Here is a 47,882-nt window from a genome sequence, read left to right on the forward strand (position 1 = left end):
GCTCCCCGGGAGTCGGAACTGAATTTCTCAGTCCAACTTCCGGGGAGCAGTTCAGAAGCGGCCGGGGCCTTTTGCTTGGAACGTTATCGCTTGGCGCCTAGACGCTCGGAGCGATTTCCGGGATGCGCGGCTTGGCGTTGCCGGCGAAGGTGAACTTCGCGTCGTCGCCTTCGCCTTCCACGTCCACCACCACGATGTCGCCGGCGTGCAGTTCGCCGAAGAGGATCTTCTCGGAGAGCTGGTCCTCGATCTCGCGCTGGATGGTGCGGCGCAGCGGCCGGGCACCCATCGCCGGGTCGTAACCACGGGTGGCCAGCAGCACCTTGGCCGCGGGCGTGAGCTCGATGCCCATGTCCTTGTCCTTGAGGCGCTTCTCCAGGCGGGTGACGAACAGGTCCACGATCTCGATGATCTCGTCCTGGGTCAGCTGCGGGAACACCACCACGTCGTCGACACGGTTCAGGAACTCGGGGCGGAAGTGCTGCTTGAGCTCCTCCGTGACCCGGGCGCGCATCCGGTTGTAGCCGGTCTGCGTGTCCGTCCCGGACTGGAAGCCGGTGGCGACGCTCTTGGAGATGTCCCGGGTGCCGAGGTTCGTGGTCATGATGATCACGGTGTTCTTGAAGTCCACCACGCGGCCCTGCGAGTCGGTCAGGCGGCCGTCTTCCAGGATCTGCAGCAGCGAGTTGAAGAGGTCGGCGTGTGCCTTCTCCACTTCGTCGAACAGCACCACCGAGAACGGCCGGCGCCGGACCTTCTCGGTCAGCTGGCCGCCTTCCTCGTAGCCCACGTAGCCCGGAGGGGCACCGAAGAGCCGGGAGACGGTGTGCTTTTCCGAGTACTCGGACATGTCCAGCGTGATCAGCGCGTCTTCCTCGCCGAACAGGAACTCCGCGAGTGCCTTGGCCAGCTCGGTCTTGCCGACGCCGGTGGGGCCGGCGAAGATGAACGAGCCGCCCGGACGCTTCGGATCCTTCAGGCCTGCACGGGTACGGCGGATTGCCTGGGACAGGGCCTTGATGGCCTCGTTCTGGCCGACCACGCGCTTGTGCAGTTCGTCTTCCATCTTCAGCAGGCGCGAGGATTCTTCCTCGGTCAGCTTGAAGACCGGGATGCCGGTGGAGTTCGCCAGCACCTCGGCGATGAGATCCTCATCCACCTCGGAGATGTCGTCCATGCCGCCGGTCTTCCACTGGCGTTCCTTCTCGGCGCGCTCGGCAATGAGCTTCTGCTCCTTGTCGCGCAGCGAGGCGGCGCCTTCGAAGTCCTGCGCGTCGATCGCGGATTCCTTCTCGAGCTTCATGGCCGCGATCTTCTCGTCCATGACCTTGAGCTCCGGCGGGGCGGTCATGCGGCGGATGCGCAGCCGGGCGCCGGCTTCATCGATCAGGTCGATCGCCTTGTCCGGCAGGAAGCGGTCCGAGATGTAGCGCTCGGAGAGGCTGGCCGCCGAGGCGAGGGCGCCGTCGGTGATCGTGACGCGGTGGTGCGCCTCGTAGCGGTCACGCAGGCCCTTGAGGATCTCGATCGCGTCGGCGACGGAGGGCTCCTTGACCTGGATCGGCTGGAAGCGGCGCTCCAGGGCGGCATCCTTCTCGATGTGCTTGCGGTACTCATCCAGCGTGGTCGCACCGATGGTCTGGAGCTCGCCGCGGGCCAGCATGGGCTTCAGGATCGAGGCCGCATCGATGGCGCCTTCGGCGGCACCGGCACCCACCAGGGTGTGGATCTCGTCGATGAACAGGATGATGTCGCCGCGGGTGCGGATCTCCTTAAGCACCTTCTTCAGGCGCTCTTCGAAGTCACCGCGGTAGCGGGAGCCGGCCACCAGGGACCCGAGGTCCAGGGTGTACAGCTGCTTGTCCTTGATGGTCTCCGGCACGTCGCCGCGGACGATCGCCTGGGCCAGGCCCTCGACGACGGCGGTCTTGCCGACGCCGGGCTCGCCGATCAGCACCGGGTTGTTCTTGGTGCGGCGGGAAAGGACCTGCATGACGCGTTCCATTTCCTGCTCGCGGCCGATCACCGGGTCCAGCTTGTTCTCGCGTGCGGCCTGGGTCAGGTTGCGCCCGAACTGGTCGAGGACGACCGACCCTGCGGGGGTGCCTTCGGCCGGGCCCGAGCCAACGCCAGCACCGGTGGATTCTTTGCCCTGGTAGCCGGAGAGCAGCTGGATGACCTGCTGGCGGACGCGGTTCAGGTCCGCTCCGAGCTTGACCAGCACCTGGGCTGCCACACCTTCACCCTCGCGGATGAGGCCGAGCAGGATGTGCTCGGTGCCGATGTAGTTGTGGCCCAGCTGCAGGGCTTCGCGCAGCGAGAGCTCCAGCACCTTCTTGGCGCGCGGGGTGAAGGGGATGTGGCCGGACGGGGCCTGCTGGCCCTGGCCGATGATCTCCTGCACCTGCTCGCGGACGCCGTCGAGCGAGATGCTCAGGGACTCGAGGGCTTTGGCGGCAACACCTTCACCCTCATGGATCAGACCCAAGAGGATGTGTTCGGTGCCGATGTAATTGTGGTTCAGCATGCGTGCCTCTTCTTGGGCAAGCACAACTACGCGACGGGCACGGTCCGTAAATCGCTCAAACATTTCGCCACACTCCTAGCTACGACGTACTTTGATGCTACGTGGCGGAGTTCGAGATTTGTGGCTTGTTCGCCACGGGGGAAACCCGGACGGGTCCGGGGCGCCACCGCGGTGCCCGGATACCGGCCGGGCGGGGCCCTGACACGGCCCCCGGTCACGGCTGCGCTCCCGCCCGGTTACTTCTTCCGAAACCCTGCAGACACGGCGCGTCCTCGGCTTATGCAGGCATTTTCAGGAAGCAACCGGGCGGGAACGCACCGGCGCCGCCAGCACCAGCCGTCCGGACATGACAATGCCCCCGCCGCGGGGGCAGGGGCATGGTCGAAGGAAAGGGGCGAGCCGGCTCGCCCTTCCGGGAAGCAGGTACTAGGAATTTGCCTTTTGGTAGGCTTCCTGAATTTCGGCCTGGATACGGCCGCGGCTGTTTACCGCATAGCCGTTGTCCCGGGCCCACTGTCGAATCTGCGCCGAGTCCTGATTGCGGCCGCTCGAAACTTTAGTCCGGGTTGCCCGGCCGGTCGACGTCTTGCGCGCGTGGGCCACATACCGCTCGACGGCCGAGCGGAGTTCTGATGCATTGCCCGATGACAGGTCAATTTCATAACTGACGCCATCAAGGCCAAACCGGACAGTTTCGTCCGCGGATCCCCCATCCAGATCATCAACAAGGATGATTTTAACTTTCTGTGCCATAAAAACTCTCTTTTCAAAAGGTCGAGTATTTAGAAAAGCAGGATGTATCTGAAAAAAGTATCCATCCTTTTATGGCCGGGAGTCAAAGCGGAAAAGCCCTTCCAAAGAAAATCCACAGGAAGGAATAGCCCCCGCTTTTAGCGTTGTTCGGGGGAATGCCCGGTCCCGGGAGCGGGATCTCGCTCCGGACCGCGGGCTGCCGCCTCCGCCTGCGCGCGGGCTTCGGCCTGGCGCTCGGATTTGTCGGCATTGAAGATTGCCTTCATCGCGAACCAGAAGATGAGCCCGACCACCACGGACGGGAGCAGGACGGCAATGTATTCCATGATCAGTGGCCTTCGGGCTTCAGCAGCGGGAAGAGGATGGTCTCGCGGATGCCGGCGCCGGTGAAGAGCATGACCAGCCGGTCGATGCCCAGTCCGATGCCGCCCATCGGCGGGGCGCCGTACTCGAGGGCGCGGAGGAAGTCCTCGTCCAGCTGCATGGCTTCGACGTCGCCGGCGGCGGAACGGCGCGACTGCTCGGTGAGGCGTTCGCGCTGGATGACCGGGTCGATCAGTTCGGAGAAGGCGGTGCCGCGCTCCATCCCGCCGATGATCAGGTCCCACGCTTCGATCAGCCGGTTGTCTTCGCGGTGGTGGCGGGCCAGCGGCTGCGCGGAGGGCGGGTAGTCATAGACGAAAGTCGGGTTGAGCAGGGTCGGTTCGACCAGCTCGCCGAAGAGCTCGACCACGAGCTTCTCGGCGTCCCAGGCCGCGTCGACCTTGACCTCGTGCTTGGCGGCGATGGCCAGCAGTTCCTCGACGGGGGTTTCCGGGGTGATGTCCTGGCCCACGAAGTCGGAGAGGCCCGGGTACACGGCCATCCAGGCCCAGTCGCCGTCGAGGTTGATCTCGCCGGCCTCGGTCTGCAGCACGCGGCCCACCCCGGCGGCGTCGGCGGCGTCCAGGATGATCTCCTTGATGCGGTCCGCCATGACGAACTGGTCGGCCCAGGCCTCGTAGCTCTCCAGCGTGGTGAATTCGGGGCTGTGGGTCGAGTCCACGCCCTCGTTGCGGAAGACCCGGCCCATGTCATAGACCCGGTCGATGCCGCCGACCACCGTGCGCTTGAGGTACAGCTCGGTGGCGATCCGCAGCGTCATCTTCTGGTCGAAGGCGTTCATGTGGGTCTCGAAGGGACGGGCCGTGGCGCCGCCGTGCACCAGCTGCAGCATCGGCGTCTCCACCTCGACGTAGCCCTGGCGGTGCAGGGTTTCGCGGATGGAACGCGTGATCGCGGCCCGGGTGTAGACCATTTCGCGGGCCTCGTCGCGGACGATCAGGTCCACGTAGCGCTGGCGGACGCGGGTTTCCTCGTTGAGCTCCGCGTGCAGCACGGGCAGCGGCCGCAGCGCCTTGGACGCCATGGACCAGGATTCGGCCATCACGGAGAGCTCCCCGCGGCGCGAGGAGATGACCTCGCCCTTGATGAAGACGTGGTCGCCCAGGTCCACGAGGGACTTCCAGTCCGCGAGCGCTTCCTCGCCGATGTTGGCCAGGCTGAGCATGACCTGCAGCCGGACGGCTTTGCCGTCGAGGCCGCCCTCCTGGAGGGTGGCGAAGCAGAGCTTGCCGGTGTTGCGGATGAAGACAATGCGGCCGGTCACGCCGACGACGTCGCCGGTCGTCTCGTCGGCCACGAGGTGCGCGTACTTTTCGCGGATCTCCGTCAGTGAGTGCGTGCGCTCGACTCCCACCGGGTACGCCTCGATGCCACGTTCGATCAGCTTGGCGCGCTTTTCCATGCGGACCAGCGTCTGTTCGCTGGCGTCGGAGTGCTCGGCGGTGTTCGGGGCGGGGGTGTTTTGGGAAGTCACAATCCCCAAGTTTACCGGGCATCCGGCCCCCTCCGGTGCGGGCGGCCCGGGAGTGGACCGGGAATACACTCACAGCTATGGAGACGTGGACGATTCGGACCGACGACGGCGAGGGGCACCTCGAGCTGCACACCTTCCGGCCCAGCGCGGAAGCGGCCCCGGAGGGCGCCCCGGCGGCAGCGCCGGAAGCCGCCCCGGGGGCAGCGCCGGAGCCAGCAGACGGGGCGCCCGGGGACACGCCTGCGGCGGCGGGCGGCGTCGTTCTGGTGCATGGGACCTTGGTCACGGACGCCCTGTACCGCTCGTTCGCCCGGAGCCTGGGCCGGCTGTTGGGCCGCCCGGTGCACTGTTACAACCGCCGCGGCCGGGCCGGGTCCTCACCGCAGCCCGCGGACTACTCGGCGGCCACGGAGGTGGCCGACCTCGCCGCCGTGCTGCGGCAGACCGGCTCAACGGACGTGTTCGCGCACAGCTACGGCGGCTTCGTGGCGCTGCAGGCCGCACGCAGCGTGCCGATCCGCCGCCTGGTGACCTACGACGCGGCCGTGTCCCTCGCCGGGAACCTGACCGGCCGCTGGCGCCCGGAACTGGAGCGATCGGTGGCGGCCGGTGAACTGGACCACGCGTGGGCCCACCTGGTCCAGGGGCTGGAAACTGCCGGTCCCGTGTCGAAACTGCCGCTCGGCGCCCTGCGCATGCTCAGCATCCTCTCGGCCCGGACCAGCCTGGGCGCGGAGATGCGGGAACTGCTGCCCACGGCCGTGAAGGAGATGCGCGCCGTGCTGGCCGCGGACGCCGAGCTCGACGACTTCGCCGGCATCACCATGCCCACGCTGATGCTCACCGGCGGCTGGAGCCCGGACTACTTCGCCGAAACCGGGCGGCAGCTCGCGGCGGCGGTGCCGGCAATCGAGTTCGCCGTGGTGCCGGGCCAGCTGCACGAGGGACCGATCCGTCCCGGTAACCGCCGGCTGGCGCTGATTGCTGCCAGGTTCCTGCTCGGCGGCGACGCGGTTCCGGCGCGGCTCCGGGTCCGGCGGCGGCTGCGGCCGGCCCGCTGACTTCTGGCACTAGAATCGGGGGCGACCTAAGTCGAAAGGACCCCCTTGGCCAAGCTCTACTTCCGTTACGGCGCGATGAACTCCGGCAAGTCGACGGGCCTGCTGCAGGCCGCGTTCAACTACGAGGAGCGAGGCCAGCGGGTGGTGCTCGCCAAGCCGGACATCGACACCAAGGGCGATGCCGACGTCGTGTCCCGGCTGGGGATGACCCGCTCGGTGGACTTCCTGATCCCTGCCGGGGCGTCCGCCCGGAAGCTGTTCGCGGCGCACGCCCACGGGGATGACCCCGACGCGCTGCTGCAGCACGTGGACACGCCCCCCGTGGCCTGCCTGCTGGTGGACGAGGCCCAGTTCCTCGAGCCGGAGCAGGTAGATGACCTTTTCCGCATCGCCGTGCTGGACAACGTTCCCGTGCTCGCCTACGGCATCCGCACCGACTTCCGGACCCGCGCCTTCCCCGGCTCGCTCCGGCTCCTGGAAATCGCGCACACCCTGGAGGAGCTCAAGACCATCTGCCGGTGCGGCCGCAAGGCCATCTTCAACACCCGGCGGATCGGCGATCAGGTGGTGTTCGACGGCGACCAGGTGGCCATCGACGGGCAGGACGCCTGGTACGAGTCGCTCTGCGGCTCCTGCTACCTCGAGATCTCCGGCGGCCGCCTGGGCAGCTGACGGCACCCCTGCTGTGCGGTTCCGGGCGCCTCGGCTAGGCTCGGAGCATGACCCGCGAGAACATCAGAACCCCCGACGGCGGAACCCTTGAGCTTTTCAGCACGGGCGCGGAGCTTGCCGCGGCGGGTTCCGGCGTCGTCGTCGTGCCGGCTTCGATGGTGACGGCGGCGGACTACACCCGCTTCGCGCAGAAGCTCAGCGCCGCCCTGGGCCGGCCGGTGCACACCTTCAACCGCCGCGGCCGCGGCTCGTCCTCCCCGCAGCCGGAGGACTACACGCTGGACGTGGACATCCGCGACCTGGACGCCGTGATGAAGCACACCGCCAGTACCGACGTCTTCGGGCACAGCTTCGGCGGCGCGGTGGCGCTGCATGCCGCACGCACCCTGCCGGTGGAGCGCCTTGCCGTGTACGACCCGGCCGTTTCGGTGAACCACAGCGTCACGGCGGACTGGACCGCCGAGTACGAGCGCCTGACGGCCGCGGGCGACGACGACCGCGCCCTGGCCGTGCTGGTCCGCGGCCTGGAGACCGGAAGCGCGCTGTCCCGGATGCCGCTGTCCATGCTGACGCTGGCGAACAAGCTCACCGCCGGCACGCCCGTCGGCAAGCAGTTGCGCGAGCTGATGAAGACCGGCGTCCGCGAGATCAAGGCGATCATCGCCGCCGACATGCCGGCCGAACCGTTCCTGGAGCTGCCGCTGGAGACGCTGATCATCGTGGGCGAGAAGAGCCCGGCGTACTTCGGCGTGGCCTGCGGGCAGATCCACGACGTGCTCTCGGGCTCCAGCTACACCATCCTGCCGGGCATGGGCCACGACGGCGTCAACAAGGCGCCGGACAAGCTCATCGCCGAACTCAGCGAGTTCTTCGCCGGCTAGAACCTGCCGGGTCAGTGGGCCGCCGGGCCGGCCGCGCCTTCAGTCTTGCGCATCAGCACGGACAGCACGACGGCGGCGAGGGCGATGGCGGCCGCGGTCAGGAACGCCGCGTGCATTCCGGCGACCATGCCGGACCCCGCCGAGACGACCGCGTAGATCGAGACCAGCAGCGCCGTGCCGGCCGCGCCCGCGACCTGCTGCAGGGTGCTCATGATGGCCGAGCCGTGGGAGTACAGGTGCGGCGGCAACGGGTTCAGCCCCGTGGTGAACGCGGGCGTGAACAGCAGCGCCAGGCCCAGGCTCAGAGCCACATGCAGCGCGATGATCCAGCCGACCGGCGTCTGGGCGTCCAGCCGGGAGAACTGCCAGAGCGAAAGCACCATCAGGACCGATCCCGTCACGGTCAGCGGCAACGGGCCGAACTTGTCGAAAAGCCGGCCGATGACCGGGCCCAGCAGGCCCATCGCGAGGCCGCCCGGCAGCAGGGCGAGGCCGGTTTCCAGCGACTTCAGGCCGCGGACTTCCTGCAGGTACAGGGGCAGCAGGATCACGGCGCCGAACAGGGCAATCATCGCGACCACGAGCAGCAGCACGGACACGGTGAACATCCGGAAATTGAAGGCGCGCAGATCCAGCAGCGGCGCGTCGGACTTCTGCAGCCTGAGCTGGCGCAGGACGAAAGCGAGCAGGGCCACGACGCCGACGGCGAGCGCCGCCACGGCCGGGGTGGCGGGGCCTCCCGCACCGCCGCCGATCTGGCTCAGTCCGTACACGACGCCGCCGAAGGCCGGGACGGTCAGGACGACGGACAGCGCATCGAGCCGGGTCTTCTCGTTTTCGCCGATGTTCCTCAGGAACCTGGCGCCGATGCCGAACGCGAGCAGGGCGATCGGGAGGACGAACACGAACATGAACCGCCAGGAGAAGTGCTGCAGGATCAGCCCGGAAACCGTCGGTCCCATGGCCGGCGCCACCGAGATCGCGATGCTCACGTTGCCCATCACGGCGCCGCGGCGTGAGACCGGGACCAGGGTCAGGATGGTGGTCATCAGCAGTGGAAGCATGATGGCGGTGCCGCCGGCCTGGATGATTCTGGCCAGGAGCAGGATTTCGAAACCGGGCGCGAGGGCTGCCAGCAGGGTGCCCGCGGAAAACAGCCCCATCGCCAGCATGAAGACCGCCCGGGTGGAGAGTCGCTGCAGGATGAAGCCCGTGGTGGGAATGACCACCGCCATGGTCAGCATGAAGCCGGTGGACAGCCACTGCACGGTGGGTGCATCGACCCGCAGGTCCACCATCAGCCGCTGCAGGGCCACGTTCATGATGGTCTCGTTAAGGATCACCACGAAGGTGGCTACCAGCAGGGTGGCGATGATGGTGACGGACTCCCGGGACAGCTTCTCCGGACCGGCCGCCGGGGCCTGCGCGCGCTGCGACGGTGCCTCCGCGCGCTGGTCGGGCGACGGGGGCACGACGGCGGTCCGGGGCGGCGGCGCCAGGCCCTCGTGGACGTTGGAAGGGGCATCTGCTGGCATGGGGATTCCCTCAGGGAGTTGAAGTGGGTTTCGGCGCACGTGGTCGCCACTACGAATACCAACCCGACGCCCGCAGCGGTAATTCCCGCAGGCGGGAAGAAGTTGCTCCGGATTCGCAGCGGGTCGGGGCGGCCGGGACGGGAGCGCCACTGCCCGCGGCGGAAACCCTCCCCGGGGCCTTTGGCCCCTACCCGCTTTCCGGCGGCGGGCGTTGGCTGGTACACGGGCCGCGGCTCCCCTCCGGGACGCCCGTTCCCTCCGATTCATGCCACGAGAGGATCTTCCATGGGCCACATCAAGCTCGACACGCAGATCGACGCGCCGGTCGGGCGCGTCACCGAAATCGCCGTCGACCCGTATCACTGGGCTTCCTGGTGGGTTAATCTCAGCGAGCCGAAGAAAGTCGAAGGCGACGGCCGGGCCGGGACCGTCGTCGAGCACAGCTACCTGATGGCCGGGGTTCCGTTCCCGGTCACCACGCGCGTGCTGGAAAACGAGCCGACCGCCAGCGGCGGCCAGCACGTCCGGCTCGAATTCGACGGCCCGCTCAAGGGATGGCAGACCTGGGACTACGAGCCCTCCGGAACCGGCACCAGGGTCACCGCGGAAATCGAGTACAACGTCCCGGGCGCGGCGATCGGGAAGTTCGCCGACCGGGTGCTGGTGGAACGGCTGCAGGAGCGGGCCAGGGAACAGACCCTGGCGAACCTCAAACTGATGGCCGAAACCGGGAAGGGCTAGGAGTCCAGCGGCACGTTGTCGATCAGCCGGACCGGACCGACCTTGGCCGCGATGAGAACCAGTCCTTCGCCGCGGAACGGGGTCTCGCGGCAGTTCTCCGCGAGCGGCTCCAGGGTGCGCGGGTCCACCACGTCGAAGTAGTCCAGCTCCACGAGGGGCTGGGATTCCACGAGCGCCCGGGCGGAGTCCAGGTCCAGGGGTTCGTGGGCGTTGGCGCGCTCCTCGACCAGCCGCAGCGCCCGGGAGAGCACCAGGGCGGCCTCGCGTTCCTCGGCCGAGAGGAAGCGGTTCCGGCTGGAGAGCGCCAGCCCGTCCGGGGACCGCACGATCGGCACCGGGACGATCTCCACCGGGAAGTTCAGGTCCGCCACCATCCGCTGGACCAGGGTCAGCTGCTGGGCGTCCTTTTGGCCGAAATAAGCGCGGTAGGTGCCCTGGCCCAAGCCGGGCAGGCCGTAGTGCAGCAGCTTCGCCACCACCGTCAGGGCGCCGTCGAAGTGCCCGGGCCGGGAGGCTCCTTCCCACTTGTCGGCCAGCACGCCGGCGGTGATCCGCACCAGGGGTTCGCCGCCGGGATACACCTCCTCGACCGCCGGCGCGAAGGCGAGGTCGACGCCTTCGGCCTCGAGCAGGGCCAAATCCGCCTCCAGCGTCCGCGGGTAGCGGTCAAGGTCCACCGCCTCGCCGAACTGCAGCGGATTGACGAAGATACTGGCGACCACGACGTCGTTTTCGGCGACGGCGGTGCGCGCCAGCTGGGCGTGCCCTTCGTGCAGGGCGCCCATCGTGGGCACGAGCCCCTGCGAGGTGCCGCGCTTTTCGGTGAGCAGTCGCGCGCTTTCGGTGCGCAGCTGCGCAGCCGTGGTCACCAACTGGATTGGCATCTCAGGGTCCTTCCTCAGGAATCGGGCCGCCGGCGTCGGGGGTCTCGAGCGCCTGCCTGATGCCGTCGATTTGCTCCGGCTTCAACAGCCCGCGGCTACCCGCACGGCGGGCCGTTGCCCGGGCCATGGCCAGGTACGCCTCCAGAATATCGCCGCCGGAGCCGCCGTCGAGTTCGCGCAGGGCCTCCGAGTGCGCGGCGACAGTTCCCACGTCCCCGCGCGCCACCGGACCAGTCAGCGCCGACTCTCCCGAGGCGAGGGCGTTTTCCAGGCTGGCGCGCAGCAGGGGGCCGAGCATGCGTTCCGGCGCCTCGACGCCCACTTCGCGCAGCAGTTCGGAGGCCTGCGCCACGAGGGTGACCAGGTGGTTCGAGCCGTGCGCCAGGGCCGCGTGGTACAGCGTGCGGTCAGCCTCGGCGATCGCGACCGGCTCGGCGCCCATCTCCACCACGAGGGCCTGCGCGATCGGCAGCATGGCCGGGTCGGCCGTCACGCCGAAGCTGCAGTCCAGCAGCCGGGTCAGGTCCAGGCTCATGCCGGTGAAGGTCATGGCGGGGTGCAGCGCCAGCGGGATGGCGCCCGCGGCGCGGACCGGGCGCAGGATGCCGACGCCGAAACGACCGGAGGTGTGGGCAACAAGCTGCCCGGGCTGCCAGGCGCCAAGCTTCGCGAGGCCCTCCACTAGCGGGCCGAGGGCGTCATCCGGGACGGCCAGCAGCACCAGTTCGGCGCGTTCCACGATGTCCTGCACCTCGAGGATGGGGACGCCGGGCAGCAGGGTTTCCGCGCGTTCCCGGCTCGCGTCCGAGACGGCGGAGATCCCGACGACGGCGTGCTCGGCGGCGCGCAACGCCGCCCCCAGGACGGCCCCCACCTTGCCGGCTCCGATGATTCCGACGCCGAGGCGTCCTGGCTTAGCCATGCTGTGGCCCTTCCTTTGGTGCGTGTACGAGGTGGTCGGCCGGGTCGAGCCAGTGTTCGCTGGTCTGCCGTTTCCGCGCGGTCCGGGCGCGGGCCGCCTGCGCGTCCAGCAAGGCCCTTCCTTCGTCGAGGCCGGCCTGGATCAGCCGCGGCGCGATGGGCCCGGCGGTGGTGTGCAGGACCAGGTCCGCCACCCGGAAGCGCCGGGCAAGCGGGCCCTGCTGCAGCGCGATCGACTGGGTGCGCTGGTGCGGGACCAGTACCAGGTGGCGCCACCAGCGGCCGGAGCGGATCAGCAGTGCGGTGTCCGTGGCGGTGAAGCCGTTGCGCCGCCAGCCCAGCGGGGCGAGCAGGCGGGCACGCCGCGGCGTGGTGACGAAGCCGCCGTCGTCCGGGGCGGCGGGGGCGGCGGAACGGCCGGGCCCGCCGGCGGGTGCCAGCCCGTTCAGCCCCGCGATGAAGACGCGTGCAGGGTCCGGGGTGCCGGGGTCGGGCAGGACCAGCGAAAGCATGGCGAACACCTCTGCCAGCGTTCCTACGGGCAGCAGGGTGGTCCGGGCCGAGCCCTCGCCGTTGCTGCCAGCCGTACCGTAGCCGGCCATGTTGACCTGCATCCGGTACCAGCCGAAGACCCGCCAGAGCGGCGGCTGGCTGACGCGCACGGCCTGGATCCGCCCCGGCGGCAGGGTCTGGGCCTGGGTGTCCAGCAGGCCGTAGCGGAGCCGGATACCGTCCGGGGAGATGGCGGCGGTGAAGTTGTAGCCCTTGTTGAAGGAGTTCCAGTACGCCGCCGCCAGGCCCAGGCCGGCCGGGATCAGGTAGAAATAGAAGCTGCGGTTCTCGGTGACGGCGGAGAGCAGCACCGAGGCCACGGCGCCGAGGACGATGACGACGCTTTGCTCGCTCAGCACCAGCGACCCCGCCAGGCGCGACGGCGGCACGGTGAGCACGGCGTGCTCCGGCGCCTCCTCCGCGACGGCCGCCTGCTGCGCCGGCGCCAGCCCCGGTGCCGTCGCCGGCGTCCCGCTTACGGCGCCGGAGGCGCGGGCAAGGATGGTCGCGCGGAGCTGGCGGGCCTCGTCCACGCGCAGGTAGGCCAGGTGCACCGCGGACTGGCCGGCGTCGGCGACCTCGAACCTGAGCTCTGCGAGCCCGAAAATCCGTGCCAGCAGGGGCTGCACGACGTCGATTGCCTGGACCCGGTCCAGCCTGGCCTGGCGCTGCTGCTTGAACAGGAACCCGGTGTTGACCCGCACGTACCCGTCAGCCACCTGGTACCGGGTGAAGTACCAGCTCAGCACGAAGCCGAGCACGGTCAGCAGCAGCACCGTGCCGCCGCCAAGCAGCAGCCACGGTGCCCGGCCGGCGAGCCGTTCGTCAATCACGGGTCCGCCCTGGAGCAGGCGTTCAAAGGCATCGCGTCCAAAGAAGAAGAACATCGCGGCCAGCGCCACCCAGCCCCGAACGAACGGCGATGCCGGGTGCACGCGCCGCCAGCTGTCACCGGCGGCCGTCACAGCCCGGCCAGGCGGGCCTCGCCGCGGGCGGACAGCTGTTCGCGGAGCCTCGCCCCCTCCCCCGCGGGCAGGCCGGGGATCTCCGCGCTGGTGCCGGCCGAGGCGGTGTGAAGCTTCAGGGTGCACAGGCCAAGGCTGCGCTCCACCGGGCCGGCCCCGATGTCGACATACTGCATCCGGCCATACGGCACCACCAGGACGCGCTGGAAGAAGATGCCCCGGCGGATCAGCAGGTCGTCCTCGCGTTCGGCGTAACCGATGGACCGCACCTGGCGCGGAATGAGCACGAGCCGCCAAAGGGCCAGCACGAACGCCGCAGCGGGCACGGCGGCGGCGAGCCAGAGCGGAGGCCACTCCCAGGCGCCGTTCAGGACCAGCACGAGGGGCAGGGACAGGACTACGACGGCGGCCAGGTTGGCCAGCGCCCAGCCCACCAGCCGGACCGTCACGTACCGGGGAGACACCCGCCGCCAGGCCAGCCCCGGCGGGTCAATCGCCTCGGTATGCATACTCGCCTTCAGCCTTGGGTTTGCCGCGCTTGCCCTGCAGTCCGGGGGTCCCCTCGGCGTCGCCGTCCTCGGGCGGGATGCGGCAGAAGCGTTCCACCACCAGGCCCACCACCACCATCACGAGGCCCCCGCCGGCCATGGACAGCGTCTCCCAGGTGATGGACTGACCGCTGCGCACGGACCAAAGCCTCAGCTGGTCCAGGAAGATTCCGGCGTGCCAGCCCAGCAGCACGGTCCCGGTGTAGGCGCAGGCCTGGGCGAGGACCAGGGTCCACGCGGCCAGGATCGGGTTGAGCATTTTCTTCTTCTTGCCGTTGCGCCAGCGCAGCACACGGATGCCAAGGATCAGGGTGAGGGCCACGATCACGCCCATGGTGAGCAGGCCGGTCAGCGGCAGCACCGGGGTCTGGAGGCTGTACCGTCCGGAAATCAGGGCGGCAAGCCAGCCCAGGACGGCGAGCGCGACAGCAATGACGAGGAGAAGGAGCGGACTGATCGGCTTCATGGGGTCTCCACCGGTGCGGCTCCGGCCGCGCCCTTGAGGTCTTCGAAGCCGTCGAACGGCGCGAGGTCAGGGAAGTCGGCGGCCTTGGCGGCCAGCTCGCCCACCCGTTCGCCGTTGAGCTCGGCCGCGGGGTCGATCAGGGACCAGGGGTAGAGCACGAAGGCGCGCTCCGCGGCGCGCGGATGCGGCAGCGTCAGGTCAGGGTCGGAGCTCACCAGGTCGCCGTAGGTGATGATGTCCACGTCGAGGGTGCGCGGACCCCAGCGGACTTCACGGACCCGCAGGTGCTTCTGTTCCACCGCGTGGCAGTGCCGCAGCAGTTCCTCCGGGGACAGCGAGGTTTCCACGGCGATGACCATGTTCAGGAAGTCCGGCTGGTCCGGCGGTCCGCCTACGGCCTTGGTCTGCACGATCGGCGAGATGGCCAGCAGCCGTACCTCCGGCGGGTCAACGAGGTCGGCGACGGCGGCGGAGAGCGTGTCGTTGCGCTCTCCCAGGTTGCTGCCGAGAGCGATTACGGCGCGGGTGTAGGGCGCTGTGTGGGGGCTCATTGCCGGTCCCGGTGGACGCTGACGGACACATCGCCGAAGTCGACCTCGATCGGGGCCTTGGGCTTGTGCACGGTGATGTCGACGGCGGCTACCGGGAAGCGCAGCAGCAGGTCGTCGGCGATCCGCACGGCGAGGGCTTCGATCAGGTTCAGCGGCGTGCCGGTGATCCAGCCGCGGATGCACTCGGCCACTTCGCCGTAATGCGCGGTGTCCCGCACGTCGTCACTGGCGGCGGCCTGGCTGAAGTCGAGGTGCAGCACGGCGTCGACGACAAACGGCTGGCCGTCCCGGCGTTCGAAATCGAACACTCCGTGATGCCCGACGGCGGTGACGCCGCTCAGCGTGATCCGGTCCATGGGGCGGCCGTCTCAGCCGTTGCCGGGCACGGCCGGCGCCGATTCGGTGCGCGGACCCGGGGCGATGCGGGCGGCGACCTTGACGGCGTCGAGGCTGGGGCCGACGTCGTGCACGCGGACCGCCCAGGCGCCGCGGAAGGCGCTGATGGCGGTGACGGCGGCGGTGGCGGCGTCCCGCTCCTGGGGCGCCGCGGCCTTGCCGGCGACAGTCAGGAGGCTGCCCAGGAACCGTTTCCGGGACGCGGCGACCAGGACTTTGTGGCCCATGGCCTGCAGCACGTCGAGGTTTTGCAGGAGCTCCCAGTTCTGCGATTCATTCTTGGCGAAGCCCAGGCCCGGGTCCAGGATGATCTGCTCCGGCGAGGCCCCGGCGGCGTACAGCTTGTCCCGCACGCCGGCGAGCTCGGCGGCGACGTCCCGGGCCACGTTGACGTAGTCGGTCAGCGAGTCCATGGTGCTCGCGTCGCCGCGGCGGTGGGTGAGGACGTAGGGGGCCTTGCTCCGGGCCACCAGCTCAACCATCTCCGGCTCGATCGTGAGGCCGGAGACGTCGTTGATGATCGTGGCGCCGGCGGCCAGCGCGGCCTCGGCGGTGGCGGCGTGCGTGGTGTCGATGCTGACCAGGGCGCCGGCCTTGACCAGCGCCTCGATCACGGGCAGTACCCGCCGCTTTTCCTCCTCGACGCTGACTTCCGCGGCGCCGGGTCGGGTGGATTCCCCGCCGACGTCGATGACGTCTGCGCCGGCGTAATACATCCGCAGGCCGGCGGCGACCGCGGTGTCCGCCGTCGCGTGCCGGCCGCCGTCGCTGAACGAATCCGGGGTGACGTTCAGGATCCCCATCACGAGCGTGCGGTCCGTCGGCAGGTCCTTGAAGCTAGCAGCCGGGCGCGGCTTGCGCAGCACGGGCAGCGGCGAGGTGGCAGGTCCTGTTCCAGGGGCTGCGGCTAGGGAATCCATAGTCTGTTTTTGTTACCTTCCAAGGATGAGGCTCATGGCTTCGGCGCGGGTGGCCGGGTCATGCAGTTGCCCGCGGACCGCGCTGGTGACGGTCTTCGCGCCGGGCTTGCGGATGCCGCGCATCGACATGCAAAGGTGTTCGCATTCGACGACGACGATCGCGCCGCGCGGCTTGAGGTGCGTGACGAGGGCTTCGACAATCTGCGTGGTCAGCCGTTCCTGCACTTGCGGGCGGCGGGCGAACATGTCCACCAGCCGAGCCAGCTTGCTCAGCCCGGTGACCTTGCCGTCGTGCGAGGGGATGTAGCCGACGTGGGCCACCCCGTGGAACGGCACCAGGTGGTGCTCGCAGGTTGAGTAGAACGGGATGTCCTTGACCAGTACCAGTTCTTCGTGGTCCAGGTCGAAGGTGGTGGCGAGGATTTCCGCCGGGTCGTGGTGAAGGCCGGCAAACATCTCCGCGTAGGCCTTGGCCACCCGTTTGGGGGTGTCCAGCAGTCCGCTGCGGTCCGGGTCCTCGCCGATGGCGATCAGGATCTCGCGCACCGCCGCCTGGATCCGCGGGCGGTCCACCTTGGTTCCGTGCTGGCCCGCGGCCTCCGCCGGCTCTCCCGCGGGGAGGGAGCCGGCGGTGGCGGGAACGTCGTCGTCGTCGAAGTAGGAAGTCACAGAAGAAGCCTAGCCGGGATGGACGTCGGGCCCGAGATCCGTGACGCCTTCCTGGAAGGACTCCTGCCCGGGCACGCCTTGGGCGTGCGGCGGCCGGGTATCGAGCGGCTCCTCGAGCCGGGCTTCCTTGGCTTCTTCCTGGGCTTCGCGCTCGGCCTTTTCACGGCGGGACTCCACCGGGCCGACGGCCTGGATCGGCCGGCTCTCCTTGGAGAGCCAGATCTCGCGGAAATCGCGCTTGCGGATATTCGTGAAGACCTGGGCGATCTCGCTCTGGTTCAGGGTTTCACGTTCCAGCAGTTCCAGCGCGAGCTGGTCCAGGACGTCGCGGTTCTCGGTCAGGATCGCGTAGGCCTCGTCGTGCGCGCCCTCGATCAGGCGGCGTACTTCCTCGTCCACGACGTAGGCGATCTGGTCCGAGTAGTTGCGCTCGTGGCCGGCATCGCGGCCCAGGAACGGCTCGCCGCCGCCCTGTCCGAGGCGCACCGCGCCGACGCGTTCACTCATGCCGAACTCGGTGACCATCTTGCGCGCGATCCCGGTGGCCTTTTCGATGTCGTTCGAGGCGCCGGTGGAGGGGTCGTGGAAGACGAGTTCCTCGGCCACCCGGCCGCCCATGGCGTAGGCCATCTGGTCCAGCAGTTCGTTGCGGGTCACGGAGTACTTGTCGTTCTCCGGAACCACCATGGTGTAGCCCAGGGCGCGGCCGCGCGGCAGGATGGTGATCTTGGTGACCGGGGCCGAGTTGCGCAGTGCCGCCGCCACCAGGGCGTGGCCGCCCTCGTGGTACGCGGTGACCTTGCGCTCGTGTTCCTTCATGACCCGGCTGCGCTTCTGCGGACCGGCCATCACACGGTCGATTGCCTCGTCGAGCGCGCGGTCATCGATCAGGTTGGCATTGGAGCGGGCCGTCAGCAGCGCGGCTTCGTTGAGCACGTTCGCGAGGTCCGCGCCGGTGTAGCCGGGCGTCTTCTTCGCGACGGCCTTGAGGTCGACGCCGGGAGCCATCGGCTTGCCCTTCGCGTGCACCTTCAGGATCTGGTCGCGGCCGATCAGGTCCGGGGCCTCGACCGAGATCTGGCGGTCGAAGCGGCCCGGGCGGAGCAGGGCGGGATCGAGCACGTCGGGGCGGTTGGTGGCCGCGATCAGGATGACGTTGGTCTTGACGTCGAAGCCGTCCATTTCGACCAGGAGCTGGTTGAGGGTCTGCTCGCGCTCGTCGTTGCCGCCGCCGATGCCGGCGCCGCGGTGCCGGCCGACGGCGTCGATCTCGTCCACGAAGATGATGGCCGGCGCGTTGGCCTTGGCCTGTTCGAACAGGTCGCGGACGCGGGAGGCGCCCACACCGACGAACATTTCCACGAAGTCGGAACCGGAGATGGAGAAGAAGGGAACGCCGGCCTCGCCGGCGACCGCGCGGGCCAGGAGGGTCTTGCCGGTACCGGGAGGGCCGTACAGCAGCACGCCCTTGGGGATCTTGGCGCCGACGGCCTGGAACTTGGCGGGTTCCTGGAGGAATTCCTTGATCTCTTCGAGTTCCTCGACGGCTTCGTCGGCGCCGGCGACGTCGCTGAACGTGACCTGGGGCATGTCCTTGTTGACCATCTTGGCTTTGGACTTGCCGAACTGCATGACCTTGGAGCCGCCGCCCTGCATCCGGGACAGCAGGAACCAGAAGAGCACACCCAGCAGCAGCACCGGGACGAGCAGGGAGAACAGGCCGGAGAACCAGTTGCTTTCAACCGGCTGGTCGGTGAAGCCGCTCGGCGGCTTCGACGCGGTCACGGCCTTGACGACGTCCGCCGCGCGGGCGTTGACGTAGTAGAACTGGACGTTCTTGCCCTTGTCCTGGCCGTCAATCTGGATATCGTTTTTCAGGACCAGGTCCACGCGGTTCTCGGCGTCGAAAATCTTGGCCTGCTCGACCTTGTCGCTGTCGGCCAGCAGGGCCAGGCCCCGGTCCGTGTCGATCCGGACGGAGCCGCCCGGGGCCAGGGTGGCAAAGGCCAGCAGGAGCATGCCGATAACAACGACAATCCAGATGCCCGGGCCCTTGAAGAAACTCTTAGCTTTCATCTGATCGGGGGCTGGCCCCGTCCCTCCTGGTAGTGCTGCACGGCGACCGTTCTGCGCGCGTGTGGTGCTGCGTCAGGTTATAGCTATACACCGTCGCAGTAACTCACGCACGGTCAGGGCTAAAAGTTCCCTGTCGGCGTAGCGGAAGGCCGTGCGGGCGCAGACCAGACTCAGCGGTGGAGCCGGAGGGAAGCCGCCGGTGCAGTCTCCGGGTTACTCGTAGACGTGCGGTGCCAGCGTGCCCACGAAGTCCAGGTTGCGGTACTTCTCGGCGTAGTCCAGGCCGTAGCCGACGACGAATTCGTTCGGGATGTCATAGCCGACGTACTTGACGTCGATCTGGACTTTGGCGGCGGTGGGCTTGCGGAACGCGGTGCAGATCTCCACCGAGGCCGGGCCGCGGGACTCCAGGTTGGTCTTGAGCCAGGAGAGCGTGAGGCCGGAGTCGATGATGTCTTCGACGATCAGGACGTCCTTGCCCATCAGGTCGGTGTCGAGGTCCTTGAGGATGCGGACCACGCCGGAGGACTGCGTGCCGGAGCCGTAGGAGGAGACGGCCATCCAGTCCATCGAGACGTGGCTGTGCAGCGCGCGGGCCAGGTCGGCCATGACCATGACCGCACCCTTGAGCACACCGACGATCAGCAGATCGCGGCCTTCGTAGTCCTTGTCGATCTGGGCAGCGAGTTCAGTGATCCGGGTCTGGATCTGCTCCTTGGAGTAGAGAACGTGCTTGAGGTCTGCCTGGACGTCGTTTGAATCCACCAATGGCTCCTGTGTAGATGCGGGTGCGACTATTCTTGGGGCGGTTTTTGAGGCCGGAATACAAGCTTCCCACAGCGGGCGCCCTCCCGGGGAACGCCGGCGGGGGCGGACTGCTCGGCCGCGGACAGCTGGGCGAGGGAGAGCCGGTAGACGCTCACGCCGCCGGGCAGCTCCACCGGTCCTGCGGATCCCTGCCGGCGCAGCAGCGCTTCGGCGGCCAGCAGCCGCTGGTAGCTGGGCTGTTGGCCCCCGACGGCGGCGGCGGCCTTGGCGATCACCCGGAACCTGATGGCCGGCGCCAGTTCGCGCAGCGCGGCCTCGGGCAGGCTGAGGTCCTGGCTGAGCTCCGTGCCGGTGCGCTCCTGCAGGCGGGCAAAGGTGTCGTTGGCCACATCCTCGAGGTAGTCGGCGTCGAGCTGCAGGATGGCCGCCGTCCTGGCCAGCGACTCGGCAACCCCCGGGCCGAGCTTCTCCTCCAGCATCGGCAGCACCTCCACCCGGGTCCGGGACCGGGCGAAGGCGGGGTCCTCGTTGCTCGGGTCGTGCCACGGGTCCAGCCCCTCGACGGCGCAAATTTCCAGGGTGTCGGCCCGTCGCAGGCCCAGGAACGGCCGCAGCAGGCGGCCGCGGGCCGGCCGCATCCCGGCGAGCGAGCGGGTGCCGGAGCCGCGCGCCAGTCCCAGCAGGACCTGTTCGGCCTGGTCGTCCAGGGTGTGGCCCAGCAGGACGGCAGCGGCGCCGGTATCGTCAGCGGCGGCTTCGAGGGCGGCGTGCCGGGCGTCCCGCGCGGCGGCTTCCGGGCCCATCCCGGTGTGGGCAACGTCGACGGTACGGAGCTGGACGGGCGCGAGTCCCAGCTCCCGCAGCGCCGCCGCTGTCGCCGCGGCCACCTCCGCTGACCCGGCCTGCAGCTGGTGGTCCACGACGACGGCGCCGACGGAGACCGGGTGGCCGTCAACGTGGCCGCGGCGGCCAAAGTAGGCCGCGACGGCGGCAAGCGCCAGCGAATCCGGGCCGCCGCTGCAGGCCACCAGCACCCGCTCGGGGTAGCCGGCGTCGGCGAGGGCGTCCTGCAGCATCTTCCGCGCCTTGCCGACGACGGGCGCCAGCCGGCCGGGCCGTCGTCGTCCGCCGGAAGCCGCCGGGAGATCCGAGTGGGTTGGGGAAGGCACCTGGACTAGAGCCCCATCCGGTTAAGCCACAGCTTGGAGTCGTGGATTTCGGGCTCGGTGGGGAGGTGGTCGGCGGACTCCCAGACCTTATTGAAGCCCTGCATTCCGGCGGCGTCGACCACTTCGCGGACAAACTTCGAGCCATCGCTGTACTGCCGCATCTTCGCGTCCAGCCCGAGCAGGCTGCGGATGAACTTCTCGATGACGCCGCGGTCCGTGCCGCGGGCGTTGAAGCGCTGCCGGATGGTCTTGACCGAGGGGACGATGCTGGCGTCCACCGCATCCATGACCACGTTGGCGTGGCCTTCCAGCAGGCTCATGACGGCGGTCAGGTGTGAGATCGCCGCCCGTTCCGCGGGGTCCTGCAGAAGGTCCAGGATTGCCCCGCGGCCGGGGGCGGCGCCCGAGCCGGCCCGGTCCTTGAGGGCCTTCGCGGCCGCCGCGGCACGTTCCATGATCGAGTCGACGTTGCCCAGCAGGTGTTCGCTGAGGTCCTCGATTTGTTCCAGCATGTGGTGGCGCAGCCAGGGCGCGGCGGCGAACTGCACGCGGTGGGTCTGCTCGTGCAGGCACACCCAGAGCCGGAAGTCCTCGGGCGCGACGTTGAGCTCACGTTCCACGGAGATGATATTTGGCGCCACCAGCAGCAGCCGGCCCGCAGCGGGGGCGGTGGAATTCTCCGCCAGCGCCGAGAACGGGTCGTACTGGCCCAGGACCTTGCTGGAGAGGAACGCCAGGATCGCACCCAGCTGGCCGCCGGTGATCGCGCCGCCGACGCTCGCGGCGCCCGGGCTGACGGTCCCGCGGCGGCTTTCGAGCATTTTCTCGATGGCGGGCTGCAGCATCACGGCGAAGCTCTGCGTGTTCGCCTTCGCCCACGAGGCGCGGTCCACCACCAGGACGGAGGAGTCCCGCAGGTCGCGGGCGGCCTCGAGCCCGGTGATGTCATGCACATGGGGGACGGAGATGTCCGCCATCAGGCGCAGGTTCTCGACGGCGGCGCCGATCTCCGCGGAACCCAGCGACGGCCCGGCCGGGGTGAGGCGAGCGGCCGTGGACGCGGCGAGCTCCCAGTTGATCAGGGCCTGGGCTGGTGTCTGGCTTGGTGCCTGGGCAGATGTCTCGCGCGAAGAGGACTCCATAGCCCCATCAGATCACAGCGGAGCGGCGACGCGCCTTAAATTCGTCGGGCGGCGAACAGGCAGCCGGGACCCGCCTCAGCGGCAGCCGCAGGCGGCCAGGACCGAGGCTGTCCGGTCCAGGGCGGCCTTGTTGCCGGCCGCGCCGGGCGTCAGGCCGTTGCCGATGAAGGAGAAGACCAGCAGCCGGCCGTCGGCGTCCACGACGTAGCCGCTGAGTGCGATCACCGTGTTGAGCGTTCCGGTCTTGGCGCGGACCAGGCCAGCACCCCGCGAAGTGCTGGTGTCCATGTACCGGCTGCCGAGCGTTCCGGTCAGCCCGGCCACCGGAAAACCGGCCAGGGCGGAGCGGAGGCGGGTGTCCGTGCCGGTGGTCATGGCGCGGATCACGGCGGAGAGCTGCCGCGCCGAGACCTTGTTGTCCAGGGTCAGCCCGGCCAGGTCGGCGGCCCGGAGGGTGGCCGAAGGGATTTTCAGCTCCTCAAGCTGCTGCAGCACGGCGGCGACGGCGCCGTCGTTGCTGGCGGGTTTGCCGCTTGCCACCGCCACCATCCGGCCCATGACCTCGGTGAGGTAGTTATCCGAGGTGCGCAGCAGCAGGTCCACCTGCTGGCTGACGGTGGCGGACTGGACTTCGGCGAGGAGCTTGCCTGACTGTCCGCCGGCGTCCGCGGCGGGCTTCCGCCCGGCCGGCAGCCTTGCGACGCCGGGCGCCACGGTGAGTCCCGCGGCGGCGCCGGCGGCCGAGAGCCGGTCCGCGAAGGCCTCGGCGGCCGTCATGGCGGCGTCGCGGGGGCGGGGTCCGGTGGTGACGGCTGGGTCGAAGCGGGCCGAGTTCAGGGCCAGCGGAAACAGCGGCGCCACTTCGCCGGCCGCCACGTCGTCCGGGCTCCAGGCCGGGCTCAGGGACGGTCCGCTGAAGAGGGAATCATCCAGCAGTACGGTCACCCGACCGGCCATGCCGGCCTTCCGCAGTGCACGGACCGTGGACTGCGCGAGGGTGGCGAGCCCGGCGTGCCCCAGGACGGCATCCGGTGCGGACTCGCCCGCACCCAGCAGCACGTCTCCGCCGCCGGTCAGGACGACGGTGCCGCGCGTGGGTCCGGCCACCACCTTGGTGCTGAAGCGCCGGTCCGGGCCGAGGGTGCGCAGCGCGGCGGCGGCGGTGAGGAGCTTAATGTTGGAAGCGGGGGCGCGGACCTCGTCGGCGGCCCGGTCGAAGAGCACCTTGCCGGTGAGGGCGTCCTGGACCACTCCGCTGAAGGACCCGGCGCCGTCGGTCTTCAGGGTGGCGGTGAGCTGGGCGGCAACGGTGGCGGCATCCGGCACCGGCGCATCGGCGCTGAGCGGCCGCATGCCTCCGGCGGTTCCCGACCCGGCGCCGGGAACACTGAGGGTGGCGGGCAACTGCTGCCACGGGCCTGCCGCGGCGGGTTCCGGGGGGAGGGCCGGGCCGCGGAATCCGGGACTGACCGCCAGGCCTGCGGGGACGGCGAGCGCCATGACCAGGAGGGTCAGGAGCAGCATCGGGATGATCCGCCCGAACCTTCCGGGCGCCGGAGCCGTACCCTCACGGCTCGTTCTGCGTTTCATGCTGCTATTGGTCCTTTAGTCCCGAAATGTCCCCACTAGTTCCTGAAACCAGGGCCTGTCGCTATATCCTCAATAATAGTCGGCGGCACCGGCGGTCCTTTTTCTGGGCGCCACGTGTGCCGCGCACCCCCTGAATCCGTCGAGGAGCATTCCATGAAGCATGACGTGACCATCGAGATCCCCAAGGGATCACGCGTCAAGTACGAAGTCGACCACGAGACCGGCCGCGTCCGCCTGGACCGCGTCCTGTTCACCTCCATGCAGTACCCCACGCACTACGGCTTCTTCGAGAACACCCTGGGCGAGGACGGCGACCCGCTGGACGCGCTGGTGCTCCTGCAGGACTTCGATCTGCACCCCGGCGTGATCGTCGAGGCCCGCCCGATCGGCGTCTTCAACATGACCGACGACGGCGGCGGGGACGCCAAGGTCCTCTGCGTGCCGGCCGATCCGCGCTTCGACCACATCAACGAGATCAGCGACGTCAGCGAATTCCTGATCAAGGAGATCGAGCACTTCTTCACCCGCTACAAGGACCTCGAGCCCGGCAAGTGGGTCAAGGCCGAGGGCTGGGGCGACCGCGCCGCGGCCGAAGCCGAACTCGAAGCGTCGATCAAGCGCTTCGTCCCCGGCGCCGGACACTAGTCCCCCGCCCGCGTCCCTCCGGGCGCGAACGTACACTTGAGGCCCCGAATCTTCGGATTTTGGGGCCTCAAGTGTACGTTCGCGCTTAGCCAGCCGTGGGTCAGGAAAGTGTGAAATCGTTGGTTCATGCATGCCGAACCAACCTTTAGCCCTCCCTGCGGCCCGGTCACCGGGTGGCGGGACGGCGACGTGGTGCGTGCCACGGGTATTCCGTACGCCACCGCGGCGCGTTTCCAGCCCCCGGCGGGTGTGCCCGACTGGAGCGAAACCCTCGCGGCCACGACCCTCTCCCCCGCCTGCCCGCAGGCGCCAGTCCCGTTCCTGGACGACATTCTTGGCACCCGCTACGGGGAACTCCCCGGCAGCGAGGACTGCCAGCGGCTCTCGATCACCATGCCGGAGGACCTGCACGACGGCGAACGCGTGCCGGTCATGGTCTGGCTGCACGGCGGCTCCTACACCTCCGGGTCCGGCGACCTGGCAATCTTCGACCCCAAGGCCCTCGTCGCCGAAAACCGCGTCATCGTGGTCTCCGTGACGTACCGTCTGGGCCTGTTCGGCTACCTGGCCACCGGCACCGGCCGGCCCGCCAACCTCGGCCTGCTGGACCAGCTCGAGGCGTTCCGCTGGGTGCAGCGCAACATCGGTGCCTTCGGCGGCGACCCGGGGAACGTCACGGCCTTCGGTCAATCTGCCGGCGGCGACGCCGTCGCCCACCTGATGGCGACACCGGAGGCCCCCGCCCTGTTCCAGCGCGCCATCATCCAGAGCGCGCCGCTGGGCATTACCCGCGGCCGGGACAAGATGAGCCGCGCCATGGGCGTCGCCGCGGAAGCCGTCACCGAAGACACCCCGGCGATGGAAGTCGTGGAGATCGAGGGGCACGTGTCGCAGGTGGCCCGGAAGTACGGGCTGATCGCGGCCATGCCCTTCGGCACCCAGTACGGGCATGCGCCCCTGCCGCCCGAGTCCGGCATCGAGGCCGCCTGGAACGCCACGGCACCCGGGATCGAGGTCCTGATCGGACACACCTCCGAGGAAGCCCGGATGTTCCTGCCGCGCAACCGGGCGGTCAGCCGCCTGGCCAAGGTCCCGGTGCTCGGGACCGCCGTCGTCAAGGCCATCAACTGGGCAGTGACCGAGGCGGTGTACGGCCGTTCCGCCAGGCGGTTTGCCCGGCGCCACGCCCGGGCAGGCGGCAGGGCGTACCGCTACGTGCTGTCCTGGGCCGCGCCGGGGAACTTTTACGGGGCCGCGCACACCGTGGACCTGCCGCTGCTGTTCGGCGACCGGCGGACCTGGGAAGGTGTGGGGCTGGTCGCCGGCGCCAGCTGGGAAGACATCAACGCCCAGGGCCGGGCCCTGCGTGCCGTGTGGGCCCGCTTCGCCTCGGGGAAGGGCCTGGAGAGCCGTGGTGGGATCCCCGGCGCGTTCCGGTACCGCGCTCTCTGAGCCACAGGAAGGGTTGATGCAATGTCCACGTCCCTGAGCACCCTGTCCGCCTCAGGCGGGCAGCGGATGTTGACCCTCGGCGTCGACCTCGCCGCGGCCACGAAGAAGACCGCGGCCGCCGTCGTCGAGTGGAACAACGGCACCGCCCGCCTGGCGCACCTGGCCCTCGGCGTCGACGACGACGAAATCGTGCGGCTCTTCGGCGCCGCGGATCTGGCCGGGATCGACTGCCCCGTGGGCTGGCCGGACGCCTTCCTGCCCTTCATTGCCGGGCACCTGGCCGGGGATCCGCACCCCGTGCTGGACCATGACGGAATCGAAGGCCGCCGGCTGCTGGCCTACCGGGACACCGACCGCTTCGTTACCGCCCGGACCGGGTTGATCCCGCTCAGCGTCTCAGCCGACCGGCTGGCGCACCCGGCGATGCGCTGCGCCGTCATCCAGGCCAAGATCGCCGTGGACCACGGTCCCCAGGCGCGGGACGGCAGCGGCCGGCTGGCCGAGGTCTACCCGGCGGCGTCGCTGAAGTCCTGGGGCCTGCTGGCCCGCGGCTACAAGGGGCGCGGCGGCGCGGAAACGCAGCGGCTGGGCGAGCTCCTTCGCGGGCTCAGGCAGGCCGCCCCGTGGCTGGATCTGGCCGGGCACGAGGAGCAGCTGGCCGGCTCGGACGATATGTTCGACGCCGTCATCGCGTCCCTCACCGCGCGGGCTGTGGCCCTCGGCGCGACCATCCGCCCCGACGCCGCGCACGCCCGGGCCGCCCGCACCGAGGGCTGGATCCATCTGCCCACCGGCGGGCTGTCCGCGCTCACCGGCACCGGCCCCTAGCGGGGGCCGCAGCCTGTAGACCGGCCACCGCGGGGCAGGCTATTCGCGGCCGAGGGTCCAGCCGCTGATCTCCTTTGCGTCCTCGCCGAACTCCCTGGTGTGGTTGTGCGCCCGGATGCGCCGGTCCTGCAGCGACTGGCGCAGCAGCGAGTGCCGTTCGGCCAGCCCCGGCACCCGGTCAATCGCGTCGATGGCCAGCTGGTAGCGGTCGATCCCGTTGAGCATGGCCATGTCGAACGGCGTCGTGGTGGTGCCTTCCTCCTTGTAGCCGCGCACGTGCAGGCCCTCCTGGTTGGTGCGGCGGTAGGCCAGCCGGTGGATCAGCGAGGGGTAGCCGTGGTAGGCGAAAATGATCGGCTTGTCCGCGGTGAAGATGCCGTCAAAGTCCCGGGACGAGAGGCCGTGCGGGTGTTCGGCGGCGTCCTGGAGCCGCATCAGGTCCACCACGTTCACCACCCGGATCTTCAGCCCGGGCGCCCCTTCCTTGAGCAGTTCGGCCGCCGCCACGGTCTCCACGGTGGGGACGTCGCCCGCGCAGGCCAGGACGACGTCGGGCTCCTCGCCCGGGACCTCCGAACCGGCGAATTCCCAGATCCCCAGGCCGCGCTGGCAGTGGTGTGCCGCCTCGGCCGGCGCCAGCCAGGTGGGCGAGGGCTGTTTGCCGCTGACCACGATGTTGACGTAGTCCCGCGAACCGAGGCAGTGCTCCATCACCGAGAGCAGCGTGTTCGCGTCCGGCGGCAGGTAGACCCGGATGACCTCGGACTTCTTGTTCACCGCGTGGTCGATGAAGCCCGGGTCCTGGTGCGAGAAGCCGTTGTGGTCCTGCTGCCAGACGTGCGAGGAGAGGACGTAGTTCAGCGAGGCGACGGGCTGGCGCCACGGCAGCTCGCGGTGCACCTTGAGCCACTTGGCGTGCTGGTTGAACATCGAGTCGACAATGTGGATGAACGCTTCGTAGCAGCTGAACACCCCGTGTCGGCCGGTGAGCAGGTAGCCTTCCAGCCAGCCCTGGCACAGGTGTTCGCTGAGGACCTCCATCACCCGGCCGGCCCGGGCGAGGTGCTCGTCGACGGCCTCGATCCGGTACTGCCAGACCTTGTCCGTGACCTCGTAGACGTCCTGCAGCCGGTTGGACGCGGTCTCGTCCGGGCCGAAGAGCCGGAAGGTCTCCGGGTTGAGCGCTATCACGTCCCGCAGCCAGGAGCCGAGGGTGGTCATGGCGCTGACCCGCCCCCGGCCCGGCTGGGCGACCTCCACCGCGTGGTCGGCGTAGCCGGGCAGCAACAGGTCCCGCAGCAGGATGCCGCCATTGGCATGCGGGGTGGCGCTCATCCGCAGCTCGCCTCCGGGGGCGTTCGCCGCCACCTCCGGCCGGAGCCGGCCGGCGCCGTCGAACAGTTCCTCCGGGCGGTAGGACTCCAGCCACTGGCCGAGCTGGGCCAGGTGTTCAGGGTTGGTGCGGACTTCGGCGAGCGGCACCTGGTGGCTGCGCCAGGTGCCTTCCACCTGCAGCCCGTCGACCGTTTTCGGCCCGGTCCAGCCCTTGGGCGAGCGCAGCACGATCATCGGCCACACGGCGGCGGGCGCGTCGTCACCGTTCCAGCCGCCAGCTGTTGTTGAGACCCTGCGGGCCGCCTGGATGGCACGGATCTCGGCCAGGCACTCGTCCAGCACCGCGGCGAAATCCCGGTGCGCCGCGGCGGTGTCCTCCGGGTCAGCGACGGTCACGAAGTGCGGCTTGTGGCCGTACCCGCGCAACAGCTGCTCCAGCTGGGCCTCCGGCATCCGCGCGAGAATCGTGGGGTTGGCGATCTTGTAGCCGTTCAGGTGCAGGATCGGCAGCACGGCCCCGTCCGACGCCGGGTCCAGGAAGTTGTGGGAGTGCCAGCTCGCGGCGAGCGGCCCGGTCTCCGCCTCGCCGTCGCCGATCACGACGGCGGTGATCAGCTGGGGGTTGTCGAACACCGTGCCGTAGGCGTGCGCCAGCGAGTAGCCGAGTTCGCCGCCCTCATTGATGGAGCCCGGGGTTTCCGGGGCGGCGTGGCTGGGGATGCCGCCGGGGTAGGAGAACTGCCGGAACAGCTCGGCCAGGCCGTCCGCGTCCGGGCCGACGTTGCTGTAGATCTCCGAGTAGGTGCCCTCCAGCCAGCCGTTCGCCACCACGGCGGGTCCACCGTGGCCCGGGCCGGCAACGAACAGCATCTCCTGGGCATCCCGGCGGATGACGCGGTTCAGGTGCGAATAGATGAAGTTCAATCCCGGGGTGGTGCCCCAGTGGCCGAGCAGGCGGGACTTGGTGTCCCCGGCGCTCAGCGGCTCACGCAGCAGCGGGTTGGAGCGCAAATAGATCTGGCCTACCGAGAGATAGTTGGCGGCCCGCCACCACCGGTCCACGAGTCCAAGTTCGTCCGCGCCGGCCGTCTCCGCGGCCCGCTGCCCTGTCCCCTGTTCCAACCCATCAACCACTGATGCACTCCGCCCCGGTCCGTGCCGCCGTCGGCAGCGTCTCCCCCCATCGCAACATTTCCCGGGGTCAGAGACAAGCCCGGCGGGTGTCCCGGCGGGGCCCGCGGCGGGTCTGTTACGGGTCCGGCACCGGCACACCCTGAGGGCTTGCCTCCCGTTTGGCACGCGGTAGTGTGGCATCCAGTATGTTCACGCTGACCATCAACCAAACCGACAGCCGGCGCGACGGCGACCGTGTGCCGCAGCTCCTCAAGGACCTGCGTCACATTCCGGCGCGCCTGGATTTCGACCGTTCGGTGGAGGATGAGGTCCAGGGCATCTTGGACTGCCCGCGCCTGGCCGTCGAGGCGGCGCTGATCGCCCTGCGGACGGGTGCCTGGTATGTCGGGATCGGCGTCGGCCCGGTCAACGAACCGCTGCCGAACCAGATCAAGGACGCCTCCGGCCACGGGCTGGTCTATGCCCGCCGCGCCGTGGACCGGCTGAGAAACGGCAAGGAGCGCATCCCGGTGGCGGTGGAGGGCCCGTTCGCGGACCTGGCCGCGGAAGCCGAGTCCGTGCTGCGGCTGCTGGGCCACATTGTGCACGACCGGAGCGCCGCCGAGTGGCGGGTGCTGGACCTGCTGACCCCCGGCGTGCGCGGGCAGCAGAAAGCCGTGGCCGAGGAGCTGGGCATCACCACCCAGGCCGTCAGCAAGGCCGTGGCCCGGGCGCAGTGGAACGAGGAACACGCGGCCAGGCCCGCCGCCGCCCGGCTGCTGGGCCTGATCCTCGAGGTCCGCTAGGCCGGGCGCGCCGCACCGGCGTCCGCACCGTTGTCTTAGAGGAGGATGCTGCGCAGCACGTGGGCGGCGCCGTCGTCGTAGACCGAGTGGGTGACCTCGTCAGCGGCGGCGATCACCTCCGCGGGCGCCTGTCCCATCGCCACGCCGCGGCGTGCCCAGGTGAGCATCTCGATGTCGTTCCGGCCGTCGCCGACGGCGACCGTGCGGTGCGCCTCGATGCTCAGCCGTCCGCGCAGTTGTTCCAGGGCACTGGCCTTGGTGACGCCGGCGGCGGCAATGTCCAGCCACGCCGTCCAGCCCACGGAGTAGGTGACGCCGGCGAGGCCCACGTGGCGGATCGCGGCGTTGAATTCCTCGGGCGTGTTCTCGGAACTGAACACCACGACGCGCACGGCGGTGGCCTCCAGCATGGTCTGGAAGTCGACGCCGATTGCCTCGACGCCGAAGCTGGCGTCCTGGAAGCGTTCGGTGGAGAGGAAGTTGCCGTTCTCGTCCTCGAGCGCGTACTTGGCCGAGGGCAGCCGCTTGCGCAGTGCCCGGAGCGCCGGCCCGGGGTCGAAGGTGGCTTTGTGCAACACCTCGTAGCCGTCGGCCAGTCCGGAATCCACGCGCAGCGTGACGCCGCCGTTGGAGCAGACCGCGTAGCCGCTTTCAATGCCGATGTGCTCGATGATGGGCAGGGTCGCGTTGAGCGAGCGGCCCGTCGCGATCATCACCTCGTGCCCGGCGGCCACCACGGCCTGGGCGGCTTCCCGGACGGGGACGGACATGTGCCCGTCGTGGTCGACGAGGGTTCCGTCGACGTCGAGGGCGATCATCATTTTTTCGTTTGCATCTCGCTGGTCATCGTTGCCAGCGACTGAGGCTTCAGTCAATGTAGTCATCCAATAAGTAGAGCAGACACCGCCGACAGCTGCTAGGACGCGCGCCACAGCGGCGCGTGAAGCGTTGGTGAACAGCTGCCGACGGCGGGTGGGCTAGAGGACGGGGAGCACCGTCATGCCACCGAGGTACTTTTGCAGCGCTGCCGGGACGTTGACCGAGCCGTCCGGGTTCTGGTGGTGCTCCAGGATGGCGACGATCCAGCGGGTCGTGGCGAGGGTGCCGTTGAGGGTGGCAACCGCGCGGGTGCCCTTGGGTGCGCCCTCCTCGTTCAGCACGCGTTCACGGATGTTGAGCCGGCGCGCCTGGAAGGTGGTGCAGTTGGAGGTGGAGGTCAGCTCGCGGTAGGCGCCCTGGGTGGGGACCCAGGCTTCGCAGTCGAACTTGCGGGCCGCGGAAGTGCCAAGGTCGCCCGCGGCGGTGTCGATCACGCGGTAGGGCAGCTCGCACTTGGCCAGCATCTCCTCTTCCCAGGCCAGCAGGCGGGCATGCTCGGCGGCGGCCTCTTCGACCGTGGTGTAGATGAACATCTCCACCTTGTTGAACTGGTGGACCCGGATGATGCCGCGGGTGTCCTTGCCGTGCGAACCGGCCTCGCGGCGGTAGCAGGAGCTCTGCCCGGCGTAGCGGATCGGACCGCCACTGAGGTCCAGGATTTCGTCGGCGTGGTAGCCGGCCAGGGCCACCTCCGAGGTCCCCACAAGGTAGAGGTCGTCCTCGGCGAGGCGGTAGATCTCGGCGTCGTGTTTGACGTCGAAGCCGGTGCCCTGCATGGTTTCGGGCCGCACCAGCGTCGGGGTGATCATGGGCACGAAGCCGGCGTCGATGGCCTGCTCCATGGCCATCTGAAGCAGCGCCATTTCAAGCCGAGCGCCTACGCCGCGCAGGAAGTAGAAGCGTGAACCGGAGACCTTGGCCCCGCGTTCCATGTCGATCGCGCCGATCAGCTCGCCGATTTCGAGGTGGTCTTTCGGCTCAAAGTCGGGGAATTCGCGGGGCGTCCCCACCGTCTTGACCACAACGTAGTCGTCCTCACCGCCCGCCGGAACCCCGTCCTCGACGAGGTTGGGGATGCCGCGCAGCAGCTCCTCCTGGGCGGACTGGGCGACGTCGGCCTCGGCCGAGGCTTCCTTGACCGAGGCCGCAAGGACCTTCACCTCGGCGAGCAGGGCCTGCTTTTCCTCGCCCTTGGCCTGCGCCACCTTCTTGCCGAAGGCGTTCTGCTCGGCCCGCAGGTTTTCAAAACGGATCAGCGCCGCGCGCCGGGCCGAATCCGCGGCGATGATCGCGTCCACCACGGATTCATCGGCGCCGCGGGCGCGCTGGCTGGCACGGAACTTGTCCGGATTTTCGCTGAGGTCTTTTACGTCGATCACCAGATAAGAGTATCGAATCCGGGGGCCGCCCTTCGGCAGTCCTGCCGCGGCGGACACGCGGGATAGTGTTGGAGCAACATGCGCGACTGGCTGCTTTACCTCGTCATCGCTGGAGCCCTGGTATTTGCCGTCTCCAGCTGGTGGGGTGTGCGCCGGTTGAAGGCCAAGCACACGCGCAGTGCCGTCTGGGAAGAAACGCACAACCCGGGCCTGGTCAGGCAAAAGGTCGCCGTCGTGATCAACCCGATCAAGTCCAGGTCCGCAGAGGCCCGGGTCCTGGTCGAGAGCGCCTGCCTCGCGGCCGGCTGGGAGGCCCCGCGCTTTTTCGAAACCACCGCCGAGGACCCCGGCTTTTCGCAGGCCCGGGCCGCCGTCGAATACGGGGCCGACGTCGTCCTGGTGGGCGGCGGCGACGGCACCGTCCGCGTGGTGGCCGACGTGCTCGCGCATACGGATATCGCCATGGGTCTCTTACCGCTGGGCACCGGGAACCTGCTGGCCCGCAACGTCCACCTGGACATCGGGAACCTGCACGGCTGCGTGGAGATTGCGCTGTTCGGACACCAGCGCTTCATCGACACCGCCCGCATGACGGTGGAGAACGCCCGGACCGGGCAGTCCGCGGACCATGCCTTTTTGGTGATTGCCGGCATGGGCATGGACGCCGAGGTGGTGGGAGACACCAACGACGGGCTGAAGAAGGCGGTAGGTTGGCTCGCCTACACCGAGGCCGGTGTGCGGCACCTTCCCGGCCGCCGCAAGAAGGTCTCGATCGCCCTTGACGACCAGCCGGAGCAGTCCCGGAAGATCCGCAGCGTGCTGTTCGCGAACTGCGGGCTGATCCCCGGCGGAATCGATTTCATCCCCCAGGCCATGATCGACGACGGCATGCTGGACGTGGTGGTGATGAGCCCGCGGAGCGCGATTGGCTGGCTGGCGATGTACTGGAAGATTGTGCTGAAGCACAAAAGAAACTTGCCGGTGATGACGTATTACCGCTCCGGCAAGATAGTGATCAAGTGCGCCGAACCGATGCCCACACAGGTCGACGGCGATCCGTCCGGCGAGGCCACCACCGTCACCGTCCGGGTGGCCCCCCGCTCGCTGCTGGTCCGGGTGAGGGAAGACGCCGCCAGTGAGGAACTGCCCAATGGCGGCGGTGCGGCCGGCAAGTCCGGGAGCAGCCAGACCCGAAACCTGCCATGACGCGGCTGGCTTAGCTGGCTTCCTTCTTCGCGTCGGCTTCCTTCTTCGCGTCCGCGGCTGCCTTGGCGGCGCGTGCCTCCGACTGCTCGCGGATCATCGCCTGCTCCTCCTCGAAGCGCAGCCGGTCCGCACGGTCGGCGTCGTCGCCGTCCCAGTCCTGGTTTTCGGCCGTCGGTTTGGGATTGACAATCATTCCCTGGCCGTCATTTTCTGTGCTGGTGCCAGCCATGACCCGCTCCTTCCGGTAGAGGACTACCCCAATAGATCAGGCAAGCATACGCACAGTTTCCAAGGGGTGGAAGTGCCGCATGTGGCATTTGCCTACGCTGTGGGCGAAGCCTAGGGCTTATATTCCTGAACCACAGATGCCCCGGTGAGTATGTCTTGGACCCAGGCGTGGGCGGCCCGGAATGCCTGGTCGGAGGTGTGCGGCGCTACCTCGGCGCGCTGGCCGTCAGCCCGGCCGTAGGAGCCCAGGAAGCGTGTCGCCGGACTGATCCGGTGCAGTCCGGCAAGCGCGTCGGCCACCCGGGCGTCGGCCACATGGCCGTCCGCGTCGATGCTGAAGAAGTAGTGGCCCAGGTACTGGCCGGTGGGACGGGATTCGATCCGGCTCAGGTTCACACCGCGGGTGGCGAACTGGTCCAGGATTTCCATCAGCGCGCCGGGCCGGTCTTCCGGCAGCGGGACCACCACCGTGGTCTTGTCGGCGCCGGTCCGTTCCGGCAGGACCCCGGGGCGCCCCACCAGCACGAACCTGGTCACCGCGCCCGGGTTGTCGCCGATGTTTTCGGCCAGCACCGCCAGGCCCGGCTGCTCGGCCGCGACGATCGGCGCACAGATGGCGGCGTCATAGTGCGGCTCGCCCTCCAGCAGGCCCATTGCGGCCGCGGCGGTGGAGGATCCCGGGATATATTCCGCATTCGGAATATTAGCGTCGACCCAGAGCCGGCACTGCGCCCAGGCGTGCCCGTGGGTGGATACCCTGCGAATGTCTTCGATCCGGACGCCGGGCCGGGCCACCAGCACGAAGCTGATCGGCACCAGGGCCTCGCGGAGGATCCGCAGCTCCTGGCCGGTGGCGATCGCATCGAGGGTTGCCGTGACGCCGCCCTCCACGGAGTTCTCGATCGGCACCATCGCCGCGTCGGCTGAGCCGTCGCGGACCTTGTCCAGCGCCGTGTTGACGTTCGAGGAGGGGATGCGGATGGCCTCCGCGGCGCCTGGCACCTGCATCAACGCCGCCTCTGTGAACGTGCCTTCGGGGCCGAGGAAGGTATAGGTGACAGGTGACGCGGGCATGGGTTCTTCCTTCGTTTACAGGATGACGGGCTTGAGCCCGTTGTCGGACACGAGCGGCAGGCCGTTCTCGAGCCACTGGTCCATTCCGCCGGCCACGTTCAGCGCGGAGTAGCCATGGCCGACGAGCCATTGCGCTGCGCGGAAGGAACGTCCGCCGGTGCGGCAGATGACATACAGGTCCTCGTCCGGGTCCAGTTCGTCGAGCCGGGCCGGGAGCTGGTCGAGGGGAATGTGGACGGCGTGCTCGGCATGGCCGGCCGACCATTCGTAGTCCTCGCGTACGTCCAGGATCCGCGCCGCTTCGGGAATGTCGGATACGGTCACGGTGTCGATGTCGCTCATGGTCGTCCTCTCCGCTGAAACCAAGGTCTGCCCCCAGCGTATCGCCAGCGGTCGGGGCCGGGGCCCAAACAGGTGGCAGGTTACGCTTCTGGAGAGCGCAAAGGAGACCCATGGCAGCCGCACGGCCCACGATTCCCGCCCCCGATAACCCCGCCACTGAGGGGCATGCCCTCCCCCGGCTGCCACTGCTGGGCATGTTGCCACTATGTCCAACGCCTGGAGCGAAGACTGGGCATGTCCCGTCGGGGAAGCAGGAGCTGCGCCGGTACAGCCGGGGCCGTTGACCAGTGGCTGAGATCCACGAGTTGTCCGCCGTCGCGCTCCGCGACGCCCTGCGCTCCGGCGAGCTCTCCGCCCGCCAGGCCGCGGCGCACTTCCTGGACCGCATCGCGTCCGGGAACCCGCACCTGGGTGCCTTCATCACGGTCACCGCCGAGCAGGCCCTCAAGGACGCCGACGCCGCGGACAGCCGCCACGTCCGCGCCGCAGCCGGCGTCGCCGGCGACGGCCCGGCGGACCTGCCGCTGCTGCACGGCATGCCGACCGCCTTCAAGGACCTGACCGACGTCGCCGGCGTCGTCACCACGCACGGCAGCGCCGCCCTGGAGCACAAGGCCGCCGCCGCCGACGGCGCCCTGGCCGCCACACTGAAGGGCGCCGGGGTCATCTCGCTGGGCAAGACGCAGGTTCCGGAATTCGGGCTGACGGCCTACAGCGAGAACCGGATCGCCCCGCCTTCACGCAACCCGTACGCGCTGAGCCGCAGCTCCGGCGGCTCCTCCGGCGGCAGCGCGGCCGCCGTGGCCGCCCGCCTGCTTCCCTTCGCCCCGGGATCCGACGGCGGCGGGTCCATCCGCATCCCCGCCGCCGCCTGCGGCCTGGTGGGCCTGAAACCGGGCCGCGGGCTGGTCCCGGCCGGGGAAAGCACCGGCGACCCCGCCGGGCTGGTGGTCGCCGGTCCGCTGGCCCGCTACGCGGCGGACGCCGCCCTGATGCTCGACGCGCTGGTCCCGCCGCAGCCATCCCGTCAATCACCCGGAGAACCGGCCGGCCGCCGGGGCAGCTACCTGCAACTGGCCGGCCAGGAGCCACCCCCGCTGCGGATCGGCGTCAGCCTGGACAGCCCGTGGCAGGCGGTCTTCCCTTTCACCCCGGACCGCGAAGCCCTCGATGCGCTCGAGACCGGCATCAGGCTGCTGGAGGCGGCCGGGCACGAGACCGGCGAGGCCGCCATCCGCTATGACAACCGCTACCCCGGCGCGTTCACGACGGCGTGGACCGCCGGCGTCGGGAGCGCCCGCATCGCGCCGCAGCGCGAGGCCCTGCTGGCCCCGCTGACCCGCACCTTCCGGCGGCGCGCGCAGCAGCGCAGCGCGGCGAAGCTGAACGAGGCCCTCGGGTTCCTGCGCCAGTTCCAGCGGGACACTGTTGCCCAGTTCTCGGCCTGGGATCTGGTGCTGAGCCCCACGCTGGCGCAGACGCCCCGGCCGGTGGGCTGGTTCACCGGCGCCGCGCACGGCGACGGCTACTGGCCCGCCGAGTGGCCCGCCGACGCGGACGACGACTACCGCAAGCAGTGCGAGTTTGCCCCGTGGTCCTCGCTGGTCAACGTGTGCGGGCTTCCCGCAATCAGCATTCCGGTGCGCTGGACCGGCGGGTCGCCCGGCGCCGGCCTGCCGATGGGGATCCAACTGGTCGGCCCGATGGGATCCGAGGCGCTGCTGCTGCAGGTGGCCGGGCAACTGGGCTTCTAAGCTGCCGCCCGCGGGGGATTACCCGGGCCGCGGCCGCTTGGGGTTTACTGGTGCGAACGCGGTTAACGACACGAGAGGGATCGATGAAGATCACCGGTGCAGTACTGGAGGAAATCGGCCGCCCCCGGCCCTTCGCGGAGTCCAAACCGATCAGCATCGCGGAGCTGGAGCTCTCCGCCCCGGGGCCGACGGAAATCCTCGTCCGGCTCGAGGCGGCCGGCATCTGCCACTCGGATCTCAGCGTCGTCGACGGCAACCGGGTGCGCCCGGTCCCCATGCTGCTCGGCCACGAAGCGGCCGGCCGGGTCGTCGAGGTCGGCGCGGACGTCACCGACCTGCAGCCCGGCCAGCGGGTGGTCATGTCCTTCCTGCCGCGCTGCGAGCAGTGCGCCAACTGCGCAGCGGACGGCCGGCTGCCCTGCACCGCCGGCTCCAAGAGCAACAACAAGGGCACCCTGCTGCACGGCTCCATGCACCTGAGCCGCGCCGGCGAGCCGGTCTTCCACCACCTCGGCGTCTCCGGTTTCGCCAGCCACGCCGTCGTGGACCGGGCCTCCGCGGTGCCGGTCGGCGACGACATCCCGGCGGACATCGCCGCCGTCCTGGGCTGCGCGGTGCTAACCGGAGGCGGCGCGGTGCTGAATGCCGCGAAACCACGGCCCGAGGACAGCATCATGATCGTGGGGCTCGGCGGCGTCGGCATGGCCGCGCTGATCACCGCGGTCTCCCAGGGCATCTCCCGGATCGTCGCCGTCGACACCTTGGACGAGAAGCTGGAGCACGCCCGCCGCCTCGGCGCCCACGAAACGTACACCCCGCAGCAGCTGGCCGAACAAGGCGTCAAGGCCAAGTTCGTGGTCGAATGCGCCGGCAGCGCCCGGGCGTTCGAGACCGCTTTCGCGGCCACCGACGTCGGCGGCACCACGATCACGGCCGGGCTGCCCTCTCCCGACGCCCGCGCGCAACTCTCTCCACTGACCATCACCGCGGAGGCCCGCACGATCATTGGCAGCTACCTCGGCTCGGCCGTGCCGGCCCGGGACATTCCCAAGTACGCGCAGCTGTGGCGGGACGGGAAGCTGCCGGTCGAGGAGCTCATTTCCTCCCGGATCGCGCTGGCGGACATCAACCAGGCCATGGACCAGCTCGCCGACGGCAAGGCCGTCCGCCAGGTCATCATGTTCGACGCCGGCTAGCCTGGCCACGGGGTCCCTCCGGCCGGCTCGCCGGGCAAAGCGGGTCCGCGAAACACCCTCGAATTGACTTGCCCCGGGGCGCCGCGGATGTGACAATCGCGCGCCGCGGTGTCAGCATTAAGTAAATGAGCACAACTCATTTAGACACTCCCCCCGCTACAACGCCGGGCGATACCTCCTTTTTTGGCCACCCAAAGATGCTGGCCAGCCTCTTCTCCGTAGAAATGTGGGAGCGCTTCTCCTTCTACGGAATGCAAGGCATCCTCCTCTACTACATGTACTTCACCGCCGCTGAAGGCGGCCTTGAAATCAACAAGGCCCTCGCCGCCAGCCTGGTCGGAGCCTACGGTGGCGGCGTCTACCTCTCGACCATCCTCGGCGCCTGGCTCGCGGACCGGCTCTTCGGCTCCGAGCGTGTGCTCTTCGGCTCCGCCATCATGATCATGGCCGGGCACATTGCCCTGGCCCTCATCCCCGGGATTCCGGGCCTGGTCGCCGGCCTCGTGCTGGTGGGTGTCGGCTCCGGCGGCCTGAAGGCCAACGCCACCGCCCTGGTCGGAAGCCTGTACCGCGAGAAGGACGAACGCCGCGACGCCGGCTTCTCCATCTTCTACATGGGCATCAACGCCGGCGCCCTGATCGGGCCGCTGGTCACCGGCTGGCTGCAGGAAAGCCAGGGCTTCCACTGGGGCTTCGGCGCCGCCGCCGTCGGCATGGCCGTGGGACTGGCCATCTACGCCCTGGGCCGCAACAAGCTGCCCGAAGAGGCCCATCGGGTGCCCAACGCGCTGCCCGCAGCCGAACGCACCAAGTACGGACTGATCTTCGCCGTGATCGCCGCGATCATCGCGGTGCTGCTGGCGACCGGCGTCGTCAACGCTGACAACCTCGCCATGTCCATGGCGTACGCGGCCATCGGCGCGTCGGCGCTCTACTTCGTCCTGATCTTCAGCAGCAAGAAGGTCAATGCCACTGAGCGGAGCCGGGTCGCGGCGTTCATCCCGCTGTACATCGCCTCCGCCGCGTTCTGGGCGCTCTTCCAGCAGCAGTTCACCTTCATTGCCGTGTACTCGGAGGAGAAGCTGGACCGGAACCTGTTCGGCTGGGAAATGCCGGCGGCCTGGGTCCAGTCCATCAACCCGGTATTCATCATCATCTTCGCCGGCGTCATGGCTGCCCTGTGGACCCGCTTGGGACGCAAGCAGCCCGGCTCGGCCCTGAAGTTCTCGATCGGCCTCTTCGTGATGGGCCTGGCGTTCGTGGCGTTCATCCCGCTGGCCGGCGACGGCAAGACGCCGCTGCTGGCGCTGGTGGGAATCCTGCTGCTGTTCACGCTCGCGGAACTGTTCCTCTCCCCCATCGGCCTGTCCGTGACGACTAAGCTGGCGCCCAAGGCCTTCCACACGCAGATGGTTGCCTTGTTCTTCCTCTCGGTCTCGCTGGGCACCACGCTGGCCGGCATGCTCTCCGGGCTCTACAACCCCGACGACGAACTGCCGTACTTCATCGGCGTCGGCGGCACGGCGATGCTTCTGGCCGTCGGCCTTGCTGCAGCCTCACCTGCCATCAAGAAGCTCATGGGCGGCGTACGCTGAGCTAAATGAGCACCCGATATCGCCCGCCGGCTGAGGCGCGCGTCTACGTCCCCGCCCCCGGCGAGGCGTCCGACGTCGAACTCATGCCGGCGGGCGATGTCACTGAAGGGGTGGTGCGGGTTGGCGGGACAATCCGCCGCCCGCACCAGCCGCAGAGCCTCGCCGTCGCAGGCTACCTCGACTGGCTCGAGGACGCCGGGTTCGACGGTGCGCCGCGGTACCTGGGCCGGGACGTGGAGGGCAGGGACGTGCTGACCTTCCTGCCGGGACAGTGCGCCGGGCCGGTGCCCGAAGCCTGGGTGCAGTCCGAGGAGCTACTGGCCTCGGTGGCCCGTTTGCTGCGCCGGCTCCACACCGCCTCGGCCGGTTTCTTGCCGGACACCCACGCGTTTCCGCCCCGCTACATCCCACCGCGCGCCGTCAGGCAAGACCCGGCGGAGCTCGTGTGCCATCTGGACGTCACGCCGCAGAATGTGGTGGTCCGGGACGGCCTCGCCGCCGGGCTGGTGGACTTCGACCTCGCCGGGCCCAGCACAGCGCTCAGGGATTCCTACAACACCGCCATGCACTGGACGCCGCTCCGCGACCCGGCGGACGTGTGGCCCGGCTGGGAGGGAGTGGACCCGTTCCGGCGGCTCCGTATCTTCGCCGATGCCTACGGCTGGGACCAGGACGAACGACGCCGGGTGCCGGGGCTGGGCATCGAGGCCGCGGCGCTGAGCTATGAACGGATGCGGCACAACGCGGCGACGCTCGGCGGCGGCTGGGCCCGGATGTGGGACGACGGCGTGGGTGAGCTGATCCTCCGCCGCCGCGGCTGGCTGGAGGCCAACGCTGAGCAGCTGGTGGCCGCTCTTACCGAGTGATGAAGTCCGCGTTCGCGAAGGCTACCCCAAGGATCACGACCACCAGCAGGGTGATGGCGATCGCGGCATAACCAAGGACCAGTCCTGCGATGGCCAGGCCCTTGCCGCCCGGCTCGCGGTTCAACGCCAGGTGACCGAGGACGACGGCGGCCAACTGCGGGAGCAGGAAGAAGCCGAAGCCCAGGAACGACGCGATGCCGCAGCACAGGCTCGCGATGCTCAGGCCCTTCGGCGCGGGAGCCACGCCGTAGTAATACGGCTGGCCGTAAGCGTCGGCATACGGACCGGCCGGCTGGCCGTAGGCATCGTGGCTGCCGGCCGGTTGCCCGAGGTGCGGGGCCGCCGTCGGCATCGGCGGAACGTGGCCATCGCCTCCGTATGGCGGACGATACGGCGGCGGCTGGAAGCCTCGGTGCGCCTCGTCATACCCGGACGTGGGCTGCTCGGTCATGGATATCCCCTCTGACGTGTCTAGGTCAAGATTAGCGCCGCGCCGTTTCGCCAAGCCGGACATGCGGCGTCACAGCGGTCCGATTCGGACGAAACCATGTTGCAGGCCCCCCTCGTCTGGCATGCTGGAGCCATGGCTAGCCGCGCGGGCACAGTTGCCCAACCCCAAGACCTTGTTGACCTCACTGCGCTCCTGGACGCGTATTACGACGTTTCGCCGGATCTCGGCGACCCCGGGCAGCGGGTCGCATTCGGCACCTCCGGGCACCGGGGCTCAAGCCTCAAGGCGTCGTTTAACGAACCGCATATCCTCGCCATCACCCAGGCCATCGTGGAATACCGCGCCGGCCAGGGCATCACCGGTCCGCTGTATCTCGCGAAGGACACCCATGCCCTGAGCGAACCGGCCCAGAACTCCGCCCTCGAGGTCCTCGCCGCGAACGGCGTTCACGTGCTGATTGACGCCCGCCACGGCTACACGCCCACCCCGGCGTTGAGCCACGCCATCCTGACGCACAACAACAATTCCGCCCACGGAGCGCCGCAGGCCGACGGCATCGTGGTGACTCCGAGCCACAACCCGCCCGGCGACGGCGGCTTCAAGTACAACCCGCCGCACGGCGGCCCGGCGGACACCGACGCCACCGGCTGGATCGCCAACCGCGCCAACGAACTGCTCGAGAACGGGCTGCGCGGGGTCAAGCGGGTTCCGATCGCGGACGCCATGGCCGCCGGCACCACCGGCAAGTTCGACTTCCTGTCCAGCTATGTCGATGACCTGCCCTCTGTGCTGGACCTGAACGCGATCCGCGAGGCGGGCGTCCGAATCGGCGCCGACCCCATGGGCGGCGCGTCCGTGGACTACTGGGGCGAAATCGGCGAACGCCACCATCTGAACCTCACCGTGGTGAACCCGACGGTGGACCCGCAGTGGGCCTTCATGACACTGGACTGGGACGAGAAGATCCGGATGGACTGCTCCTCTCCCTCAGCCATGGCCTCCCTGATCAACCGCATGGCTGTTGGTGCTGACGGGTCCGCACCCTTCGACATCGCCACCGGCAACGACGCCGACGCCGACCGGCACGGCATCGTCACGCCGGACGGCGGGCTGATGAACCCGAACCACTACCTCGCCGTCGCGATCGACTACCTGTACCGGCACCGCAGCGGCTGGAACCCGCAGTCCGTGATCGGCAAGACCCTGGTGTCCTCCTCGATCATCGACCGGGTTGCCGAGAGCCTGGGACGGAAGCTCGTCGAGGTGCCGGTGGGCTTCAAGTGGTTCGTCCCAGGGCTGCTCTCCGGCGAGGGCGCCTTCGGCGGCGAGGAATCCGCCGGTGCCTCCTTCAACAAAATGGACGGCAGCGTCTGGACCACGGACAAGGACGGCATCCTGCTGGCACTGCTGGCGTCCGAGATCACGGCAGTGACGGGCAAGTCGCCGTCGCAGCTCTACAAGGGCCTCACCGACAAGTTCGGCGACCCCGTCTACGCCCGGATCGACGCCGCCGCGACGCGCGAGCAGAAAGCCGCCCTGGGCAAGCTGTCGCCGTCGGACGTCACCGCGACGGAACTGGCCGGCGAAACCATCACCGCCAAGCTGACCGAGGCGCCCGGCAACGGCGCGGCCATCGGCGGATTGAAAGTGGTCACCCAGAACGCCTGGTTCGCGGCCCGCCCGTCGGGCACCGAGGACGTCTACAAGATCTACGCCGAGTCCTTCAAGGGCGCGGAGCACCTGAAGCAGGTACAGGCGGAAGCCAAGGCCCTGGTGGACGGGGTTATTTCCTAGCTGCCACTGGCGCGGGGGCCGGCGGCCGGGGCTGGCCCTGCCGTTGGCCCGGCGCCGGGGCCTGGGCTCAGGCCGTCTGCTCCTCGCGGAGGCTGGCGGCCAGTACCGAGCGGTCCCGGCCCAGCGTTTTCGCGCGGTAGAGAGCGGCGTCGGCCGAGGCGATCAGGGCCTGCAGGTCCACCCGGCCGGGGCCGGTCGAGGCAATCCCGTAGCTCACGGTGGGGAGCCGCGCCTCCACGTTCGGCTGTGCTTCCTGCAAGCGGCGGCTGATGGTGGCCGCCATCTCGCCGGCGCGCTCCGGACTGACCCCGGGGAGCAGCAGGACGAACTCCTCGCCGCCATAGCGCCCCACGAGGTCGGTGGAACGGACCGAGGCCGTACACGCCGCGGCAAAGGCCTGCAGCGCGACGTCTCCGGCCGCATGCCCGTACTGGTCATTGACGGCCTTGAAGTGGTCCAGGTCGGCCAGGACCAGCGAGGCCGTGGTCCGGGCGTTGCCCAGGCGGCGCAGTTCGTTCTCTGCCAGGTCCATGAAAGCGGTGCGGTTGAGCAGCCCGGTAAGCCCGTCGACGGTGGCGCGCGCCCGGAGGTCACGGGTCAGTTGCTCGTTGCTCAACTCGGCCATGGTGAAAGATGCGAGCACCAGGACCATCGAGGTGAGGAGGGTCGTCACCACCGAGCCGAAGTAGGCGACGAATACCGGCCCATGCGGGCCATCAACGACAAATGCGGCCAGGCGGCCGACGTAGAAGACGGTCAGGAGGCCGGAGCCGTAGGCGAGGGGGCGGTGCACCCGGGAGTAGTCGACCTCGAGCAGGAAGAGCTCGCGGGAGGAGAGCCCCAACATCAGCGCCATCATTGCCAGCAGCACCGGCCCGCCGGACCAGTCGTTCGTGGCCGGGTGGTCCAGCACCGACACGACGCCCGTCGCCACCGGTCCCGCAAGCAGGAACCACAGCCTGGGGCTTCCGCTCCGCAGCGACCGGGCGCCGGCCCACATGGCTCCGGCGCCGCCGACCAGCAAGGTATTTCCCAATGGGTTCGCCCACGCCTGGTGGACCGTTCCGTCCAGCAGATAGGCAGCGGATCCGGTGAGGAAGAGCAGGAGGGCCGAGCACCACCAGGCGCTGAAGGGCGAACGGGTCCGCCTGAAAGTGATGAAGTAGAACAGGCACAGCAGCGTCAGGCAACACGCAGGGTAGAGGTGTCAAGCATCATCCTGTGGTTCCCCCAGCACGCACCTAGTGACCCCAATATGCGTGGGTGTCAGCTCTCGATTTGACCCCAGTATGGCACCTCGGAGAACAAATGAAGAGCTTCATTCATGATGTGGCCTCCCAAAGCCTCAGCACCCGCCGCGTGGCATGCCCGCCGTCGGGGGCCATGTCCACCAGGGCGATCCGGTCCAGCGCCAGTTGCTCGCCCGCGCGGGGCGTTTTTTCGCCCCGATGGGAAACATGCGGCCGGAAGCCCGCCATGGTGTAGCCGGGGGTGGCGATCCGGCCGTGCAAGGCCTCGACCGCTGCCACGAGGGCTTCGTGGAGGGTCTGGAGCGGGGCACTGGGTTCGATCAGGCTGACCGGAACGGAGCCGCCACGGCCAAAGCCCGCCTCCCCGCCCACGGTCACGGCGCTGCCCAGCGCGGCCCGGGCCGGCGCCTCCATGAGCCCGGCCACCCGGGCGGCCAGCGCGTCCCCGGCGGCGGCGGAAACGTCACCGTCGCCGTCGGCGGCCGGAGGCGGTTCGACGACGTCGAACTTCACCAGGGTGATGTGCAGCGGCCAGGCATCGCGCGGGAACTCCATCCCCTCGGTGACGGGCTCCAGGAAGGCGACCACAATCAGGTTCCGCATGGGCCAAGTCTGCCACTGGCCCCCGTCACTGGCCCCTTCCCCGGGCACTTAGACGGTGCGCACCACGTCTTCGTAGGCGAACTTCGGCTTCGGGGCGCCCCAGGCGTCCTCGGCGGCCTGGCCGATGTTAACCACCATGAAGCTCTTCTGGCTGCCGTCCGGGAAGAAAGCGGTGTCGATCTTGCCGAAGTCGGCGCCGGTCATCGGCCCGGCCGCGAGTCCCAGCGACCGGACGGCGAGGATGAAGTAGCCGGCCTGCAGGTGGGCGTTGTTGTTGCCGGTGGCCGCGGCCAGGTCCGGGGCGGCGTCGTACATGGCCTTGGGGGCGTTGTAGCCGGGGAGGAAGTTGTCCCACTGCTCGTGCCAGGCGGTGTCGACACTGAGGATCGCGACCAGCGGCGCGGAAGCCGTCTTGACCCGGTTGCCGGCGGACAGGGCGTCCACCAGCGCGGCGCGGGCCTCGTCCGAACGGACATAGGTGACGCGCAGGGGCTGGGAGTTGAACGCGGTGGGACCAAACTTCGTCAGCTCGTAGATGGCACGGGCCTGCTCGTCCGTGACTTCACCGGTGAAGGAGTTGGCCGTGCGCGCCTGGGCAAAGATGGCGTCCACCGCTGCGGCGTCGATTACTGCTTCTTCATGGGCGATCGTCATCGCGTCCCTTTCGCTGGGCTTCCACCCCGTCCGGGGCACTGTTGCTGTCCCTTGGTTCAACCGATGCCCGGGACGGCTGCTTCCCGGGGCGCGGAGTGACGTCGCCCACAGCGGGAAGGCAAGGTCACTCCCGCTCCGCCAGCCGCAGCATTCGAAGGCTGTCGCGGCGATACATTGCGGCGTGATCGTTGAGTTCCGGCCGTCCCGTGGCCGCCGCCCGGCCGTCGGAGTAGTCGGCGAGCTCACGAAGCCTGGCGGCGAGTGTCTCCAGCACGTCACGTCGCGGGAACGGTAAACCGTACGCCGCAGTCAGTTCGTCCAGGCGGTCCAGTCTCTCCGGTCCCTCCGGCGCACCGGCGCCACCGCCCTCGATCAGCGGCACCAGCTGGTAGGCCAGGTAGGCGAAGTCCCAGATCCTTGGCCCCGGCGACGCAGCGTCAAAATCAAAGACTCCGGCGAACCGCTGGCCCTGGAACACCATGTTGTACGGGGCGAAGTCGTTGTGGCACACCACCTCAACCGGTTGGTGGGTTGGCAATTGCCAGCTCAGCGGCTCGTGGGCCAACTCGACGCTGGCATCGTGGATCTTCCGGAGCAGGCTGGCCGCCTCCCGCAGGATCGAGGGATGCCAAATCCACTCCGGAAGCGGATACTCCACCACGTCCCCCGGCAGGAAGGACAGGATTTCGCGGCCTTGCTCGTCCATGCCTGCCGCTGACGGAACTCGCCTGATTCCGCTGGCGCGGAGCGTATCGAGCAGGGCGTGAACGGCCGGCGTCCAGGGCCCGGCGTTTCTGCGGACGGTGTCCCCCACGCGCGCGACGATGCTTGAATTGCCGCCGGCAAGGACCTCTTCGTTCACCATCCAACCAATCTAGGGGACGTGGTGCGGCCGGCAAAGGTTCGGCGCCGCGGTTCGGTGAGGGCGACGGCGGGCGCCGGGGCCTCTGGGGCGCCTGGGGCGCCTAGGCGTCGTCGTGCTGCAAGGAGGACGAGAGCTCGCGGTGGGCGTTGGCCTGTTCGCCGGATCGTTGGTCAGGCGCCGGCTGGCCGGTCCGGGGGGAGACCTTGGACGCCCACGCCCTCGGAAGATGTAGCGAGTTGGGCTGTAATGTCATCAGTCCAGGCGTCGATGGCCGCCCAGTCCCGCAGGTCCCCGAAGCGGCCGCCGGTGAGCCGGAACAGGACCCGGAGCGGCGTCGGCATCTGGGCCGCCTCGTAGACACCGGAGAAGACTTTGTGGCCGCGGAGCGGAACTTCCCGGAACTGGGATTGTTCCAGACGCTTCTGTTGCAGTTCCGCACCGCGCTTTCGAAATAGCCGTGGCAAGGCGTCGGACATCCCCACGCTGAACGCCCAGACAGGTCGTTTGGCCAGCTCGTGCGCATTGTGTGTGAAGAACAGCAAAGCCGGATCCAGCCACGCCTGATTGTGGATGGCACTGCCGACGACGACTGCCTCGTAGCCGGAGACAGATTTGATTTCCTCCACGGACCGGCACTCGACCTCGCCCAGCGCAACAGCCATGCGGCCGGCTACATGTTCAGCTATCCCCCGGGTGGACCCCAGTGCACTTGCATAGGCAACGAGAACTCTCATGGTTGAACCTCCTACCTTCCTCGCCCAAGTCTTATAGAGGCTGGGCCGGTTCGAACCTGCCATAAGTCCCGACACGGGCCAGCCTGAGGACGAGGGGCGCGGCCTGAGGCAACGGTAGTCAACAAAGACCGGGCGACGGCGGGTGGCAGTATTTACCTCGGAAGTCCGTGGGAATACTGAAGGAGGGTCGGCGAATGACATTCGGGGAGCTAGTCGTCCGTCCGGCCGCGCCGGAAGACGCAGGCGAGGTCCGCAGCTTGTCGATAGCTTTCACCCCTGGCGCCCGGGATGTGCCCCGGAAGGACTTCGACAGCCGTTACGCGGCCGCTGTCGGCGGCGCGGATTGGTGCATAGCCGTTGCGCAGTCTGGCGGGCGCCTCCTCGGCTACGGACTTGCCCAGGACTTCGGGCCGGGTTTGCGCACAACCTTCACTACGGGCCGGGTACATGACCTCTACGTCGATCCGGAGGCACGTCGGCTCGGCGCGGGCGGGGCGATCATGGACTTCATCTTTGCGTGGGCGAGAGCTCGGCCCCAGCCGATGATTCTCGACTGGCAGGCGAGCCCCTCCGCCGTGGGCTTCTACGAAGCGCTGGGCTTCCAGGCCGATCGTGTGGGGGACTATCCGGACCATCCGGGTTTCACTCTTGACCTGCGCGAATAGGCGCGGCGGATAGGAGTAGTCGGAGCGCACAGCTGCCCGGTAGCGGGTGCTCCTAATAATGTCTGAGGTCTCTGATGAACTTAGTTCATGGGAATCAGTGCAGCTCTCATCGCTCGTCCGGCCGGCTGGCCGGACGGCGATGAGGGCGGGCGCGGCCCGGAACTGGATAGCGTGCTTGGGCAAGTCCGGCGGTTGTGTTCGACGGCGGTCGGGGATGCTGCGCTGTTCAGCTTCGGGGAGGCTGCGGAGTTCGCCGCCGGGGTCGAGGAGCTCGCCCGGGCCGTGGATTTCCTGCAGCTCGTCGGCGCGGCCGCCGTGGACCGAGCCCGCAAGGAAGCCGCCGCCGCGGATTCCCCGGTCCTGGACGACGGTTACCGCAAGAGCGGGGACTTCCTCCGGGACCGGTTGCAGATCACCGGCACCGAGGCCCACCGCCGCCTGTCCCTGGCCGGGGACGTGCTGCCGCGTACCGGGATCACCGGCCAGATCCTCCCGCCCCTGCACGAAGAACTCGCCGCCGCCG

46 protein-coding genes and 1 pseudogene are annotated in these 47,882 nt (G+C 69.0%); 16 read left to right on the top strand and 31 right to left on the bottom strand.

The genetic code is table 11. From position 1 onward, the window contains the following. Positions 1-97: 97 nt before the first annotated feature. The 4 genes from HNO80_RS16330 to lysS all read right to left on the bottom strand — a co-directional run bounded on the left by HNO80_RS16330 (position 98) and on the right by lysS (position 5,138). Positions 98-2,590 carry an ATP-dependent Clp protease ATP-binding subunit gene (locus HNO80_RS16330; RefSeq protein ID WP_175323907.1) on the bottom strand — a complete coding sequence of 831 codons (2,493 nt, stop codon included), beginning with the start codon at positions 2,588-2,590 and terminating at the stop codon, positions 98-100. A 363-nt stretch (positions 2,591-2,953) separates the two neighbouring features. Continuing rightward, the gene (locus tag HNO80_RS16335; RefSeq protein ID WP_175323908.1) at positions 2,954-3,280 is read right to left on the bottom strand and encodes a histone-like nucleoid-structuring protein Lsr2; all 327 of its coding nucleotides are present in this window, start codon (positions 3,278-3,280) and stop codon (positions 2,954-2,956) included. Positions 3,281-3,417: 137 nt separating this feature from the next. Beyond that, the gene (locus HNO80_RS16340; RefSeq protein ID WP_175323909.1) at positions 3,418-3,606 is read right to left on the bottom strand and encodes a hypothetical protein; all 189 of its coding nucleotides are present in this window, start codon (positions 3,604-3,606) and stop codon (positions 3,418-3,420) included. A gap of 2 nt (positions 3,607-3,608) precedes the next feature. Beyond that, entirely contained in the window at positions 3,609-5,138 is a 1,530-nt protein-coding gene (lysS, locus tag HNO80_RS16345; protein ID WP_175323910.1) for a lysine--tRNA ligase, read from the bottom strand. A 77-nt stretch (positions 5,139-5,215) separates the two neighbouring features. On the opposite strand from lysS, the gene HNO80_RS16350 reads away from it, so the two are divergent. From HNO80_RS16350 to HNO80_RS16360, 3 genes are read left to right on the top strand one after another with little or no spacing between them, the layout of a single operon-like run. Continuing rightward, positions 5,216-6,199: an alpha/beta fold hydrolase gene (locus HNO80_RS16350; protein WP_175323911.1), complete on the top strand. Its 984-nt coding sequence runs from the start codon at positions 5,216-5,218 to the stop codon at positions 6,197-6,199. A gap of 45 nt (positions 6,200-6,244) precedes the next feature. Beyond that, positions 6,245-6,871, top strand: a complete 627-nt coding sequence (locus HNO80_RS16355) for a thymidine kinase (RefSeq protein WP_175323912.1) — start codon at positions 6,245-6,247, stop codon at positions 6,869-6,871. Between the two features lie 47 nt (positions 6,872-6,918). Next, the gene (locus tag HNO80_RS16360; RefSeq protein WP_175323913.1) at positions 6,919-7,752 is read left to right on the top strand and encodes an alpha/beta fold hydrolase; all 834 of its coding nucleotides are present in this window, start codon (positions 6,919-6,921) and stop codon (positions 7,750-7,752) included. An 11-nt stretch (positions 7,753-7,763) separates the two neighbouring features. Here HNO80_RS16360 and HNO80_RS16365 read toward each other — a convergent pair whose 3' ends face one another. Further along, positions 7,764-9,287 carry an MDR family MFS transporter gene (locus HNO80_RS16365; protein ID WP_175323914.1) on the bottom strand — a complete coding sequence of 508 codons (1,524 nt, stop codon included), beginning with the start codon at positions 9,285-9,287 and terminating at the stop codon, positions 7,764-7,766. A gap of 285 nt (positions 9,288-9,572) precedes the next feature. On the opposite strand from HNO80_RS16365, the gene HNO80_RS16370 reads away from it, so the two are divergent. After that, positions 9,573-10,028, top strand: a complete 456-nt coding sequence (locus tag HNO80_RS16370; RefSeq protein WP_175323915.1) for an SRPBCC family protein — start codon at positions 9,573-9,575, stop codon at positions 10,026-10,028. Here HNO80_RS16370 and panC read toward each other — a convergent pair. The 14 genes from panC to dacB all read right to left on the bottom strand — a co-directional run bounded on the left by panC (position 10,025) and on the right by dacB (position 23,645). Further along, a complete protein-coding gene (gene panC / locus HNO80_RS16375; RefSeq protein WP_175323916.1) occupies positions 10,025-10,912 on the bottom strand; it encodes a pantoate--beta-alanine ligase in 888 nt (295 codons plus the stop codon). The two genes, HNO80_RS16370 and panC, sit on opposite strands and share 4 nt — an antisense overlap. A 1-nt stretch (position 10,913) precedes the next feature. Beyond that, entirely contained in the window at positions 10,914-11,834 is a 921-nt protein-coding gene (locus HNO80_RS16380) for a Rossmann-like and DUF2520 domain-containing protein (RefSeq protein ID WP_175323917.1), read from the bottom strand. Then, positions 11,827-13,350, bottom strand: coding sequence for a PH domain-containing protein (locus tag HNO80_RS16385; protein ID WP_349627383.1), 1,524 nt, complete (start codon positions 13,348-13,350; stop codon positions 11,827-11,829). Before HNO80_RS16385 ends, HNO80_RS16380 begins: the two co-directional genes overlap by 8 nt. After that, positions 13,347-13,859: a PH domain-containing protein gene (locus HNO80_RS16390; RefSeq protein ID WP_175323918.1), complete on the bottom strand. Its 513-nt coding sequence runs from the start codon at positions 13,857-13,859 to the stop codon at positions 13,347-13,349. The genes HNO80_RS16385 and HNO80_RS16390 overlap by 4 nt, the downstream gene beginning before the upstream one ends. After that, positions 13,840-14,364 (bottom strand): DUF3180 domain-containing protein, encoded by a 525-nt coding sequence (locus HNO80_RS16395; protein WP_175323919.1) that lies wholly within the window; start codon positions 14,362-14,364, stop codon positions 13,840-13,842. The genes HNO80_RS16390 and HNO80_RS16395 overlap by 20 nt, the downstream gene beginning before the upstream one ends. Next, entirely contained in the window at positions 14,361-14,915 is a 555-nt protein-coding gene (gene folK, locus HNO80_RS16400) for a 2-amino-4-hydroxy-6-hydroxymethyldihydropteridine diphosphokinase (protein ID WP_175323920.1), read from the bottom strand. The genes HNO80_RS16395 and folK overlap by 4 nt, the downstream gene beginning before the upstream one ends. Next, a complete protein-coding gene (gene folB / locus HNO80_RS16405) occupies positions 14,912-15,271 on the bottom strand; it encodes a dihydroneopterin aldolase (protein WP_175323921.1) in 360 nt (119 codons plus the stop codon). The genes folK and folB overlap by 4 nt, the downstream gene beginning before the upstream one ends. A 12-nt stretch (positions 15,272-15,283) precedes the next feature. Further along, a complete protein-coding gene (gene folP / locus HNO80_RS16410) occupies positions 15,284-16,231 on the bottom strand; it encodes a dihydropteroate synthase (RefSeq protein WP_175323922.1) in 948 nt (315 codons plus the stop codon). Between the two features lie 12 nt (positions 16,232-16,243). Continuing rightward, positions 16,244-16,900, bottom strand: coding sequence for a GTP cyclohydrolase I FolE (gene folE / locus HNO80_RS16415; RefSeq protein ID WP_175323923.1), 657 nt, complete (start codon positions 16,898-16,900; stop codon positions 16,244-16,246). A gap of 9 nt (positions 16,901-16,909) precedes the next feature. After that, the gene (gene ftsH / locus HNO80_RS16420; protein ID WP_175323924.1) at positions 16,910-18,976 is read right to left on the bottom strand and encodes an ATP-dependent zinc metalloprotease FtsH; all 2,067 of its coding nucleotides are present in this window, start codon (positions 18,974-18,976) and stop codon (positions 16,910-16,912) included. Positions 18,977-19,189: 213 nt separating this feature from the next. After that, on the bottom strand, positions 19,190-19,741 hold the full coding sequence (gene hpt, locus HNO80_RS16425) for a hypoxanthine phosphoribosyltransferase (RefSeq protein ID WP_146336115.1): 552 nt from the start codon (positions 19,739-19,741) through the stop codon (positions 19,190-19,192). Positions 19,742-19,770: 29 nt separating this feature from the next. Then, entirely contained in the window at positions 19,771-20,820 is a 1,050-nt protein-coding gene (gene tilS / locus HNO80_RS16430) for a tRNA lysidine(34) synthetase TilS (RefSeq protein ID WP_175323949.1), read from the bottom strand. A 98-nt stretch (positions 20,821-20,918) separates the two neighbouring features. Beyond that, on the bottom strand, positions 20,919-22,055 hold the full coding sequence (locus tag HNO80_RS16435) for an Rv3626c family coenzyme F420 biosynthesis-associated protein (RefSeq protein ID WP_175323925.1): 1,137 nt from the start codon (positions 22,053-22,055) through the stop codon (positions 20,919-20,921). Between the two features lie 75 nt (positions 22,056-22,130). After that, positions 22,131-23,645 (bottom strand): D-alanyl-D-alanine carboxypeptidase/D-alanyl-D-alanine endopeptidase, encoded by a 1,515-nt coding sequence (dacB, locus tag HNO80_RS16440; RefSeq protein ID WP_175323926.1) that lies wholly within the window; start codon positions 23,643-23,645, stop codon positions 22,131-22,133. Positions 23,646-23,798: 153 nt separating this feature from the next. On the opposite strand from dacB, the gene HNO80_RS16445 reads away from it, so the two are divergent. From HNO80_RS16445 to HNO80_RS16455, 3 genes are all read left to right on the top strand, one after another. Further along, positions 23,799-24,290, top strand: a complete 492-nt coding sequence (locus HNO80_RS16445) for an inorganic diphosphatase (RefSeq protein ID WP_175323927.1) — start codon at positions 23,799-23,801, stop codon at positions 24,288-24,290. A gap of 126 nt (positions 24,291-24,416) precedes the next feature. Further along, entirely contained in the window at positions 24,417-25,742 is a 1,326-nt protein-coding gene (locus HNO80_RS16450) for a carboxylesterase family protein (RefSeq protein WP_175323928.1), read from the top strand. 66 nt (positions 25,743-25,808) lie between these two features. Beyond that, positions 25,809-26,570, top strand: a complete 762-nt coding sequence (locus HNO80_RS16455; protein WP_175323950.1) for a DUF429 domain-containing protein — start codon at positions 25,809-25,811, stop codon at positions 26,568-26,570. A gap of 39 nt (positions 26,571-26,609) precedes the next feature. On the opposite strand, the gene HNO80_RS16460 is transcribed toward HNO80_RS16455, so the two are convergent. After that, positions 26,610-29,027 carry a phosphoketolase family protein gene (locus HNO80_RS16460; RefSeq protein ID WP_217501013.1) on the bottom strand — a complete coding sequence of 806 codons (2,418 nt, stop codon included), beginning with the start codon at positions 29,025-29,027 and terminating at the stop codon, positions 26,610-26,612. 197 nt (positions 29,028-29,224) lie between these two features. On the opposite strand from HNO80_RS16460, the gene HNO80_RS16465 reads away from it, so the two are divergent. Then, positions 29,225-29,824 (top strand): MarR family transcriptional regulator, encoded by a 600-nt coding sequence (locus HNO80_RS16465; RefSeq protein WP_175323930.1) that lies wholly within the window; start codon positions 29,225-29,227, stop codon positions 29,822-29,824. 35 nt (positions 29,825-29,859) lie between these two features. On the opposite strand, the gene HNO80_RS16470 is transcribed toward HNO80_RS16465, so the two are convergent. Next, positions 29,860-30,708: an HAD family hydrolase gene (locus HNO80_RS16470; RefSeq protein WP_175323931.1), complete on the bottom strand. Its 849-nt coding sequence runs from the start codon at positions 30,706-30,708 to the stop codon at positions 29,860-29,862. A 93-nt stretch (positions 30,709-30,801) separates the two neighbouring features. Beyond that, positions 30,802-32,082: a serine--tRNA ligase gene (gene serS / locus HNO80_RS16475; RefSeq protein ID WP_175323932.1), complete on the bottom strand. Its 1,281-nt coding sequence runs from the start codon at positions 32,080-32,082 to the stop codon at positions 30,802-30,804. A 78-nt stretch (positions 32,083-32,160) separates the two neighbouring features. On the opposite strand from serS, the gene HNO80_RS16480 reads away from it, so the two are divergent. Then, positions 32,161-33,288 (top strand): diacylglycerol/lipid kinase family protein, encoded by a 1,128-nt coding sequence (locus HNO80_RS16480; RefSeq protein ID WP_175323933.1) that lies wholly within the window; start codon positions 32,161-32,163, stop codon positions 33,286-33,288. Between the two features lie 10 nt (positions 33,289-33,298). Here HNO80_RS16480 and HNO80_RS16485 read toward each other — a convergent pair whose 3' ends face one another. The 3 genes from HNO80_RS16485 to HNO80_RS16495 form a co-directional block, all read right to left on the bottom strand. Then, positions 33,299-33,517 (bottom strand): hypothetical protein, encoded by a 219-nt coding sequence (locus HNO80_RS16485; RefSeq protein WP_175323934.1) that lies wholly within the window; start codon positions 33,515-33,517, stop codon positions 33,299-33,301. Between the two features lie 110 nt (positions 33,518-33,627). Further along, a complete protein-coding gene (gene pheA / locus HNO80_RS16490; RefSeq protein WP_175323935.1) occupies positions 33,628-34,590 on the bottom strand; it encodes a prephenate dehydratase in 963 nt (320 codons plus the stop codon). 15 nt (positions 34,591-34,605) lie between these two features. Continuing rightward, complete coding sequence (locus HNO80_RS16495; protein ID WP_175323936.1) at positions 34,606-34,932, bottom strand: rhodanese-like domain-containing protein; 327 nt, start codon at positions 34,930-34,932, stop codon at positions 34,606-34,608. Between the two features lie 287 nt (positions 34,933-35,219). On the opposite strand from HNO80_RS16495, the gene HNO80_RS16500 reads away from it, so the two are divergent. The 4 genes from HNO80_RS16500 to HNO80_RS16515 all read left to right on the top strand — a co-directional run bounded on the left by HNO80_RS16500 (position 35,220) and on the right by HNO80_RS16515 (position 40,343). Beyond that, the gene (locus HNO80_RS16500) at positions 35,220-36,686 is read left to right on the top strand and encodes an amidase (RefSeq protein ID WP_175323937.1); all 1,467 of its coding nucleotides are present in this window, start codon (positions 35,220-35,222) and stop codon (positions 36,684-36,686) included. Between the two features lie 83 nt (positions 36,687-36,769). Further along, positions 36,770-37,882, top strand: a complete 1,113-nt coding sequence (locus HNO80_RS16505) for an alcohol dehydrogenase catalytic domain-containing protein (protein WP_175323938.1) — start codon at positions 36,770-36,772, stop codon at positions 37,880-37,882. Positions 37,883-38,007: 125 nt separating this feature from the next. Continuing rightward, the gene (locus HNO80_RS16510; RefSeq protein WP_175323939.1) at positions 38,008-39,477 is read left to right on the top strand and encodes a peptide MFS transporter; all 1,470 of its coding nucleotides are present in this window, start codon (positions 38,008-38,010) and stop codon (positions 39,475-39,477) included. Positions 39,478-39,482: 5 nt separating this feature from the next. Continuing rightward, positions 39,483-40,343 carry a phosphotransferase gene (locus tag HNO80_RS16515; protein WP_175323940.1) on the top strand — a complete coding sequence of 287 codons (861 nt, stop codon included), beginning with the start codon at positions 39,483-39,485 and terminating at the stop codon, positions 40,341-40,343. Here HNO80_RS16515 and HNO80_RS16520 read toward each other — a convergent pair. After that, positions 40,333-40,794 carry a DUF4190 domain-containing protein gene (locus HNO80_RS16520; protein WP_175323941.1) on the bottom strand — a complete coding sequence of 154 codons (462 nt, stop codon included), beginning with the start codon at positions 40,792-40,794 and terminating at the stop codon, positions 40,333-40,335. The genes HNO80_RS16515 and HNO80_RS16520 overlap by 11 nt on opposite strands. Before the next feature lie 132 nt (positions 40,795-40,926). On the opposite strand from HNO80_RS16520, the gene pgm reads away from it, so the two are divergent. Then, positions 40,927-42,588 (top strand): phosphoglucomutase (alpha-D-glucose-1,6-bisphosphate-dependent), encoded by a 1,662-nt coding sequence (pgm, locus tag HNO80_RS16525; protein ID WP_175323942.1) that lies wholly within the window; start codon positions 40,927-40,929, stop codon positions 42,586-42,588. Between the two features lie 67 nt (positions 42,589-42,655). Here the strand turns inward: pgm and HNO80_RS16530 are convergent, their stop codons facing one another. The 5 genes from HNO80_RS16530 to HNO80_RS16550 form a co-directional block, all read right to left on the bottom strand. Then, positions 42,656-43,624, bottom strand: a complete 969-nt coding sequence (locus HNO80_RS16530; RefSeq protein WP_349627384.1) for a GGDEF domain-containing protein — start codon at positions 43,622-43,624, stop codon at positions 42,656-42,658. Between the two features lie 286 nt (positions 43,625-43,910). Next, entirely contained in the window at positions 43,911-44,441 is a 531-nt protein-coding gene (locus HNO80_RS16535) for a 2'-5' RNA ligase family protein (protein ID WP_175323943.1), read from the bottom strand. 48 nt (positions 44,442-44,489) lie between these two features. Further along, on the bottom strand, positions 44,490-45,095 hold the full coding sequence (locus HNO80_RS16540; RefSeq protein WP_175323944.1) for a malonic semialdehyde reductase: 606 nt from the start codon (positions 45,093-45,095) through the stop codon (positions 44,490-44,492). 124 nt (positions 45,096-45,219) lie between these two features. Beyond that, a complete protein-coding gene (locus HNO80_RS16545) occupies positions 45,220-45,960 on the bottom strand; it encodes a phosphotransferase (protein ID WP_175323945.1) in 741 nt (246 codons plus the stop codon). Positions 45,961-46,130: 170 nt separating this feature from the next. Beyond that, on the bottom strand, positions 46,131-46,694 hold the full coding sequence (locus HNO80_RS16550) for a flavodoxin domain-containing protein (RefSeq protein WP_175323946.1): 564 nt from the start codon (positions 46,692-46,694) through the stop codon (positions 46,131-46,133). 194 nt (positions 46,695-46,888) lie between these two features. Here HNO80_RS16550 and HNO80_RS16555 point away from each other — a divergent pair, with 194 nt between their 5' ends. Together HNO80_RS16555 and HNO80_RS16560 are read left to right on the top strand one after the other, a co-directional pair. After that, complete coding sequence (locus HNO80_RS16555; protein WP_175323947.1) at positions 46,889-47,359, top strand: GNAT family N-acetyltransferase; 471 nt, start codon at positions 46,889-46,891, stop codon at positions 47,357-47,359. Positions 47,360-47,446: 87 nt separating this feature from the next. Next, positions 47,447-47,882: pseudogene (locus HNO80_RS16560) on the top strand (hypothetical protein); the annotation flags it as partial.

The organism is Arthrobacter sp. C9C5 (assembly GCF_013359735.1).
GTDB lineage: Bacteria > Actinomycetota > Actinomycetes > Actinomycetales > Micrococcaceae > Arthrobacter.

Bases quoted from the DNA above. Each gene is read 5' to 3' on its own strand.
- folK (WP_175323920.1), bottom strand. From the start codon at position 14,915: ATGAGCCCCCACACAGCGCCCTACACCCGCGCCGTAATCGCTCTCGGC.
- HNO80_RS16465 (WP_175323930.1), top strand. From the start codon at position 29,225: ATGTTCACGCTGACCATCAACCAAACCGACAGCCGGCGCGACGGCGAC.
- HNO80_RS16515 (WP_175323940.1), top strand. From the start codon at position 39,483: ATGAGCACCCGATATCGCCCGCCGGCTGAGGCGCGCGTCTACGTCCCC.
- ftsH (WP_175323924.1), bottom strand. From the start codon at position 18,976: ATGAAAGCTAAGAGTTTCTTCAAGGGCCCGGGCATCTGGATTGTCGTT.
- tilS (WP_175323949.1), bottom strand. From the start codon at position 20,820: ATGCTGCAGGACGCCCTCGCCGACGCCGGCTACCCCGAGCGGGTGCTG.
- HNO80_RS16485 (WP_175323934.1), bottom strand. From the start codon at position 33,517: ATGGCTGGCACCAGCACAGAAAATGACGGCCAGGGAATGATTGTCAAT.
- HNO80_RS16395 (WP_175323919.1), bottom strand. From the start codon at position 14,364: ATGAAGCCGATCAGTCCGCTCCTTCTCCTCGTCATTGCTGTCGCGCTC.
- HNO80_RS16535 (WP_175323943.1), bottom strand. From the start codon at position 44,441: ATGCGGAACCTGATTGTGGTCGCCTTCCTGGAGCCCGTCACCGAGGGG.
- HNO80_RS16335 (WP_175323908.1), bottom strand. From the start codon at position 3,280: ATGGCACAGAAAGTTAAAATCATCCTTGTTGATGATCTGGATGGGGGA.
- HNO80_RS16550 (WP_175323946.1), bottom strand. From the start codon at position 46,694: ATGAGAGTTCTCGTTGCCTATGCAAGTGCACTGGGGTCCACCCGGGGG.
- HNO80_RS16555 (WP_175323947.1), top strand. From the start codon at position 46,889: ATGACATTCGGGGAGCTAGTCGTCCGTCCGGCCGCGCCGGAAGACGCA.
- HNO80_RS16340 (WP_175323909.1), bottom strand. From the start codon at position 3,606: ATGGAATACATTGCCGTCCTGCTCCCGTCCGTGGTGGTCGGGCTCATC.
- panC (WP_175323916.1), bottom strand. From the start codon at position 10,912: ATGCCAATCCAGTTGGTGACCACGGCTGCGCAGCTGCGCACCGAAAGC.
- HNO80_RS16480 (WP_175323933.1), top strand. From the start codon at position 32,161: ATGCGCGACTGGCTGCTTTACCTCGTCATCGCTGGAGCCCTGGTATTT.
- HNO80_RS16455 (WP_175323950.1), top strand. From the start codon at position 25,809: ATGTTGACCCTCGGCGTCGACCTCGCCGCGGCCACGAAGAAGACCGCG.
- HNO80_RS16445 (WP_175323927.1), top strand. From the start codon at position 23,799: ATGAAGCATGACGTGACCATCGAGATCCCCAAGGGATCACGCGTCAAG.
- dacB (WP_175323926.1), bottom strand. From the start codon at position 23,645: ATGAAACGCAGAACGAGCCGTGAGGGTACGGCTCCGGCGCCCGGAAGG.
- HNO80_RS16365 (WP_175323914.1), bottom strand. From the start codon at position 9,287: ATGCCAGCAGATGCCCCTTCCAACGTCCACGAGGGCCTGGCGCCGCCG.
- HNO80_RS16350 (WP_175323911.1), top strand. From the start codon at position 5,216: ATGGAGACGTGGACGATTCGGACCGACGACGGCGAGGGGCACCTCGAG.
- folB (WP_175323921.1), bottom strand. From the start codon at position 15,271: ATGGACCGGATCACGCTGAGCGGCGTCACCGCCGTCGGGCATCACGGA.
- HNO80_RS16390 (WP_175323918.1), bottom strand. From the start codon at position 13,859: ATGCATACCGAGGCGATTGACCCGCCGGGGCTGGCCTGGCGGCGGGTG.
- HNO80_RS16505 (WP_175323938.1), top strand. From the start codon at position 36,770: ATGAAGATCACCGGTGCAGTACTGGAGGAAATCGGCCGCCCCCGGCCC.
- HNO80_RS16520 (WP_175323941.1), bottom strand. From the start codon at position 40,794: ATGACCGAGCAGCCCACGTCCGGGTATGACGAGGCGCACCGAGGCTTC.
- HNO80_RS16545 (WP_175323945.1), bottom strand. From the start codon at position 45,960: ATGGTGAACGAAGAGGTCCTTGCCGGCGGCAATTCAAGCATCGTCGCG.
- HNO80_RS16370 (WP_175323915.1), top strand. From the start codon at position 9,573: ATGGGCCACATCAAGCTCGACACGCAGATCGACGCGCCGGTCGGGCGC.
- folP (WP_175323922.1), bottom strand. From the start codon at position 16,231: ATGGATTCCCTAGCCGCAGCCCCTGGAACAGGACCTGCCACCTCGCCG.
- HNO80_RS16450 (WP_175323928.1), top strand. From the start codon at position 24,417: ATGCATGCCGAACCAACCTTTAGCCCTCCCTGCGGCCCGGTCACCGGG.
- HNO80_RS16510 (WP_175323939.1), top strand. From the start codon at position 38,008: ATGAGCACAACTCATTTAGACACTCCCCCCGCTACAACGCCGGGCGAT.
- HNO80_RS16540 (WP_175323944.1), bottom strand. From the start codon at position 45,095: ATGACGATCGCCCATGAAGAAGCAGTAATCGACGCCGCAGCGGTGGAC.
- HNO80_RS16360 (WP_175323913.1), top strand. From the start codon at position 6,919: ATGACCCGCGAGAACATCAGAACCCCCGACGGCGGAACCCTTGAGCTT.
- HNO80_RS16330 (WP_175323907.1), bottom strand. From the start codon at position 2,590: ATGTTTGAGCGATTTACGGACCGTGCCCGTCGCGTAGTTGTGCTTGCC.
- HNO80_RS16470 (WP_175323931.1), bottom strand. From the start codon at position 30,708: ATGACTACATTGACTGAAGCCTCAGTCGCTGGCAACGATGACCAGCGA.
- HNO80_RS16435 (WP_175323925.1), bottom strand. From the start codon at position 22,055: ATGGAGTCCTCTTCGCGCGAGACATCTGCCCAGGCACCAAGCCAGACA.
- pheA (WP_175323935.1), bottom strand. From the start codon at position 34,590: ATGCCCGCGTCACCTGTCACCTATACCTTCCTCGGCCCCGAAGGCACG.
- HNO80_RS16380 (WP_175323917.1), bottom strand. From the start codon at position 11,834: ATGGCTAAGCCAGGACGCCTCGGCGTCGGAATCATCGGAGCCGGCAAG.
- pgm (WP_175323942.1), top strand. From the start codon at position 40,927: ATGGCTAGCCGCGCGGGCACAGTTGCCCAACCCCAAGACCTTGTTGAC.
- HNO80_RS16495 (WP_175323936.1), bottom strand. From the start codon at position 34,932: ATGAGCGACATCGACACCGTGACCGTATCCGACATTCCCGAAGCGGCG.